Raw genomic sequence first — 57,432 nt, 5'->3', positions numbered from 1 at the left:
CATCATCACCTTCGGTAACGCCTTTCACGGCCGCACCTTCATGACCATGGCGATGACCGGCAAAGTGGCCCCCTATAAGCGCGATTTTGGCCCGATGCCGGCCTCGGTGTTTCACGCCCGCTACCCTAACGCGGTGACCGGCATCAGCGTTGAGGACGCTATCGCCAGCCTGCACGACCTGTTCAGCCACGACATCGCGCCGCAGGATGTGGCCGCCATTGTGCTGGAACCGGTACAGGGCGAAGGTGGTTTCCACATCGCGCCGGCAGAATTTCTTACGCAGCTGCGCGCGCTGGCCGATGAGCACGGCATTCTGCTGATTGCCGATGAGGTACAGAGCGGATTTGGCCGCACCGGCAAGCTGTTCGCCATGGACCACTACAGCGTGCAGCCCGATCTTATCACCATGGCGAAAAGCCTGGCGGGCGGCATGCCGCTGTCGGCGGTGAGCGGTCGTGCTGACATCATGGATGCGCCCGGTCCGGGCGGGCTGGGCGGTACTTACGCCGGCAATCCGCTGTCGATTGCCGCCGCGCATGCGGTGCTGGATGTCATCGACGAAGAACAGCTGTGCCAGCGCGCCAGCGAACTGGGCGCGACGCTGAGCGAACTGCTGCACCGCGCGCGCCGCGCTAACGCGTCGATTACCGACGTGCGTGCGCTGGGCTCAATGGTAGCGGTGGAGTTTGCCAGCGCGCAGCAGGCGCAGGCGCTACAGCAACAGGCGATGGCGCGCGGTCTGCTGCTGCTGACCTGTGGCCCGCAGGGCAACGTGATCCGCTTCCTCTATCCGCTCACCATTCCGGATGCCCAGTTCCGCCAGGCGCTGGATATTCTCGACAGCCTGCTCAGCCAGCCTTAGCGTTCCACCCATTGTCCGATCGCTTGCCTGCCGCGCGCAGGCAAGTTTCACCTGCATAACAGGCGGGGGTCTGCCCTGCCTGAGAGACGATCTGGAGAGATATTGATGACTGCTCAGAATGCCGATGTACTGGCACAAAGCCTGAAACCCCGCCACGTGCGCATGCTGTCGATTGCCGGTGTGATTGGCGCCGGGCTGTTCGTCGGTTCCGGCCATGCGATTGCCGAAGCCGGACCGGCGGTGCTGCTGGCCTATATCGCCGCCGGCGCGCTGGTGGTGCTGATTATGCGCATGCTGGCGGAGATGGCGGTCGCCTCACCGGACTCCGGTTCCTTCTCCACTTACGCCGACAAGTCTCTTGGCCGCTGGGCCGGCTTTACCATCGGCTGGCTTTACTGGTGGTTCTGGGTACTGGTGATCCCGCTGGAGGCCAACGCCGCCGGCACCATTCTGCACGGCTGGTTCCCGCAGGTGGCGGTGTGGGAATACACGCTGGCGATCACCAGCTTCCTGACCATCAGCAACCTGTTCAGCGTGAAAAACTACGGTGAGTTTGAGTTCTGGTTCGCGCTGCTGAAAGTGGTGGCTATCGTCGCCTTTCTTTGTGCCGGCAGCCTGGCGCTGTTTGGCCTGCTGCCCGGCAGCAGCACGCAGGGTATTTCACACCTGTACGACACTCACGGCTTCATGCCTAACGGTATCAGTGCCGTGCTCGCCGCCATTCTTACCACCATGTTCTCTTTCATGGGCACGGAAATCGTCACCATTGCCGCCGCCGAATCTAACGAACCGCGCAAGCAAATCACCCACGCCACCAACTCGGTGATCTGGCGTATCGCGCTGTTTTATCTGCTGTCGATCTTTCTGGTGGTGGCGCTGGTGCCGTGGAATACGCCGTCGCTGATGAAAGCCGGGTCTTACCAGACGGCGATGGAGATGATGAACGTGCCGTATGCCCGGCAGATTGTCGATGTGGTGGTGCTGATCGCGGTATGCAGCTGTCTTAATTCTGCGCTTTATACCGCGTCGCGCATGCTCTATTCCCTGTCGCGTCGTCAGGATGCGCCAGCGGCGGCCTCGCGCACCACGCGCAGCGGCACGCCGTGGGTCGCAGTACTGATGTCTACCGCCGCAGCATTTCTGGCGGTGATCGCCAACTATCTGGCGCCAAGCGCGGTGTTTGAGTTCCTGCTGGCCAGTTCCGGTGCGATCGCGCTGCTGGTTTATCTGGTCATTGCCGCTTCGCATCTGGTGCTGCGGAAAAAACGCGAGGCGCGCGGCGAGCAGCTCAGCTATCGCATGTGGCTGTTCCCGGGTCTGACGTGGGCCACCATGGTGTTCATTGTCGGCGTACTGACGTCAATGCTGTTCAATGCGCAGCATCGTTCCGAAATTATCGCCACCGGGCTGTTAACGCTGCTGGTGCTGGTCGCCAGCCAGATTGTGCACCGCAAGCGCGCGGCGCGTAAAAACAGCGAGGAGATGGTAGCGCTGCGTTCGTAACGCTCGCCATGACGGGCACGGAAGCCCGCCGTTACTGCACATCAATACTGATTGACTCTTCCGCCACGTTAATCGTCACGGTGCAGTGCGTCCACACCGGCTGCCCTTCAGTCATCTCATGTTCGATAAAGTATTGCTGAAAGTCTTTCAGCGCGGCACTGAGATCGCCAATCGCGCGCGCGTCCGGCTCGAACCAGTCCGGTTCGCCGTTTTCATCAAGGTAGTTAAACTGAAACTGCCCGCCCTCCTCATCGGCAAACAGCTCCGCCTGCACCACCAGCACCTGCGCGCCGTCGGGGCCACAGCTAAAAATGATCTGGCCAATGCGGCGATAAAGGTCTTCGTATTGCATAGTGAGAACTCCTGTAAGATGCGGGACGCGCGACAGCGCCGCGGCGGCATTCATCTTAGCCAATGTCTTGACATTATGTCTGAGGATCAGAGAATGAACGCCTGCGAATAACGGACTACAAGAAACGGAGTTTATCATAGCCTGTTCAGCGCGTTACCTCTCTGTTACCCACATTAAACGCGTCGCCCGTCTGCTGTCTGCCGTGCTGTTGCTGGCCAGCTGTGCCTCGGAGCCGCCAAAATCGCTGGTCACCCCGTTTCCGTCGCCGACCAAACCTTCTGTTCCGGCCAAACCCGCAGCGCAGACTGAACCAGTGCGCGGCGTCTGGCTCACTACGGTGTCGCGCCTCGACTGGCCGCCGATATCCTCCGTCACAGCCAGCCCGGCGCTGCGTATTCGCCAGCAGCAGCAGGCGCTGACGGCCAAACTGGATAAGCTGCACAGCCTGGGGATCAACACGGTGTTTTTCCAGGTGAAGCCCGATGGCACCGCGCTGTGGCGATCGCGTATCCTGCCATGGTCCGATACCCTGACCGGCAACATCGGGCAGGATCCGGGTTACGATCCGCTGCAATTTATCCTCGACGAGGCGCACAAACGCGGTATGAAGGTGCATGCGTGGTTTAATCCTTATCGCGTGTCGACCAATACCAAACCTGCCACCGTGACGGCGTTAAACAACACGCTCCAGCTGCAGCCGGCCAGCGTGTTTGTGCTGCATCGCGACTGGATCCGCACCGCCAGCGACCGCTTCGTGCTCGATCCGGGCATTCCGGCGGCGCGCGACTGGATCACCAGCATCGTGGCGGAAGTGGTGTCAAACTACGCCATTGATGGCGTTCAGTTCGATGACTATTTCTACACCGAAACCGCGACATCGCCGCTCAATGACAGCGCCACCTTTCGCCAGTACGGCGCGGGCTTTGCCAGCAAAGCGGACTGGCGGCGGCACAATACCCAGCTACTGATCGAACAGGTTTCCCGCACGATTAAACAGCTCAAGCCTGGCGTTGAGTTCGGCGTCAGCCCGGCGGGTGTCTGGCGCAATCTGTCGCACGATGCGGCCGGCTCCGATACGCGCGGTGCGGCGGCTTATGATGAAGCCTATGCCGACACGCGCCGCTGGGTGCAGCTTGGGCTGCTGGATTACATCGCGCCGCAGCTCTACTGGCCGTTTGCCCGCCAGGCTGCGCGCTATGACGTCCTGGCGCGCTGGTGGGCCAATGTGGTACAGCCAACCCACACCCGGCTGTACATTGGCGTGGCGCTGTATAAGGTGGGTGAAGCCTCGAAAAGTGAGCCGGACTGGACAGTTCAGGGCGGCGTTCCCGAGCTGAAAAAACAGCTCGATCTGAATGAATCGCTGCCGCACATCGACGGCACCATTCTGTTTCGCGAAGATTATCTTAATCAGCCGCAGACGCAGCAGGCGGTCGAATATTTACGTCAGCGCTGGGGAAAATGATTGATTCAGGCCAGCAGTCTTCCTCTGCTGGCCTGAAGCGTTAGCGCGGGTTATCCGGATCGAGTAATTCAATACTCCGCGGCACGCCGTTCACGCGGACTTTCAGGAAACGACGGGTGATCCACTTCCCCGCGGCATCCTGCTCCTGCCGTTCAAAAAATGGCCCACGCAGCAGCAGTTCTTTGTTATTGTTGTAGCCAAAGCCGACATCTTTATTGCCCACCCAGTGCTGTTCAAAGGTGACGACCGGCTGGTTGTCCAGTGCCGTGGCTTCTTCCGCACTGCATGCGGTAAAACTTTTGCGGAAAATAAAACACTGACCGGACTGATAGCGATCGCGCCCGTTAGTTTCCACCAGCGCAATTGAGAAGCCGGTATAGGCCGGAATTTTAACGTACAGTTTGGTGCGCGCTCCCTTGCCCTCGATATGCACCTTAATTACGGGTGAGGAACCTTCGCTGTACCAGCTACCAATGGTGTTATCGTCATTGCGCGCCTGCAGATAAATATGCGCCACGCCTTCCGGTGTCCGGTAGCTGTAATCGGTTTGCGTTTCCGACTGGGAAACATACTGCGCGCTACCGAGAATGCGAACGTGAATTTGTGAGGTAGCGTCGGAAAAATTAAATTCGCCGACGTAAAACCATTTCGCGTCTTTGCCACGGTTATCCATGTGATGCTGCGAGGTGGTGAAGTCATAACTCAGCGATCCCTGAATGATCGCGCCAAGATCGGAAATCTCCATCACGCCACGATCGCCTTCCGCCAGCAGCGTCCATGGCTCAATACCCTCTTTGCTGAAGTCAAAGCCCGCGCTATCGCGGTGCACGCTTTTCTGGATAATCATCGCGCGGCAATAACCCATCTTCATGGGATTTTGCGTCGATTCAATCACCAGCCCTTCAATCGTCCACTGACCATTGGTGAGATCGCCGGCGAATTCGGAGTGCTCGATCCAGCCATTACGAATAAACGATTGCGTACAGCGCGGCAGATCGAATACCGGCTGTCTGGTGCTGCGCTGCAAATTAAAGTTGGAGAGTTCAATCGCGGTCGAATGATCCCAGGCGCCTTTTTCCCGATCGGACCAGCGCGCATAGACAATACTGCCCTGACAGCCACGTGAATAAAACTGGTCGATTTTACAGTCCAGCGTATCAATCAGTTCCAGCGCCCGCCCGCCGAGGTAGCGAAACTCCATACTGCTGACGCGCAGAAACTGGCCACCGATAATACTGTTGGTAAAGAAGCCGACATTATTAAACGCCGTGCCGCCGTCTTCGCCGCTGTCAGAACTCATGCCTTTCACCACAAAGCCGGAGATCTCCACATAGCGTGCGCGCACGCTAAAGAAATGAGTTTTGCGCGGTTTCGGTCCCCAGTTAAATTTCAGCGTGGTGGTGGGGAAATAACCGAAGTTGACCGGCGCGCCGGAAATTTTAAAGCGGTTAATCTCTCTGTCGCTGCCCAGCACTTCCGCTAAATCAAAGCCGGACAGGCTGAACTCACCGGCAGTAAAGCGAATGCCCGCGGAGGGTAATACACGCTGCGACCATTTAAACATGCGGATTACCGCATCAATACAATCGGTGGTGCCATCAGCTATCGCGCCAAAATCCACCACCGTGACCGCGCTATAATCGAGGACCACTCTTTTCCAGCGCTTTTTACCGGACGTCACGAAATTCAGCCCGCCGTCATCGGGCGTGCTGTTGTCGGTGGCATCGTAGACAAACACGCCGCCGCCCATCCGACTGCCACGGCTGTATTCCAGCACCGACGCAATTTCGCCAATCGAAACAGGTTCCTGTTTACGTAAATCGTCAATGGTATGTAATTGAATCACCGTCCCGGTGGCAGATGGTGTGGTAGTGCTGGTGGTGCCAGATGTATTCGCCATGGTGTTCCCCATAAATTATTAACGTAATACCACAGAGCATCAGCAGTATAAGTGATTGAAAATTAATATATTGACCTGTGCCAGGTTATACGGGAGCTTTTCAGCGGGGTGATTTGCCGGAACAGAATAACGATATGATTCCGGAAGGAAAGCGAAGCGACAAAATTACGTTTTACAGATTTATCGCAGAATAATTGTGGTAATCGCCGGTACGAGCGTCCTGATTAATTTGACTTACGAAGAAGAATGGCTTGAATTATCGAAATATTTCCCGCGATCATCAGTTTAATTTTTTACGCGAGATAACGCGCCAGTAAAAATTTTCGACTGGCGCGTCGCCGTCAAAATGTCGCGTTCAGGCCAATATTCCAGCTCAGCTGATGATAGGCGCTGTTGCCACCGACCGCGGAAACCCCGGCAAAGGCGTTGACCGTTTCACCCAGCGGCACGCTGGCCCCCAGCGACATATCCAGCCAGTTTTTATCACCGGCGTTGACGCTGCGTACAAAGCCGGTCTGCGTTGACTTCAGCCCGGCGCGCACCGCGTTCTGCGTATCGCCAAACTGGTGGTTATAACTGAGCTGCGCCCACGGATTCACCGGCCACTGTTTGCTGTCGATACGCCAGCCAAGCGCGCCGATTTGCGAATGCAGGGTTTGATCGGAAAAACGCATGGCGGTACTGCTGTCGCCGTTTTCGCTGTAGCCCCCTGCCCGCACATAATCCAGTGCGTAGCTGGCAACCGGACCGGTAGAAAGGTGTTCGCCTATCGGCAGATCCCAGCCGGTTTGCACCCGTAGCCCGAGCATTTTTCCGCTGCTACTGCCCTGTTCGATGCGCGTTGCCGGGCCGATATTGATGCGACGTTCGATGCTGTCAAAATCGAGATCGGCATAGTGCACATCCGCATTGATCCAGCCCTGCTCCAGCAGCGTCAGCTGGCTATACAGCGCCAGCAAATTGCCGCGCAGCTTGTAGTCGTAGTGCGCCGACGGATGCTGGTGCTGCGCGGTGCTCGACAACAGCAGACCTGCCTGCCAGTTATCGGTGAAATGATAGCCTAATCCCAGCGTCAGGCTGCCGGTATTGGCGTCACCGTTGAGCAGGCTATCGCCGCGATAATCAATATGCTGACCGGCATAGCCGCCGAACACGCTAACCTGACCGGCGCTGGCCGGCTGCTGACGCTGCTGCTGTAAATGGCCGTCGAGGGTGTTCTGCATATCCCGCGACAGCATCAGCGGCGCCCGTGCCAGTGCCGCCACCTGCGCAGGTGCGTCGAGGATCGATTGAATGTAGTCGGCGATCATGGCATGTACCGCCGGGCTGGGATGCAGCCGGTCGGCAAACAGATAGGCCTGCGCGTTGCTGAAACCGGGCGTTGATGAGGTGCATTCGGCGGCAGAGGTGCCGACCGGACAGGCCATCCCCAGCGTATTGCTCAGGCCATAGCGTTGCGGATTGGCAATTACCTCGTTGAACAGGCCGGCGATGTCGGCACGCACAATGTTGCCATTCAGCGCCACCAGCCCGGCCTCTTCCTGCTGGTTATAGCCATCGGAGAGGGCCGTCACCTGCTCGCTGAGCACCTGCCAGGCCGAAAACAGCTGCTGCGCCAGCGCGGCACGCAGCGCCGGGATGGTCGATACCTGTGCGGCGGCCTGATCGAATGCGTCGCGCACCGCCTGCTGGCGCGCAGCCACGTCGGGCGTGGCATGGCTGTCCAGCGAGGCAAACGCCGCGACCATCGCCGACTGCGCCGCCGGGCCCAGCACACTCAGCACCGCCTGCACCATGAAAGGCGTGGAGCCAAGCTGCGGCACGTTTGGCACGATCACCGCCCCCGCGCCGGCATCCAGCAGGGTTTTGATTTGTGACACCGCCGCGCTGGCGCTGTTGCTGATGGTCTCGCGCGCGGTAAGCGGATTGGTCACCGCCGCCGCGATATCGTTAGCGCCCACCCAGTGAATGTACAGTCCGTTGCTATCTGCGCGTCCGCCGGTGGATTGCAGATAAGCAGCCAGCTGGTCTTGCGTATTGAGGCTGGCATCCAGCGCCGGCACGGTAACGCCGCCGCCCTGTGCATAGTTGCTGCCACCGCGCGACGACGGCTGCAGCGTTTGCCCAAGCTGTGCAGCAAGAATCTCGTCATACAGCGGATGCTGGGCGCCATCATAAGTAAAACGCCCGACATTACCGCCATCGCTCAGGCTATCGCCGAATACCGTCAGGTTATCCCACGCCAGAGCGTTGAACGGCACATACAGGCAACTCAATGTGGCAAACGCGACTGCCGATCGCGTCAGTTTGCGACTCTTCATCATTCACTCCGAATCAGGTCAGAAATCATGTCTGACCGCTAAAGTTGCCGGCGCGTCAGGATGCCGTCACGCAGGCTGAAAACCGCTTAAGCAGCGGAAATGATAGTGATAACAAGGATGCTTAAGGTGTAGTCAGGCAGGCGCGCCTTTACCAGGCAGAGAGCAGAAATTTGCGGGGTGGATCGGCACGTCAGGGATTGCGGACTGGTAACCGCAGCGTGAGGAACGGTGCTTTGAGTGACGAAGCGGCGGCGTTAACTGTAGCCGTAATAATTTCGATTGTTGCAGCCAGATAATTCAGCGCCGACAGCGCTGCTGGAAAGCTTTCAATAGCACCCGAACCAGGAACAGAATTTACCCGAATAACGGGTTTTTCTGCCGCATCTGAGTAAGCTGATTATGCATCTTTGCTGAGCACGCATCTGTAAATATCCGCGATCCCCTGGAGCACAAACCTTCATCCTTCATTACTCTATAAGGCCACTGGTTGATCGGATTGGGATTTGCTGCCGGACAGAAGATCGAGGTGATCACTACGCCAGGTCAGATGATTTGTGGGGATATTTTTGCCGCTCACAAACAGCGTTGCTCGCGTATTTGTAAGGCATTTTTTTCGGGTGTCGGGGCTGCGCCCTGACAGGATCGCTTTTGGAGTGCCGATTATGGCGGTGCTCCAAAAACACATCTGCCTTCTGTTGGAGGGATTCAAGGCAAAAAAATCCCGCCAGCTATGGGCGGGAATGATTACCATACAATTATATCAAGCCAAGTGATTTAGGAAGTTCTTTAATATAGACTGCACGATCTCCTTGATATTCTTTTGATACCAGATCAAAAGTATTTTCTACTTTCTTTTTATCATCAAGACTTAAAAGTTGTAGTTCAGCCGCAATACTTTCCATCATTCCCACTGCAATATCAGGATTCAAAGATTCTTCATCAGAGAACTCCAGAAAAATAGCCATGTCAGCTATTATCTTTACCAGGCGAGCATAACTATTCATTGAATTTTCACCTCTATGTTTTTGATGCCTAATTCATCAAAAATTTTTGGGCTCCCCGGCTTTTTGCTCCAGTGTCTTACCTTCAGATTGTGCCTGCGCAATATCACTCAGCGAGTTATTCTCCACCGCATTCATCCCTGCCTGAGCGCCAGATTGCCACCCGCCAAACCCTGAATCGCCGCAGTCGCCGCCTGAATCCCCTTCTGGATATCGCTGCCGGTGCCCCAGAGTGCCATGGCCTTCTTATAATCACTGCTGTTTTCCAGCGCTTCCTGATACGCTTTCTTTTTAGCCGCAGGAGCGTCGGCATCCGGCTGGTTTATGTTGTTTTTTGCCAGTTCCTTCTTACCTGCTTCCGTCGCCTCAATCTGCCCCTGCGTCCGGGCGATATCAGCAACCTGGCTGCCTATTTCACCGATCAGCTGAGCCGTCTGCAGGCGTTTCTGCTCCTTCTCTTTGTCGAAAATCGGGCTGATGCTGTCATTAGCGTGCTCGGTGTCGCGGCTAAGTGCAGCAACATCCTGCTGCTGATTTGCCTGGTCGCGCACCACTATCGTTCCCTGGGCAACGGCTGACTGCGTGGTTCCCTCTGCGTGGCCACTGCTGCCTGCGCCCGCCAGCATACTGGCGGCCATGTTCCCTTTGAACTGGCCGCTGAAGTTGCCCGCCGAACTGAGGCCAATCCCCTGGTGCTGGGTTTTATAATCTGCCTGATTATGCAGGTCCGTGAAGCCCAGCGTACCGGTATCAAGATGGTTTTTATCCGCGTCAGCCTGGCTGGCTATCACCGCACCATTGAGCTGGGTGTGACTGCCAACGGTAATATCAAACCCGCCCTGACCGGCATAAATGCCGCTTTGCTCCAGCACACTGTCGTAATTGCTGTGCATTTTATCCTGGCTGGCGTTGATATAACCGGAACCGGTCATCGAGCCAAAAGTGAAACTGCCGCCGGCACCAAAACTGATCTGCTTCGAATCATAGTTATCGCTATCCTGCAGGCTGGTAATAGACAGGTTGCGACCAATGTCAGCAGTCACGCTGTTACCGTTAACCAGAGCGCCAGTCAAAGTGGTGTCACGACCGCTACGGATGTCGACAGCACCGCCGCTGTCGAGGGTGGTTTCGCTCCAGGCGGTGCCATTCCCCTTTTCATGGCCTTTCGCCCCGTTAACGCTGGCGAAAATACTCAGTCCTGCGCTGCCACTGCCCACGCCGAAACTTAGCCCGATACCGCCACCGCTGCTGCTGTTTTTACCGCTGGTTTGTTGCGTGCTTGCTGCGCCCGTCAGGTTGATATCGTTCGCTGCGTGCAGTGACGTATCACCACCAGCCTTGAGCTGACTACCGGCAATCAGCAAATCACCGCTGTTGGCACTATTGCCTTTACCGGTGGCATCAATACTGAGGTTTTTCCCGGCATTCAGCGTAGAACCGCTGACGGCGTCGGACTCCTGATGCTGCTGAGATTTTGATTTTTGAGTGGTCAGCGAAATACTGATGCCAACACCATTGTTAGGATCGCCATTGGCCTGCGCAAGCTGGCTTGCCTGGTTCGCCTGAACACCGGAAAGCACCGCTTTGGTTGCCTGTAATGCGGCCAGACGGCCATCGCTCTCTTTTTTGGCGGACTGTGCGGCAGAAACAGCACTGTTCACCGCCTCGGCTACTGCGCCTGAAAGCGCCAGCGTCAGTCCACTGGTACGCTGCTCAAAACGTTCGTCGCGCGAACGTACATCGTGGCCAGGCGTGATTGCTACGCTGTCACCTTTCAGGGCCATGTTGCCGCCAGCAATCAAATCCGCCCCCTGCACCTGCAACTGCTGGCCTGCGGTGATTGAAACGTTCCCGCCGGTGCTGCCAACGGTACTGACACTCTGGCTTTGCGTCGTGCCTTTTTCCTTCAGATCGTGCAGCGACTTACTGCTGCCGATGCTGATACCCAGCCCACCGGTTCCCATCAGGCCGCTTTTTTTCGTCTCGGAGAAGCGCCAGCTCGACTCCGTGTTGGTGGCGGCCGAGATCCCGACATTGTTACCGGCGCTGAGCGCCACGTTATCATCACCCGCGACCTGCGATCCTTTTACCAGCAGATCGTGACCCGCGCTCACGGAGATATTGTTGCCACTGAGCAACGTGCCTTTTTCATGCGTAGCGCTGTCTTCCTGAATGGTGTGGGTGGTCTTCTTGCTGAGCAGACCTTTTTTGGTTTTCGTCTCTTCGCGATAGTTATAATCGCTTTCGGTGGCCGTAGTGAGGTTAATATCATGCCCGGCTTGCGCGGCGATATCCTGTTTTGCCGTAATCTCACTGGCTGCGCTGTTGATGTCATTCCCTGCTGCCAGCGCGATATTACCGCCACTGCTGATTTCGCTGCCGGTTTGACGAACCTGCTCGTTGATCGTCACTTTTTTGCCGCCCCGGCTCTCGCTGTATACGCGACTCTGCTGGGCATTCAGGTTCAGATTGCGCCCTGCGCTCAGGGAAGCGTTTAGATCGGCCATCAGCTGCGCTGCCTGCGAGTTAATATCGCGACCGGCGCTCAACGCTAAATTTCCGCTGCTCTGGATGGTACTGCGCGTAGCGTTAATGCTGTCGTTTTTGCTATTGCCCTGCGTCTGATGGCTACTGTTATCCAGCGCATTCAGATTGATATCATTTGCGGCGGCCAGCGTCGTATCGCCTTTTGACACCAGTGTGCTGCCGCTTAGATTCAGGTCGTGACCGGCACGCGCGGTGAGATCGCCACCCGCGCTTACGCTACCGTCCTGGCTGGAGGTCACCACCGCGCTGCTATTTTTATTAAGGCGATCGGTATGCAGCGCATTGGCGGCGATATTGATATCGCCCCGCGCACCCAGCTGTAAATCACCGCCAGCAGCGAGCGTCGCACCCGTGTTATTGATGTTGCCACCCGCGCTGAGGCTGGCATTTTTGCTGGCTGAGATACTGGCCACATCCCCTAACTGGGTATCACTGAAGCTTAACTCGGGCGCATTTTTGATGCCTTTAAGCACCAGGCTGCTCCACTGCTGAGCCTGCGTAACGTTATTGATGTTTCCCGCCGCCGATGCGAGCGAAACGGTTTCGGCCGAAATCGATGCACCGATATTATTAATATCGCCAATCGCATTCAGTTGCAGATCGCCGCCCGAAGCCAGTAAACCAGCGTGCAGGTTATTCAGTGAGCTATTGCTGTTGGCTGACAGCAGCGTCTCGGCTTTGATAGTACTACCGTCGTTATTGATCTGCCCGGCATCCAGTTTCACCGCCTGACCAGCAATCACGCTACCTGCCGCGATCTCACTGTCGCCTGGCGCCAGATAGAGTTTCGGAGCCAGCACGGTTTGACCATTAACCGTGGTTTTTTCCCACCACACAATACTCGTGGTCAGGGCCGCCACCTGTTCCGGCGAAAGGCTAACCCCCAGTTGCAGGCCCAGGCCCGCCTGTTGCCGGGCCGCGCTGTCCATCAGGTATTGCATCTGCTGCAGATCGGAGCCGGTACCAGCCACATAGCGATGCCCGGTCTGGCTCAATATGGCGTTACTTACGTAGCGGGTATCGAACGCGGCATCACCGAGGAATTTATAATCCTTATCGGGTGTAAGTTGAAGACGATTCAGCAGATAGGCAGAACCGAGGAATTTATCTTTGTCGGTATAGATTGCCGCCGTTTCGACTCGAGGGCTGCTGCTCAGCGCCGGTTGCGTTACCGCCTGAGCCGATTGTTGAACTGCCCCGGAAGTCGGGTTCCTGAGAAACGCATTGAGGCCATCAAACAGGCTGCCGTCGGTTTTACCGACCTCTGCCAGCTGTGGGTTAGTGGTAATCAGGTAGGGACTGGCAGGATCTTTACTGGCGACAAACAGGCCGTTGTTACCGGCAGGCAGTGGATAATCAGTTAACGCCGCGCCCTGATTACCTATCTGTTGTAGTGCGCCTGTCAGCGCATCCTTCCACTGCGGAGACCCGACGGCGATAGTTTGCCCGGCGGCAAGCTGCTGGTTCTGCACACCACCCACGGATTGCAGTGGCGCAGTTCCAGCAATACCCGGTTTGCTAATGGCATGCACCATGCTGCCAGCGTTAGCCACGGTATCCGTATTGCTCAGGTTATTCGTAAAACGGGCGCTGACGTTGCCGCCAGCCTGAATCACGGCACGCAGACCTTCTTCCGTCTGGCTGGTTTCATAAACGGGTGCGCCCTGCAGGGTATAAACCACCTCGGAGCCCAGGCCACTCTCGTATTTCACACCATGTGAATTCCCGTTACGTAAATCAGCAATGATCGAAGGTGCAGTATCTTCTTCGCCGTAAAGGTTAGTATCAATCCGTCCCGTATTAGGATTGCCATATTTGTAGACCAGATACTGGCTTTGAATACTGTTTTCCCAGGACTGATTATTCAGATTGTTGCCGGTGAGCACGATATCCTGACCGGCGAGTAAATTACTGGCTTGATTGTCGAGGGCATCGGCTGTCACTACCAGATTCCGGTTGGCAGCGATTCGCCCTGCACCGTCAGTCGCGCTGGCCGTGACGGTGGTAGAACTTACGAGAAACTTGCGAACCGCCGTACTAAGTTTCGGTGCCAGCGTGGTGTAAGGCCGGTATTCGGTGTGGCCGTTTCCTTTACCATTACTTCCCCCCGTCTGATAACCATGCATGCCGTGATAAACGCCGATCTCATCGTCATCAAGCTGACCAAGCTTCACTTTCATGGTGGCTTGTCCCAATCCGGCGGGGGCATTCGTAGCGGACGCTGAAGTTACAGAGGTATTCATCCCCTCACGCTGATTCAGCAGATGCCCGGTACGGATGGTGATATCTCCGAGCGAGGTTTCAATATTGCCTGAGGTATTGATCACTTCATCGCTGGCGTTACCCGCCGCATCGCGCTGCAGCCACAGGCTATTATTCGCCAGGATATCGCCACGATTATTTTGAATGCTGCTGGCCAGCAGTTGCATATTATTTCCGGCATACAGCAGCGCACGGTTTTCTATCCGGCTTCCTGCTGTCATCAGCAAATTCCCTGCTGTCCCGACGAAGCCATAATTCACTAACTGGCCGCGACTGGTGAGACGCATATCTCCGCCGGCCTGGACGCTTCCGCTATCATTGAGCGTCATGTTGCTGGCATCGACGTTCAACGCGCCGCTGCCGCTGCGTAGCTGACCATTATTGATGAAATTATTGCTGCTGAGTTGCAGGCTGTTGCCTTGCAGCGTCCCCAGAACGGTGAGATCGCCTTGCGTACTGAGATTCAGCGCTTTACCCGCTGCCAGCGTGCCGCTCTGCGTGAACCCCGATCCCAGTTGCAGGGTCATGTTGCCCAGCGCCAGCAGGCTGCCAGCCGCATTCAGCACCGGCGTATTGAGGGTCAGATCGCCTGCGCTATAGAGTTTGCCGGTTGCCTGGTTATCAGCATTCTGTAAGGTCAGGGCCAGCGCACGGCTGGCGAATACGCTACCGCTGTTGTGCAACACACCGCCGCGCACCTGTAAATTATCGCCCTGCAGCTGTCCCTGATTGGTCATCTGGCTGGCATTCACCTGGCTATCACCCAGACCGGTAAAAGTCCCGCTGTTCACCAGGTTGTTACCACTGTAAGCCAGCCCCTGCGCCTGCACCAGGCCGCTATTCAGTACCGTCGGTGCCGACAGTGTCAATGGACCACCGGTAAGCAATCTTCCTGTGTTATTCAGGCTGTCGCTTAGCGTTATCGTCGTAATGCCATCGCCCTGAATCTGTCCCTGGTTTAGTAAAGATTGCGCGTTGAGTTGCAGAACACCCTGGCTGCGCAGAACCCCGCCCTGATTCGCAATCGCCTGTTCAACGTCGCCATTCAGGTTCTGCTGGGCATACAGCTGACCACGGTTAGTCAGGTTGCCGCTGTTTATCACCAGATTTTTAGCTTCGATATCACCGGCACTATCAATCGAGCCCGCTTTCAGGGTGCTGGTTCCCGCGCTCAGCAAAGCAGCGCCTTTTAGCTGCTGCAACTGTCCGCTGAGGTTAGCCGTCAGCTCGTCTGTTGCTGTAGCACTTCCCTGATTAAGCAGCGAATTGCCCTGCAGCTGCAGATTTTTTGCCGACCATTTGCCTTCATTATTCAGGCTCGCCGCCTGAATGGCCGCCAGACCACTGGAAACGATATTACCCTGCGCCAGCGTGTGCAGATTGCCGGTTGCCGTAAGACTGGTGCGCGCTGCGGACTGGATGCTGCCATTGACATCAATCTGGCTGGCACGGGCATCAATGCTGTTCGCCTGCCAGCTGCCCTGCTGGTTGATACGTTGCGCATTCACGTTCAACGCGCCCTGAGTCAGTAACCGGCCCGACTGGGCATCGGTCAGATCCTGCTGTAATTGCAACACCAGGGATTTTAAACCGATCAGATTGCCGCTGTTGCTTACACTGTTCGCCTGAATCGCCAGCGTATCGCCCTGCATCTGACCCTGGTTACGCAACTGCGAGCCTGTCAGCGAAAGTTGTTCACCACTCAACAGCTTGCCACTGTTATTAAACTCGCGGCTTTGCAGCGTAGCGGCGCTATCCGACAGCAGGCTACCTGCGTTGTCCAGCGTTTGCTGCAACGCAACATCAAGCCCTTTGCTGCCGAGGGCGATACCGCTGTTATTCAGCGTATTGCCGCGCAGTTGCAGCGAGCTGCCCTGCAAACGTCCGGCATTTTGTGTGCTGTCAGCGTCCACTTTCAGCGCACCGCCTGACAGAATTTGCCCGGATTGCAGGTTATTGAGCGCATCACTGCGCAGCGTGACCGATTGATTGCCCTGCATCAGCCCACTGTTAGTCAGTTGTTCGGTATCAAGTTCGAGGGTTTGTCCACTGAGGTTACCTGCATTGCTCAGCGCGGAAGTGTTCAGCGTCAACGCATCTGAGGCCAGCAGTGAGCCCGCAAGCGCATTATCGAGCGTGTTTTTCACGCTGATATCCAGCATTCGCGCAGAGGTTTGCCCCTGGTTGCGCCACGCATCGCTGCGGATCGCCATCGCGCCCAGCGCGTTAAGAGAGCCCTGCTGCTGTAATGTTCCAGCGGTCAGATCCAGGCGATTATTCGCGCTCAGCGCGCCCGCGTTATTGATAATGTCTGCGGCAATGGTCAGATCCTGCGCGCCGGTCTGCGCCTGGTTGTTGAGCGTATCCGCCTGCAAAGTCAGCTGGCCGGGTGTAAACCACTGGCCAGCCAGATCGGCCTGATCGGCAACGTTGAGCGCGATGGCGCTTTTGCCCTGCGTGCGCGCGTTGTCACCACTGCTTAACTGTTGCGAATTCAGTGTCAGCGCCTGGTCGGCGGAAAGCGTGCCGTTCAGCTCAATATTTTGCCCATTGAGCTGAATATTTTGCGCACTGGTCTGTAACGAACCTGCGCGGGTCGTCAGTTTTTCAGTCTGGAAATCGAGGTTGTGCTTCGCGCTCAGCGTTCCACCGAGGTCAGCCTGGCTGGAGTGCACCCGCAGAGCGCCGTCTGTCAGGGTGTTACTGCCATCGCCAGCGGTAAACTGATCCGCATTCAGCGTTAAATCGCCCTGCGCGCCCAGCAGACCGTTGTTATCCAGCTGGCCGACATCCAGCCGCTGCCCGGCGCCAGATTGTGCCGTACCGTTATTTGTTAATACGCGGCCAGAAAGCGTTTGCTGGCCGAGCGATTGCAGCAGACCCGCGTTGGTCAGATGATCAAAACTAAAGTGCGTATTACCATTCGCCGCCAGCGTACCGCTATTGACGAAGTCCGTTGCACTGAAAGCCAGCTCGCGTCCGGCAATCAGCGTGCCAGCCCACTGGCTTTGATCATTAACCTGTAATGCAATGTCATTACCGGCGGATAGCTTGCCCTCACTGAGAGCGTTGAGGCGGTCTGCACGTAAAGTGACATTGCCACCCGCACGGCTTTGTCCATCCAGCTGCTGCTGTGCGCTGGTCAGGCTAAGGTCCTGCTGAGCCGTGAGCATTCCGGTTTTGCTCAGGTGCAAGGCACCGCCGCTCAGCTGAACATTATCTCCGTCCAGCTGACCACCGATCGTAGCCTGCTGGCTGGCCGTCAGTGAGACGTCACCGTCACCGTGCAGTCTGCCTGTGCTGCCAAGCGTGAGGGTATCGCCGTTCAACATCAGGCTACCCCCGCTGGCAATCTCGCCTTGCAGTATTTGCTGACGGGCGCTGAGATTGATGTTGCGCTGGCTGCTAAGCCGGGCGTCTGCTGCGGTTTGCAATGAGGTGCTGCTTAGCGTCAGGCCGTTTTTACCGCTTACAGAACCGTTCAGGGTGAAATCGCCACCCGCTAAGTCCAGCTCTTCACCGGCGAGTAACGTCCCCGTTGCGCCATTCAGCGCCTGCTGCGTGGCACTGATATGCAGCGCACGCGAAGACCCGATCAATCCCTGATTGTCCAGCGATGCGGTGCTGAGCGTTTGCCCGCCTGCCGACTGTAAGCGTCCCTGGTTGCGTAAGGTATTTGCCGTAATAGTCTGGTTTTTCTGCGCCTGAATCAGGCCGTTATTCATCAGCGTCTGCGACGTCACACTGATGTCACCGTTAGCTGCAACGGTGCTGTTTTGATCTGCCGTGACGTCGCTTGCTGCCAGGCGCAGATTACCGCCGCTGGTCAGTTTATTGTTACGCAGCTGCACATTGCCCTGGCTGTTCAGCGCTACGTCACCGGTCGCCTGTTGCGTCCCCTGCAGCTGCATATCGCGGGCATTCGCGAGCAGCTTGCCGCTGGTGCTGGCATTCCCCAGAGTCAGGGTGCCATTCGCGTTTAACGTGATATCGCCCTGGTTGGCCAGTAGATTACCAATGTTGACCCCGACGCCTTTGTCGCTCGACACCAGATGAATCCGGTTAGCGTACATGCCGCCAAGCGCACCGGTATCGACCGCCACCGACGGCACTGGCCCTTCTCCGGCGATTGGCGTAACCGAGCCGTCCTGCGCAACGCGGTTGGCACCCGCCGTGATAGCGAGATCGCTGGCATGAATATCCGCATTAATTTTGGTGGCGCGCGCAATGAGCGATACCGCATCAGCGCGGCTGCCATCGAGCCCTTTGCCCTCAACCGTCACGTCGCCTTTAGTGACTTCCAGCGCGGCAAGATTGCCGCTGGCATCCAGCTGTGGTTTTCCGGTAGTGAGCGTGACGTTGGGCGTATTAATAAAGCCACAGCCGTTACAGGTTATGCCGTAAGGGTTGGCCACGATCACATTCGCGGCTTTACCCGCGACTTCGGTATAGCCCTGCAACTGCGAACGATTAGCTCCCACTACTTCATTGATGATCGCCCGGGCTTCGTGCCCGGCTTGCAGGTTAGGGTTATTCTGGATCAGTCCGCCCAGTTGGGTCTGGGTAAGTTGCCCGCTGGCATTATTGAGAATCAGCCCCTGCTGCCCGACGTTGTACTGCTGGTACTGGTTATGGGAAACACCTGCCTGATTCGGCGTGGCGATATTGACCACCGGCACGCCGTTACCCGCGGCATCCATGCGCGTGCCCGGCGTAACCGGGGTAATTTCCGCGGCCACAACCGGCAGCAGTGGCTGTACCGCCACCAGATAACAAATGAAGTAGCTCAGCGCGCGACGAAACGGGGAAACCGGTTGACGATCATCCATAATCATTGCCTCTTAAAAAACCAGCCCGACCCGGGCATAAATGCTAACGTGATCCGGTTGCAGATAGCCGGGATAACTAAGCGGGAAACCGACCGTGTATTGGGTATAAAAGAATCGGCTGCGGGTGCTGATCCCCACTGCGCTGCCCCATATCGTGCCCACAGACTCGCGGTTTTGCGCATCGCTCTTCAGCCAGCCGCCGTCCACCGCCGCCAGGGCGCTGACGTCACCGACCAACGGCAAGGTGAACAGGGTGTAATCCAGTTCATTACGCAAATAGCCACCCGCGTCGCCTGACAGGTATTGTTCTTTGAAACCCCCTGACTGAGCTTTCGCCGCCGAGCGTCAGGCGTTCGCTGCCGTATAACCGTTCCGGTGACCACTGGCCGTATACGCTGCTGAGCCACCATAACTTGTCCGAAACTGGTCGCTGAAAGCTGCCGCTCAGGCTCCACTTGCGAAACTGCGCCCGCGGTAAGTCCCCGCTTTTGTCGGCATCACCTTCCGCATCAAACCACGGCATGCCGCGGCTAAAGGTTGGGTTGAGCGTTGCCACGCCACCGAACACCTTTTGCGTATGATTGAATCCGATCTGGGTACTGGTGATTTTGCGACTGCTACTCTGCAACAGAGTATTGTTGAGATAGTTGTGACTGGTGTAGTGATTCAGGCCGAGCTGCAAACTGGTTTTGATTTCACCGTTGCGAAACAGCACCCATGAACCATTCAGGCGATGCGCAATATTGTCGCCGTTACTCAGCCAGGTGAAACCATTGTTATCAAAATGACTGTGATAACTGCTCCAGCTATAGCTGTAGTCGAGCAGGCCGTAGCCATACGGCACGCTGACACCCGCCTGCACATTCTGCGCGTCACGCCACTCGCTGAATGCGCTGCTACGACCACCGCTGATAAACCAGCGATCCGCCAGCCCTAACAGGTTGTTGCCGGTCAGCGATGCGGTTAACTGACCGACACCGGTGCTTTTTTGTCCGCTATTATCAAATCCCAGCGCGGCGCTGAGCGGAAATTCTGCCGCTGTCGTCAGGTTCACCACTGAATAACCGGGCTGCGGCGCAGGCTGAATTTCAATCTGTACCGGGGTGCGGCGCAGGCGATTAATTTGCTCCATACCCTGCTCAATATCGCGCAGGTTAAGTATTTTTCCTTCAATATGAGGAAAAACCATCTTTAACATCGCCGGCTGCGCCCCGTCGAGGCGAATAGCGAAAAGTTTTCCTTCCAGCACCGGAATAATTAACTGCCCATGCGACAGATCCTGTTCGGCTAAAAACGCCCGGCTGGTAATGTAACCACGTTGCATATACCAGTAAGAGACCGCATGTACCAGCGCATTAATTTCACTCAAATTCAGACAGCGATTGATATAAGGTGCCGTCAGCGCCTGTTGCTGACGATCGGATATCAGCGTGACGTGCTGCAGACGGATATGCTGGATCGGAAAACAGGGGCCGGGGCCCGCCGGGGAGGCGTCCGGCGCATTCAGCGGTGCCACAGCATGCCACAGTGCATCGCGCTGCTGCTGATCCTGCTCCAGTCGCTGCTGTTGTTGGTTTTGCAGATAATCGCGGTCGCCGGGTGTCAAAGGGGCAGCGATAATCTGGCCTGACGCTATAATAATAGACAGCGCCAGCAATATCCTTATTTTTGCCATCATCAAAGACTTAAGTAAAATTAATTGTAAAGGTTTTGTAAGCTTCTGTGCGCAGAATATCACCTAAACAATCAGACAGTTCCGCTTAATATTAAAAGACAATAAATTTCGCAAAGTTTTAATTACGCGAAAAAAACAGTTCTCCTTAACACAAATAGACAACAGAAAATTAGCAGGAGATTTTGATTCATTAACACAAAGCGATGGCGGCATGACCCCCGCATAAGCAGACCGAATGATATGAGATCATGTCAGCGATAAATCAGTGCCGTATTGATAAGCGCCACGGCAATCTGCGCTGACGCCGCAGTGCCGGGTCATTTAACCGGTCACAACGCTCTTCTTTTACCTTAACGTCATGGCTAACGGTTTTGCTGGCTGAGCGTTGCCGCTGTGCCACTGCATCTGCTGAATTCACACCCCGGTTAATCAAAAAATGACCACCGCACCGCCACACCACGGTGCACTCTGGCGGGTTTTGCACCAGCAGATCTCATAATCTGCGCTTATTACGGCATCAAATCTCCTGCTGAATCAAAGCTTCATGATTCTGGCATGCGGGTTGCTAGGCCTTTGGTAGAGATGTTGGACCAATTAAGGCAAAGCGATGCATGACCCGGCTGAACTCCATCCCATTATTCCGACGCGCAGCGATACGCTGATTCTTGATGCGCTCACGCGCTACATGGCGCATGCCGGCGCGCAGCCGGGCAGTCGCCTGCCGCCGGAGCGCGAGCTGGCGGAGAAACTGGGCGTCAGCCGTAATACGGTGCGCGAGGCGCTCAAGCGCTGGGAAGCACTTGGCATCATTGTGCGCAAAAAAGGCAGCGGCACCTTTCTGCAGGCGGAGGTCGGTCTGCATGACAGCTTTCTCTCTCTGCGCTTTAAAAACGACTCCGCCAACATGCTTCATGCGCTGGAAGTGCGCCGCATCATTGAGTCCGAGTCCTGCGTGCTGGCCGCGCAGCGCGCCAGCGCCGACGACCTGCTGGAAATCGAACGGAGGCTGGAAGAGATGGAGCGTGTGCACCTGGCTATCGGTTCCGCCGGGCCGGAGGATTGGGCTTTCCACACCAGCATTTACCGCGCCGCCGGTAATCCGCTGCTGTTGCAGATGCTTAACGGCGTCTACGACACGCTGCACGCCTTTTTCGAATCCCCGCCGGAGCAGGCGCTGTTTTCAGACTCGTTTCCCCTGCACCGTGAACTGTTTAACGCCATCCGCGCCCGCGACAGCCAGGCCGCGCGCGCCCTTTACCACCAGATTCTTGATATCACCGAACGCGACATGAAGGACGTGATCCATGCCAAACGCTAAACCTATTGCGCAACAAACACTGCTGACCCACGACCAGCGCCACGAACAGGGCGCCGTAACGCCACCGATTTATCAGTCTTCGCTGTTTACCTTCAGCGATTACGACAGCATGATCGCCCGCTTTCGCGGTGAGAGCGACCAGCCGCTCTATTCCCGCGTTGATAATCCGACGGTTAAAGCGCTACAGGATAAAGTTGCCGCGCTGGAAGGCGGTGACGCCTGCCTCGCCTTTGCCAGCGGCATGGCCGCCATCAGCAACGCGATTTTGAGTGTGGTTCAGCCAGGCGCGAAAGTGGTTTGCGTCAATCATGTCTATCCCGATACTTACCGCTTTTTGCGCGGCTTTTGTCAGCGTTTCGGCATCACGACGCAGTTTGTTGATGGCGACGATGAAGCGGCGATGGCCGCCGCGCTGCCCGGTGCCAACCTGCTCTATCTGGAAAGTCCCTCCAGTTGGGTGATGAGTGAACAGAACCTGCGCCAGCTGGCCACGCTGGCGCGCGATGCGGGCGTCGTCACGTTGATTGATAACAGCTGGGCTTCGCCCATTTTCCAGCAGCCGCTGCTGTGTGGTATCGACATCGTGGTGCACTCCGCCTCGAAGTACATCAGCGGCCACAGCGATGTAGTGGCCGGCCTGGTGATTGCCAGCCACCAGCACATCAACAACATTGCCCGTCACATTAGTCCGTTCCTTGGCGGCAAACTGTCTGCGAACGAAGCGTCTTTGCTGATGCGTGGCCTGCGCACGCTGCCGCTGCGCATGAAGCAACATCAGCAAAGCGCCCTGCAGCTGGCGGAAAAGCTGCGCGACCATCCGCAGGTCAGCGCGGTTTGCCATCCCGGGCTCAATCCCCCTGAATGGTCCACGCTGCGCGGTTACAGCGGGCTGTTTTCCTTTGCCGTGACCGAACAGGTCGACATACCGCAATTCTGCAACGCCCTGCAACTGTTTCACATGGGCGTCAGCTGGGGAGGTTTCGAGAGCCTGGTGATGCCGGCGATTTCGGTCATTAATCAGGCCAGTGAATTTAATTCAGCCCAGGATTTTGGTGTCTCGCCGCGCCTGATCCGTATCTCTGTTGGCCTCGAAGAGACCGACGATCTTTGGACCGATCTAAATCAGGCACTTGCTGCCGCCACTCACCGTTAATCACGCTCCGGAGAACCAGCCATGACAACACGTTTCGCCCTGAAAGCCCTGGTACTCGCCGTGGGTTTAGGCAGCGCCTTTTGCAGCCTCGCCGCCAAACTCACCGTGGTGGAAGTTATTACCAGCCCGCCACGTACCGCGCTTCTGCAAAAAATGCTCGACGAATACAAGACGCAGCATCCTGGGACCGAGATTGAGCTGATTTCGCTGCCGTGGGGTCAGGCATTTGAAAAACTGGGCACCATGTTACAGAGCGGACAGGTACCGGATGTGGTGGAGATGCCCGATACCTGGCAAGGCTTATACGCCAGCAACAATATGCTGGAAGATCTTGAACCCCGCCTGAAAAGCTGGCCTGAAAGCGCCCAGCTGACGGACAAAACGCTGGCAATGGCGCGTGCCGCGAACGGCAAAGCCACCATGGTACCGTACGGTTTTTATCTGCGAGCGCTGTTCTGGAATAAAAAGCTGTTTAAGCAGGCAGGACTGAGTGAACCGCCAAAAACAATGGACGAGTTTGCCAGCGACGCGAAGCGTATTAGTCAGTCAGGTAACGGTATCAGCGGCTACTGCATGCGCGGCGGTGTCGGGGGAACCAATGCGTGGATGATGTTTATGGCGGCAATGAACGGTTCGCCTGCCTTCTTTGATAAAGACGGCAACAGTACCTTAACCCAGCCGGGGGCGATAAAGGGGGCACAACTGCTGGTTGATTTGTACCAGCAAGGTGGCGCGCCTAAAGACAGCGTGAACTGGGGCTTTAACGAGATTGTCTCGGGCTTTTATTCCGGCAAATGCGCGATGCTCGATCAGGATCCGGACGCGCTGATCGCGATTAAAAATAGCATGGCGGCTGAGGATTTTGCTGTGGCGCCCATGCCGGTCGGACCGTCCGGTAAAGCCTTCCCGACCATCGGCTATACCGGCTGGGCGATGTTCAAACAGGGTAAACAAAACGATATCGCCTGGCCGCTGATTACCTTCCTCAGTAATAAAACCAACAATCTGGCATGGGCGAAGTTTGTCGGCACGCTACCCATCTATAAAGGTGCGGAACAGGACCCGTTCTATCAGACGCCGCAGTTTGCCGGCTGGTTTAAGGAGCTGAACGATCCAAATTATGTGCCGCTCACCATGCCGACCCACCTTAAAGGCTGGGGCTATTTCAATTCGGTGATCGTGAAAGAGAGCAGCCAGGAGACGTTACTGAGCGAAAACGACACCAAAGATATGGTGCAGGACTGGGCCAGCTATCTGAGTAAAGAGCAAAAAGCCTGGCTCGCCAGCCAGTAATCCCGCGTAAACCGGAGCCCTGAAATGACGCCTGAAATCTCTCTTCCTGCCAGCCCGGCGCGCCGCCGCTGGCGCTGGACCCGGCTTGCGGAGCCATGGTGGTATCTGTCACCGGGCCTGTTGCTGATCGCCCTGTTCATCTTCGTGCCGATGGCGATCGGCATTTCTTACGCTTTTCAGAGCATGAACCTGCTCAATCCGCTGGAGAGCGGCTGGGTTGGCTGGGCGAACTTTGCGCAGATGCTCGACGATCGCCGCTTCTTTCGCGCGCTCGGCCATACCCTTAACTGGACGCTGAGTTCACTGCTGCTGCAGTTCTTTTTCGGCCTCGCGCTGGCGCTGCTGCTTAACCGCGAGTTTCGCTTTCGCCGCTGGGTGCAGGCGCTGGTGTTTTTACCGTGGGCGGTGCCGGCGTTTCTTTCCGGCCTGACCTGGTCCTGGCTGCTCAACCCGGTTGTAGGTCCGCTGCCACAGTGGCTCAGCGACGTGGGCATTCTCAGCGAACCTTACAATATTCTTTCCGATCCGCAACTGGCGATGTGGGGGCCGGTGATTGCTAACGTCTGGTTTGGCATCCCGTTTTTTGCCATCACTCTACTGGCGGCACTGCAGTCGATTCCCAAAGATTTGTATGAAGCAGCAGCCATTGACGGTGCCAGCGGCTGGCAGCAGTTTCGCCGTGTCACCCTGCCGTTTCTCGCCCCGATGATCGCCATTACCGTGATGCTGCGTACCATCTGGATCGCTAACTTTGCCGATTTGATCGTGGTGATGACCGACGGCGGTCCGGCCGGTTCAACCTCGATTCTTTCCAGTTACATCTTCACCACCGCTTATCGCAAACTGGATTTTGGTTATGCCTCGGCGATGGCGGTGTGTCTGTTACTGCTGATGACCTGCTATGCGCTGGTACTGCTGCGCATCCGCCATCAGTTACTTAAGTAAGGAGTCTGCATGCGCCTGTTACCGTTGATCGGTCATCGTCTCAGCATCGCCGCCTATTTGCTGTTTGCGCTGTTTCCGTTGTACTGGATCATTAAAATTGCCGTCACGCCGGACAGGTTACTGTTCAGTCAGGGTGTGACGCTGTTACCTGGCGGTTTCACCCTGAGCCATTTTGCGAAGGTATTGACCGACAGTGATTTCCCCACGTTTTTTATGAACAGTCTCATTGTCTCCTGCAGCACTGCCGCGCTGACCACCTTGATTGCTGCGGGTGCCGGCTATGCCTTTTCCCGCTTTCAGTTTCGCGGCAAGATGGTGATGGCGGCCCTGCTGCTGTTTACGCAGATGTTTCCGCTGGTGATGATCATTGCGCCGATTTACCGGGTGATGGCCCCGCTGGGACTGACGAATAGTCTGCTGGGGCTGATTCTGATTTACAGCGCCTTTAATGTCCCGTTCGCCACCTTCCTGATGCAGTCATTTTTTGATGCCATCCCGAAAGATCTCGAAGAGTCCGCCATGCTGGAAGGCTGCACCCGCTTTCAGGCGCTGTACCGCGTGCTGATGCCGCTGACGCTGCCCGGCATGGCGGCGACGCTCGGCTTCGTTTTCACCGCCGCGTGGAGTGAGTTGCTGTTCTCACTGATGCTGATCAACAAAAACGAAGTCATGACCTTTCCGGTCGGGCTGCTCAGTTTCGTCTCCAAATTCGCCGTTTCGTGGGGCGAAATGATGGCTGCCGCCGTGCTGGCGTTAATTCCAGCCTGTCTGTTCTTCGCTTTCATTCAACGCTACCTGGTTCAGGGACTCACCGCCGGTGCGGTTAAGGGGTAAATAATGGCTGAAATTACGCTGGCAAAAATTGAAAAGCGCTATGGCAACGTTGAGGTTCTGCGCGACATCAATCTGACCATTAAAGATGGTGAGTTCGTGGTGCTGGTCGGCCCGTCCGGCTGCGGTAAATCCACCCTGCTGCGCACCATTGCCGGCCTGGAGTTGGCAACGGGCGGTAATATCCATATCGGCAGTCAGCTGATGAACGAGGTGGCGCCGAAAGACCGCGATATCTCGATGGTGTTCCAGAGCTACGCGCTCTATCCGCATCTGACGGTCGCGCGCAACATGGGCTTCAGCCTTGAAATTCAGAAACGACCGCGTGCTGAGATTGAGGAGAAAGTCCGGCGAGCGGCGGAGATTCTCAGCCTGACACACCTGCTTGATCGCCGGCCAAAAGAGCTGTCGGGTGGACAACGTCAGCGCGTGGCGATGGGCCGCGCCATTGTGCGTCAGCCGCAGGTGTTTCTGTTTGATGAGCCGCTTTCCAACCTCGATGCGCAACTGCGCGGCCAGATGCGCGTGGAGATCAAAAGACTGCATCAGCAAATGAACAACACCATCGTTTATGTTACCCACGATCAGGTTGAGGCCATGACGCTGGCTGACCGCATCGTGGTGCTCAACCACGGCGTCATTCAGCAGGTGGGCACACCGCTGGAGCTGTACGACACACCGGCCAATAAATTTGTCGCCAGTTTTATCGGGTCACCGTCGATGAATTTTATCAACGGCGTGATGACCCCCAGCGGCGTGCGTATCAGCGACAGCGCTCAGTTGCCCCTGAATACGCACTGGGCAGCACAGGCCGCTGGCCGTGACGTCATTTATGGCATCCGTCCGGAAAACATCAGTCTGGCGCAGCCGGGTGAGCAGCATGCGCTGCCTCTGGAAGTGTCGCTTGTGGAGCCGACCGGCCTGTCCGAACTGATTCACGGTTCGCTGTTTGGCCACCCGCTGATGCTGTTTACCACCCAGCGTTCCGGCGCGCGCGCCGGTGATATTTTACCGGTCACGCTGGACAGCGAACGTGCGATGCTGTTCGACGCCGCATCACAGCGCCGCCTGTAATTGCACGTTTAAGGTGGTCATTTACGTTCAAAACGACCAGCGCACCCCGGCATTGTAGCGCCAGCCTTTGACGCCGTTGCCGGCAATCTCTTTGCGGTAATCCGCCTCGGCATACAGCGCCACGTTGTTGATGAGGGTCGTCGTGCCGCCGAAGCCGACGTCCCACATCTGGCCAAATTTGCCGCTGCTGAAGCTCTGGCTCAGGTCGCTGTCGCTGGTGCCGACCCTGACCTGCGCCGTACCGCCCCAGCCGCGATAATAGTTAGCGCGCAGATACGGCGTGTACTGGTTCTGACTGCTGTCCTGCCAGCTGCGCGCCACGCGCGCGCCGAGCCGGCCTATGGTTTGATCGTAATCGTTATAAGAGACGCGCGCGCCGTCAGCATCGGTAAAACTGTCCATGTTCATACGCAGCCAGCTAACCTGTGCCTGCGGTTCCAGGCGCACATCACCCGCCAGCATCAGCGAATAGCCAGACTCGACTGACGCTGTCCAGCCGTGCCCTTTGGGTTTAGCGACCGCTTTCTGCCGCGCAATGTCGGTTTCGCCACGGTAGCCGCTCCAGCTCAGCGAACCATCTACATACCAGCCATTGCTGCGCAGCCAGGTGCCATAAAGTGACAACGTATCGCTATCAAAGCTGGTGGAGCTGTAACCGTCAGCGGCATGCGGGCGAATGCGCGTGTTGCCGCGCGTATAGGCGACGCCGCCGCGCACGCTATCTTCAGCGCCATCGGCGCGCAGCAAATTGCCGCCGAGCTGTACGGCGCTGTAGTTGAGGTCGAAGTCATAACCCCAGGCGTCCAGGCCGCGATTGCTTTGATACTGCAAATCCGAACCGAGGTAGCGGATAAACATCTCTGCGTTGTCTGCCGGCTGCTGGCGCAGTTCGCCGAGACGCTTATGCAGATCGTCAGTGACTGCCAGCGAGTAGTACGCCAGCCCGACCGGTGCGGAGATCCAGGACGGCACCTGCGGCGTAACCGCCGGACGCACCGCCTTAACCGCACTGCCCGCCTGCGGCTGGCACAGTGAGCCATCGCTGCAGATGAAATTGTTCGCCAGACGATAGTCCCATACGTTGCCGCCTGCGCTACTGCCCGGTGCAAAGCTGTACAGACCATACTGCCACGGCCCGGCTGCCACATAGCCATTGCTCAGCCTGAAGCTGTCGGCGCTGGCGCTGCCGGTCACCTGCACCAGCGAGACGCCTTCGCTGCCCGCGATGACATTGTCGCGATTGCTGTCCAGCAGCCCGCCGCCCTGCAGCCGGTCATCCACCCAGGTGGTGCCGCTGGCGTTACCGTTAACACGCAGCACGTCGCTGTGGGTGGCTGTCGAATTGAGTTTCAGACGGCCCTGCGCGGAGGCCAGACTACCTTCGACGGTCAGGGTATTTGCCGCCACATTGCCACCGTTGGTCAGGTCGAGCGTGCCGGCATTATTTACCACCAGCGAATCATTGCTGGCCCCCTGCAGCCGCGCGTTGACGCCATCGCCGGCGAACAGTGTGGATCCGGCATCGATATTAATGGTGCTGTGCGCCAGTTTAATGTTGTCGCTCAGCGTCCACTGCGTATCGATGAAGTTCAGCGTGCTCCAGCCCGCACCGAGGTTGGTGCCTTTGGTAAGATCGTCCTGCCGGAACGAACCGCCGCGCGCAGTGAGCTGGCTGAGGTTCAGCGTGCTATCCGCGCCGCCGCTGGTGATATGACGGGTCTGGTTCAGGCTGATAGCCTGCACCGTCGCCTGATTCGCGCTGCCGTCACCCATACTCAGGCCGCCATCCAGCGTGCCGCCCGTAACCAGCAGCGTATCGCTGCCGTTACCGGTGTTCACTTCGCCCGTGACTTTGCCCGCCAGCAGTGCCACCACATCACGGGTCGCGCCGCCTGCCACTACCACCTGATCGGCGTACGGCGCATCCAGCGTGCCCTGGTTGATAAACACCGTCTCGCCGCCGCGCAAATCAATGAGCGGTGCGACGCGGCTTTGTGAGCGGATGGTGCCCTGGTTGATCACCTGGCTGGCGCTGCGGGTGACAATCGCCGAACCGCCATCAGCATCGCGGATATCAATCAGGCCCTGAGCAATCACCCGTCCACGGGTGTTGGCACGCACGCCGGTGCCGCTGCCGTTGACTTCAATGCGGTAGTCGCGGCCAATCACTAAATCGTTGCCCGTGGTGGATCCATCTGCGTTTTCAAAGCGATAGCCGGTACCGCCTGCGCCGACGTGAATCTGCGCGCTACCCGCCGGATCGAACGAGGTGGCAGAGCGAATGCCGGTGCCACCGTTAGCCTCGAAGCGCACATTACTCAGCGAAATATCACTGATGCCGGCGCGATTGTTCAGCGCAGTGCCGCTGCCGTAAGCACCGATGATGATGTCGTTGGCTTCAAAGCGCTGCGCACCGCTGTCGAGCAGCAAACCATCGGCTTTGCCGTAAGCCGCCAGCGTGCTGGCCCCCTGCCCGTCGCCGTAAATTTTCATCGCGCCGCCGGAGCCCACGCGCAGCGCAGCGGTGCCGTCATTCACGCGTAAGGTGCTGTCGAGCGGGACATACTGGCCATAACCGCTGCTGACGTCCACGCCGGTGCCGCTGGCGACGCTAACCGTGCCGCGGTTGATAAAGTTACCGCCATCGTGCACCCGGGCCCCGGTACTGTTGCGGCCACGCAAATCCACTACGCCCTGCTGCTGATTAAACAGGCGCGCGTCGCCGCTGACATCAAACGCCGTGGCGTTGCGCCCGGTGCCGGTGATGAGCGAGGCGGCGTAGACCTCGGTGCCATCGCCCGTCGCCTGCGCGCCGAAGGTGTTTTTGCCGTTCAGCGCGATTAGGCTGGTAATGATCCCCTGCGCGCGATCGCTGGCGCGCAGCACGGTGGCACCCTTCCCGGTGACCTGATAAACATCGGTGCTGGATACCAGCGCATCCGTCCCGCTGACCACAATGCCGGTGCTGTCCCTGCCGCTCAGCGTGACGTTGCCAAAGCCCTGGTTGTACAGCCACGCGCCGTTGCGGATTTCATACAACGTCGAGTTACGACTGCTGACATCAATCGGGCTGCCGTTGACGATCAGGCGTGAGCCGGGATCGAAAGCCTGATAGCCGATCTGCTGTGCGTCATGGAACACCACGCGGCTGTTCGTGCCCAGCGTAATACGACCGCCGGCAAAGGCTTTCGCGCCGACCACGTTATCGCCGTACAGATTAATCGTACCGTTCTGGTTAATCCGCCCCAGCTGGTGATACGAGACCGCACCGAAGGTGGTGGTTTGCTGGGTGCTCTGACCGCTGTAGAGATTAAGCGTGCCGCTATTGTTAATCTCCGTCAGGGTTTTGCCGTCGCCGGCGCCCGGATAGCCATCGGCGAACAGCGCCCGGCCGTTACGTAAAATGTTGATATCGCCGCGGTTGTCGACCGTGGCGCCATACTGCGCATAGATACCCGTTACGCCTTCCCCCCGCAGGGAGATCGCGCCGCGATTCACCAGCCGCGCATGATTCATCACGGTAAACGGCTGCTGGTTATTGGCGCGGCCGTCTATCGCTGCCTGATTGATCAGTAAAGTGTTCGGATCGAACTGCGTATTAGGGTTAACAACGTTACCCTGCAGCGTATAGCGATTACCGTCAGCGATGGCGACGCGGGCATCAGACCCGTTGAGGTGAATACGCGTTGCGGCATCAATGGTGGCGCGGGCGCCATCAGTGATAGTCAGCCCGCTGGCAAAGCTGGCGATGTTCAGCGTCGCGCCGTGGGTATTAATGTCGGTGCCGGCACCGCTGCCGTACACACCGGTCGCAAACGGGCTTTTCATCGACAAAGTCAGGCCGCGCCCGTCAAAATCTGCTCCCTGCTCGACGCGAAAAATCGTGCCGTTCCACACGGAGGCGCTGTAGCGGCCGTTGGCCGGCAGATTAATGCGCGCATCCGGGCCGATACGGTAGAAACTGATCTGTCCGCTATCCAGCATGCTGTCGCTGCCGCTGGAGGTGGGAATCGCGCGGGCGCTAACGTTGACTGTTGCCTGGCCTTCAGCACGAATCCCGATGCCCGCTTTGCCGCTGAGCCGGATTGGGCCGGTGATATCGGCACTGGCGTGACCGCCCGGTTCGCCAGTTACCCACACCGCCGTATTGTTGGTGCCGCCAAAGCGGTCGGCGTCACCCGCCACGTTGATCGCGCCGCTGGAGAAGGCGTGCGCCTGGTTGCCCGCCGTGGCGATCACTTTCAGGCCGGTGCTGTTATAGCCATTCAGATTGAGGGTGCCGCGGTTGCCCACCTGACCGCCGCTGCCGGAATCCATCGCCAGCATGGCGATATTTTCGCGCGGTAGCGCCTGCGCCATACCGTTGACATCGATAACACCGTTATTCAGTGACACCGCATTGGGCCCGGCCTCGATGCGCATGCCAACGGCGTTCTCGACTTTTGAGCCGATAACAATACGACCATCATTGATGGCTCGTGAGTCGAGCAGGCCGGAAATGGCGCTGATGCCACCGCCGAGGCTGACCGCGACATCCTGCGTGACGTCGCCCTTGTGATTTTGCGGTGTGCGGCCGAGATAAATCGTGCCATCGCGCGCGTTGACGAAGCTGCCCTCGCCGCTGAAACTCACCGCCGCTGCTGAGGAGCCGTTCGCCACATCGTGAATGCCGATGTTAATATTGCCGTGGTTGACCGCGCTGCTGCTGCCGAGAAATAAGCCGGCGGTGCCCCACGGCGCATCGCCGATATGCACATTGAGCACACCATTGTTGCGGAACTCACTGTTATAAATCGCCGACACCGCCGTGCCTGCATAACCGAGAGAGTCTTCTGCCACGCCGCGCCCATTGGCGGCATTAAAAAAGCCACTGTTGATGACGCCATTATTGATACCGCGCGCGCCGCTGATCAGCTCCAGCGCGCCCGCTTCGGATGAGAGCGCGTTACTGGTCGCCAGTTTTCCGGCGATAATCGCCGTTGCACCGTTGCTGGCGCGCATCACGGCGCTGGCGCCATTAGCCACTTCCAGCGTTTTGCCGCGATTGATTTTCACACTGGCTTTCGCGCCATCGGCACTCAGCACCACCTGATCGCCGAGTGCGGCAGCCACTTCATCATCGTAATTGCCGGTGCTCATGCGGTAAACCACACGACCGTCGCGCAGGCTGAACGCCAGGTTCAGCGCGGCGTTATAAATTTCCGGGCTCAGGTTGCCGCCGCTAATCTGGTCAATCAGCCAGTCGTTATAGTTACGCAATTCATTGAGGTTACTGACGTAGTACGCGTTGCTGCTGCCATCCTTAAGCGTGACATCAAACAGACCGGCGTAGGTCACCACGCCTCCGGCATCAAATGCCAGCCGATCGCCACCGTACGGCGGCGTGGCGGCGGTAAAGCGGATGCGGTTATTGCTGTCCCAGTTAATCTGGCCGTTATTACTGCTGGCAAATAACTGACTCTGTTTGGCCGCCATTGACCAGCGATTGGTGCTGGCGTTAGCGGCTGCGCCTTGCTGACCAATATTGATATTTAACCGGCCATTAGTGACTGTCGCCACGCGCGCATCAATATATTGTTTATCGTTCACATCATAATAATCTGGCACTACCGTAGCGCCATTAATTTCCGCCGGCGCAATCATTTCCGCACTGTTATAAACCTGATAGACACGATAACTGCCTGTTTCTTCATCCGGAATACCAATAGCATAATTTTGTGCACCGAGTTGCAGGCGGGGCTCGCCGATTAAATTGTCATTAATAATACGCCCAACCTTTTGTAGTTCACCCAGCGTGACGCTGCTCATGCCACTTTCTCCAGCGGTAAAGCGCGGCACGCCGCTCAGCGTCTGGGTTGAACCATTACATAAGCAATAAGCGCCGACTTTATTGTCGTTGCGTTCGGGAGTGAAAGATTTTAATACCACCGCCGATACCGGTGTGGCAGACAGCATTAAGCCCTGCGCAGCAAGCAGGCTTAGTAACAAGGGATTTAATTTAAACACACTATTGTCCTCACCAGAGAAAAGACAAATGCCGCACAGCGAATGCGCAGTGCGGGGAAATAGCGAAGCGAAATATATTGTCGTAATAGCTTACGGCTGGAAATCCGTTGAAATGAGTATTACTGCGATCAGGTTAAAACGTCCAGTTTGACTTAAGGAATTGTGATGACGGCGATAAGCTTTAGGAATTGCGCTAACGGCCTGAGATAATTATCTGGAACTAAAAATGCGGAAAATGGCAAAAATCAGATGGCGGGAAATAATACCCGGCACGCCAGTGGCGGCCGGGCATGATGACAATTACAGTCGCGCTTCGACCGGCACCGCCACCTTTTTATCTTTCGGCTTGAGGCCAAACATGAACGAGGCGAAGCGTGAACGTTTGACGATGGCGTAACACACCGCGCTCAGCGCAATGCCGAGGGCAAAATCGATCAGGACATACAGGACTGACAGGTTATCCGGTAACCAGACATCCAGCAGCCATGAGAAAATGATCACCACCGGATAGTGCAGCAAATAGATAATCAGCGCGGAATCCACAATCGCCGTCAGAATGCGACTCTCTTTCACGTTGATGCGTTCGAAGCTAAACACCAGCCAGTAGGACAGCATCACCGACAGCACGCTGCCCAGCATCACCGGCACATATTTCATCACCCCGGTGATGTGGTTGTGCGCGACGACATAGCAGGCGGCCCACACCGCCAGCACCAGCGCGACCACCAGCCAGCCATTCATCAGTTTACTGTTGGCGTACCGGGCAATTTTCTCGCGGTTGACGTATAACGCAAAACCGGCGGTGTAGTAGACGAGGAAGCGTGCGGTCACCGGGATGAGCTCGACAAATTCACCGCGGCCTTTCACCAGAAACTTCAGCACGAAGCAGGCGTTACCGAGAACCACCAGCGTGGCGATCAGCATTGGCAACGACATTTTGCCCAGCTGACGGGCGCTCCACTGATAGAACGCGCCAGGTACCAGCAGCGACATCACCGACAGCGACACGAGGAACCACAGGTGGTGCATCATGGTATAGCTGTTTAGCCAGCCTTCGAGACTCAGCGGCGTGTTATTCATCTGTCCCGCGATAAAATACATCAGCGGCGGAATAAACAGATAGGCTGATATCAGCGGAATCAGGACGCGCTTACGGCGATTATCCGTAAAGAATTTCTGCCCTTTGCGCAAAATAATCAGCGCGGAGAACATGCCCGAAAGAAAGAAGAACACTTCCATCCTGAAGGTGTGCACCATGCTCAGCAGTGCCGTGAATATTTCCGAGGGATCGCGCTGCGCGACATAATACCAGCCATTCTCACCCGGTAAACTCCGTGAGGCGTGTAATAACACCCCTTCCAGAATTAGGCCGGCACGCAGCAGATCCAGGCCAATATTGCGGCTGGATAAAAAGGATTCTGTTTTCACATTGCACATCCTGAAATGAGTTGTAACGCAATCATAATGATTCAGTCAGAATGCTAACACCGGATTAATCTGTATACATTATGTTTAGAAACGTTTCGGAATTTCGCCATAGTGTAAAGAATGTCACTGTGCAATGGCTATAAAGCTTAAGCCAGAATGTTCTGATGGTAAAAGTTATCGTCAGGCAGTGCTTATTCGCAGCTAACCGCCGGATAAATAGCGAAAACCCGCTACTTTACAATAAGTTATGAATTATCCGACTCGACTCGCAGTGCGAAAATTCGCTAATCAAACCGCGTTATGTCCTGAAGCAACCATGATGTTTTAAGCAGGCGACAATGCGGGATTTTCTGGCTGAAGGGAGGCTATCAGGCAGGGATGTTTTTTACCTGATTGAATTTAAATAACTTTTATTCAGCAAGCGGCTTTTTTCTCAGAGTTGACCTAATTTTCACCCGACAACCGTGCTTTCGGATTGTTGACCCGCAATCTCCCCTGTTAAGGTAATTCGCTTACGGTAAACAACCGATTCTCCATGTAACCTTGAGTATCAAAAGGCGGAAATTTGTTATGCAACGAGCGCTATCTGGCATCGTCACTTTGCTGATTACCACAGCCTGTCTGTGCAATACCGCATTCGCCGAAAGCGGCAAGCCCGATAATAACTTTATTATTGAAGCCTATGGCGGTTCCAGCACGCGTGGCGCTATGGCGATAAAGGAAAATGGCAAATTGCGCGCAATCTATATTAAAGACAATGAGATTGCTCTGATTAACCAGTGGTTACAGGAGAAGTATGGCGATGGTATTCGCGTCGTGAATAAAGGCGCGTCCTCATCGCAGGCCATGGATCTGTTAAATGGCAAATATTTTTACAAGAATAATAAAAGCTGGCGCGAAGAGATGAAGAAATCGCCGGCAAAAATCATTTTGCTGAATTTTGCCACCAACGATGCACGCCATTTCCATTTCCGCGATATAGAAAAAGATTACCAGGTTAGCCCGGACAAATATACCCAGGTGATGACACAGCTGATTACTATTGCCCGTGAAGAGGGTAAGCAGGTGATATTACAGGAGCCGCACCCGATTTGTGGCCGCGCGGAGAAATGGCACGTTGCACCTTACGTCACCAAACTGGACGCACTGGCTAAAGCGGAGTCGGTGCCGCTGGCGCGTCAGTATCAGCGCATCCTGCAGATGAAAGACTGGCAGTCGCTGATGTCACCCGATTGTATTCATCCGTCCGAACAGCTGTACCGCATGAAAGCAGAGGAAACGTTTTCGGTGCTGGTCTCCCACTTTAATACCGAGCTGGCTGCTGCCGGGCATGGCAAAAACCCGGATGGCGAGCAGGTGGCGAAACGCTAAACCGGTGATTGGCTGACCGGTGAAAACGGCTTAACGCGATAGTATAGCGACATATTAACGGTAGTCTTTACCACCACGCTGTGTTATCCCTCGGATTGTCGCGGAGGGATAACAATGAATATCAGTTTACTGAGCCAGTGTCCGCAGTTGCTGGATACGGTGGCAACAATGCTTCATCAGGAGTGGTCCGGGTTTTCTCACTGGCGCGACCGGAGCGCCATTCGTCAGCGCCTGCTGATGCGCAACGCGCAGCCGGCAAAAACGTTTACGCTGGTCGCGTTGAATGCAGAAAATGAAGTGCTTGCCACCGCCAGCACGATTCTTCACGAGCTTGATGACATCCATGAACGCCAGTTCTGGATGGGCGAAGTACTGACTGTCGCGGCACACCGCGGTAAAGGCGTGGCCTCTGCTCTGGTATTGCGTTTAATTGAAGAAGCTCGCCAGCGCCACATGCCAGAGTTGTGGCTGTATACGCCGGATCAGCAGGCATTTTACCGTCGCTATGGCTGGCAGGAAATCGAGCAGCGCATCGTGTCGTCAGAACAGGTTAGCGTGATGCGAAGGGAAATCTTTTAAGGAAAAGAAGATGTTGGTACGTAAAAACTATCCAGAACTGGGCGAAGTAAAAGCGCCTTACGTGCACGCCGTGAAGCATGGCGACACACTTTACGTTTCGGGTCTGACTGCCTTCGCAACAACGGCGCAGCAGGCGGATATTACTGCGCAGGCAGAAGTGATTTTTCAGCAGCTACGTACACTGGCTGCGCAGGAAAACACATCACTGAAAAACCTGATAAAAGTGACAATCTTTGTCACCTCATTCACCGATATAAATGCTTTGCGCGACGTGCTTTACCGGCATTATGGCGAACACCTGCCCGCCAGTTCACTGGTGCAGATTAGCCAGCTGTTTTGCCCCGATCTGAAAATCGAAATTGAAGCAATTATTGCTCTGTGATGAAGTTGTAATTGTTTGTTTTATCGATGCTTTGATTTAAAACGATTCTTGTATGGTCACCTGTTGCCTACACAAGTATTCCCTGGTCGCCATAAATGGCGACCCTACAGGGTAATGCACGGTTTTGTAATGTGTTTTACGTCACCATAAATGGCAACCCTGGCGGTAACGGCACAGTTTTGTAACGTGTTTTAGGTCGCCATAAATGGTGACCCGACAGGGTACAGCACGGTTTTGTAGGGTGCGCATTGATGCGCACCGGCATTAACAGGGTGATTTTTAAACTGAACGGCATTGCACGCTTTATGGCGGCCCGTTTTACGCTGGCTGCTGCTCCGGGCGTGGTTAACTTACCCGGGTGATTGCTGGCTCAGCTTCTGCGGTGCCGCTGCGCCGTTCCGCGCCAGCGAAGCCGCTCGGCGTCTGGCCGGTGAAGCGGGTGAAAGCGATGCTGAAGGCGCTGGCAGAGCGGTAACCCACCCGTTCAGCCACGTCGGCTACTGACAGGCGGCTGCTGCGCAGCAGATTTTTCGCCAGCGCCATGCGCCACGTCAGCAGATACGCCATCGGCGCCATGCCCACTGCATCGCGAAAACGTACGAAAAACGCCGAGCGCGATAGCGCCGCGTGTTTCGCCAGCTGGGGCACCGTCCAGCCATGGGCTGGCCTGGCGTGGATAGCGCGAATCGCCCCGGCCAGCCGCTCATCGGCCAGTCCCCGCATCACACCAGGCGATGCATTCGCCGCGGGCATTGCGCGCAGCGCCTCGATCAGCAGTAATTCCAGCAAACGTTCCAGCACGATCTGCCGTGCCGGACGCTGTGCACGGCACTCATCCCTGACCAGCTGCACCAGCGTGGTCAGGCGCGATGCGCCACGCACATGAATAAACTGTGGCAGTAACGAGACAATCAATCCTGCGTCGGGTGCGGCAAACTGGCAGTAACCAATCAGCGTCTGAACCTCGGCTGGCTGCTGCCGATCGCCAAGCCACACCTCGCCCGGCGCAAGCATCTCCGGCACAGAATCAGGCGCATCTGCGGCCGGTGGCTGCTCGCTGGTCATGCAAAATTCCCACGCAGCCGGAATCAGGACAAAATCCCCCTGCTCAAGCGCAACCGGAGGATGACCTTTCATTTCTAGCCGACTGCGCCCCTCCAGCACCACGCAGTAAAACGGCTGGCCGGTCTCACTGCGCTGCACACGCCATAGTCCATTGGCACGCGCGCGTTTGGAATAAGCCGCCCCGGGCTGTAACAGTGACACCATTTCGGCGAGCGGATCGATCATAATGGACTCCTGCAAATGAAACCAGGACTGTACGTTGTAGTGAGTCCGGTAGTGGCACTCTATAGTGAGCTCTTACCCAACACAATGCAGGAGTGAACCATGAAAACCATTTTAATCACCGGCTGCTCTTCTGGTTTTGGTCATGCTACCGCGCTCTGGTTTCTGGAGCGCGGCTGGAAAGTCATCGCCACCATGCGCACCCCGCGCGCCGAACTGTTCCCTGAATCCGCCCATCTGCGCCTGCTGCCATTGGATGTCGCCGATGCCGCCAGCATCAGGCAAACGCTGGCTGAAGCAGGAGAGATTGATGTGCTGGTCAACAATGCCGGCATCGGTTTATTAACTTCGCTGGAAGGCGCGCCAATGTCCTCGGTGCGGGAAGTGTTCGAAACCAACACGCTGGGCACCATCGCCATGACGCAGGCGGTCATCCCGCAGTTCCGTGCGAAAAACAGTGGCATGGTGATCAATGTGACCTCGACGGTGACGCTGAAATCCCTGCCGCTGCTGGCGGTTTATACCGGCAGCAAAGCGGCCGTCAACGCCTTTACCGAGTCGCTGGCGCTGGAACTGCAGCCCTTTAATGTTCAGGTGAGACTGGTATTACCCGGGCTGGCACCCACCACCGACTTCGGCAAAAACGCCCGGCCGCGCATGGAAAACACCTTGCTTGAGCCTTACCAGCCGATGTTTGATGGCATCATCGCCGGCATGCAGCAGCCCCAGCCAACCACTAAAGCACAGGACGTTGCCGCTGCCGTGTGGCGTGCCGCGACCGATCCCGCCGCACCGATGCGCATCCCGGCCGGAGAAGATGCCGAAGCCTCGATGAAGCAATACGGTTAGCGATCTTTACGCTGGGCCAGCGCCTGCAGTGCCGCCAGACCGTCGCGCGCCAGCCAGCTTTGCAGCGGGGCAAACAACGGTTCAGGTAGCGCCTCAGGCGCGAACCAGTGCCAGCCTGTGCACTTATCCGGTTCCCGCAGCTGCGGCTCACCGCTGGCGTCCGGCGCTACCATCAGCAGCGTAATATAGTGGCGGTTGACCGCCGGAAACACATCGCTGACGAAGGCACCGTTGTGTACGCTGTGCAGCTGTAGACCGGTCTCCTCCAGCACTTCCCGCCGTGCACAGGCTTCCGGTGATTCACCAAACTCCAGATGGCCGCCCGGCGCCGACCAGTCACCGGCACCGTGGCTGCCTTTACGCTGGCCGAGCAACAGCTTGCCATCGCGGAAAATTAATACGCCAACACCGACCTGCGGGGACATCATTGCTCCTGATTTATCGATCCTCTCACTCTGCACGGTTTATAAATCAGCGCACCCCGCCTGACAATGGTTTCCTGCCGTTATCGCTGGGGTTTGAGTCGCAGCGCCATCAGCATCAGTAGCAGCACGCCCGCCGCCATGATCTGCCACGCGCTGTCGAGTGATGCCGCGCGATCGCGCACAATGCCGGCCATCAGCGGCATCAGTGCGGCCAGCATATAGCCGCCGCCCTGCACGAAAGACAGCAGCGCAGTGGCTTCTTCTGGCGTACGGGCATGATCAAGCGTGACGATCAGCGATAGCGGAAACAGCGCACCGATCCCCAATCCCAGCAGCAGCGTCGGCAACCAGGCGCGTTCGCCGCCCAGCCACAGCAGTGCGATCAGCCCCAGCAGGATAGAAGCCAGCACCACCAGCAGCGGCCAGCGGCGATCGCGGCAGCGATGAATCAGCGCGGAGAGCATAAATCCGGCGGCGACTTCGGTCAGGGTTAATGCGCCCAGCACGTAGCCGCTCTGCGCCGGCAGCCAGCCGTGTTGCATGTAAAATGGCGGCAGCCACGCCAGCACCAGCGTGTAAGCACCGGTGCCGATGCCAAAAAACAGCATCAACAGCCAGGCGCGGGGCGTGCGTTGTACGCCGCCGGCCGGTGGCGTGTTTACTCTCGTGGTCACAGGCTGCAGGCGCAGCCACAGAATCAATGCGATCAGCGCCGGTAGCGACGGCAGCATCAGGGCGATCGTCAGTCCGGCATGGCTGGCGAGCGGCGCGGCGCTGGCAGCGGCCACTGCGGCTCCGGCCATAATACCGGTGGTGAACAGTGCCATTAGCGTACCGGCACGCGAGGCGAAGTGACGTTTGATGAGCGCGGGCATCAGCGCCTGGATCAGCCCGATGCCGCAGCCGGCCAGCAGCGCGCTGGCGGTTAGCATGGCGGCGCTGTGATCGACGCCACGCGCGCCACCCGCGAACACCAGTACTATCAGGCCAGCGGTAATGCCGCGCGCTTCACCCAGCCTGCGCAGCAGCAGCGGTCCGGCCAGCGCCGCCAGCCCCATCATAATGACCGGCAGCGTCGTCAGCAGGCTCAGCTGCGTGGCACTGAGACCTGCATCGTGCTGCAGTTGCAGGAACAGCGGTCCGATGGCCGCCATCACCGGACGCAAATTCAGCGCCACCACAAAAACCAGTAAAGCAAACATGCCAATAGCAGGTAAGGTACGATTCACATTCTATCTCCATACACCAAATTATCTTAACGTTAAGATAGTTTGCGGAAGAACGATAGCGGGTGCGCACAAAGCGACACATTGCCCGCCGTGAACTGATGAGAATTAACATGACTGACCACGTAGATTTTGTCGTTGCGCAATGGGCCAGCGCCATGCCGGAGCTGGACGCTTCTTCCATGGCGATTTTTGGCCGTATGCTGCGCCTGATGAAGCTTCTGGCGAAAAAGCGCGCTGAGGCGCTGGCGCCCTTTGGTTTTCGCGACGGCGAATTTGATGTGCTGGCGACGCTGCGGCGTGCCGGCGCACCTTACCGCCTGTCGCCCACGCAGCTCTACAAATCGCTGCTGGTCACCTCCGGTGCCATGACCAACCGGCTTAACCGGCTGGAAGAAGAGGGCTTGATTGCGCGTGTTGCCGATGCCGATGATAAGCGCAGCACGCTAGTGATGCTGACGCCGGCCGGGCTGGCGAAGATTGATCAGGCGCTGCAGGTGCATACGCAAACGCAGAACGCGCTGCTGGCCACGCTGGACGATCGGCAGCAGCAGCAGCTTGCCGCCCTGCTGCGTCAGCTGTTGCACACAGCCGAACAGTAAGCCGGACGGGATGTGGCAAAAAATGAATTAATTCAGCGCGTTTTTCGCTATGTTAAGCATCCCACACCGCTTATTTTCGGACTGGCTATGCGTAACAAATATGCCCCTGCGCAAATCTTTATTCACTGGCTGACGCTGGTACTGGTGGCCACCGCTTACTGCACCATGGAGTTTCGCGGCTTATTCACGCGCGGATCCTGGCAAGGTTACACCATGATCGTTGGACATTTCAGCGCCGGCAGTTGTGTGTTGTTGCTGATGCTGTCACGCATTGTGCTGCGTTTTCGCCATCGCAGCCCGAAAATCGAACCCCAGCCGCCACACTGGCAAACCGGACTGGCGCATCTGATGCATCTGGCGATCTATCTGTTCTTTATCGTGCTGCCGATTCTCGGCATCCTTTCGCGCTTTTACATGGGCCGTAACTGGTGGATTTTCGCGATTCCGATGCCGGTCAGCGCCAGCCCGGATCCCGACTTTGCCGATATGCTGAGCGACTGGCACGAAACCCTCGCGCCATACGGCTACTGGCTGATTGGTCTGCACGCGGCGGCCGCGCTGGTGCATCATTATCTGATTAAAGACAATACGTTGCTGCGCATGATGCCGTCACGGCGAAACGGATGAAAGGAATAAGACGGTCGCCTGATGTGGCGACCGTCCTGATTTACGCCGTGTGCCGGCGACTGGTCACCGACCTTAACTGAGGTGAAAACGTCCCACGGTATGCGCCAGCTGTGCCGCCTGGTCTTCCAGCGAACTGGCGGCGGCTGACATCTGCTGGACCAGCGCGGCGTTCTGCTGGGTGGTGCCATCCATCTCGTTCACCGCGATCGTTACCTGGCTGATGCCGCGCGCCTGCTCGTCTGACGCGGTAACAATCTCGCCGATAATGGTGCGCACCGAGTTCACCGCCTGCGTCATCTCCTGCATGGTTTTACCGGCATCCTGCACCAGCTGCACACCGCTGCCGACGCGCTGGCCGGACTCTTCAATCAGCGCAGCGATATCCTTCACCGCATTGGCGCTGCGCTGTGCCAGATTACGCACTTCCGACGCCACCACGGCAAAACCGCGTCCCTGTTCCCCGGCGCGCGCCGCTTCAACCGCGGCGTTGAGCGCCAGAATGTTGGTCTGGAAGGCGATGCTGTTGATAATGGCGGTGATGTCGCCGATTTTCTTCGCGCTGTCGTCGATTTGCGCCATGGTCTGCACTACCTGGCCCACCAGTGACTCACCGCGGCTGGCGATGTGCGTGGCGTTATCGGTCAGCGTCGTCGCCTGATGCGCGTTAGCAGCGTTGTGTTTCACCGTCGCGGTAATCTGCTCCATGCTGGCGGCAGTTTGTTCCAGCGCGGCCGCCTGCTCTTCGGTACGTGACGCGAGGTTGAGGTTGCCGCTGGCGATTTCACCTGCGCCCTGGCGCACCGACGCGCTGGCATCCTGAATCTGCCCGACAATCTCGCGCAGCTGGTTTTGCATGGTGTGCAAGGCGAAGAACAGACTGCTGCTGTCGCGCGCTTTCAGCGGGATAGCGTTATCCAGTTTGCCATCGGCCACCGCCAGCGCAATGGTGGCTGCGGTCAGTGGCTCACCGCCAATCGGCTTCAGTACTTTGCGACTAAATACCAGCCCAAGCAGTGCGCACACCACCAGGATGCTGATCACCATTAAAATCACCGCGTTAATCAGCTGACGGTGCGCCGCTTCCATCACCTTGCTCACCGGGGCCACCACGCCGAGATACCATTTCTGATCGCTGTTACCGATCACCACCGGCCGCCAGGCTACCAGCGCATCCTCGCCCAGAATAGCGTCATGCTGTTCGGTAACCGTGCTGCTGAAATTATGTGTGTCGCCCTTCCAGGCTTTGCTGGTCTGGCTTTTGTCCGGATAAGACACCACATTGCCCGCGCTTGAGAGCAGCATGGCGTAACCGCTGCCTTCCCACGGTTTGATGCTGTTCACTTTTTCCTGCAGTGACGCCAGTGAGATATCGGACGTCACCACGCCCCACAGTTTGCCCTGGCTGATAATTGGCGCGGCCACCGAGGTCAGCAGCGTTGGCACACCGTTATAGGCATAGCTATAAGGTTCGATCAGCGTATCTTTCTGGCTTTTCTGCGGCAGCAGATAGTAATCGCCCTGGCCTGGCGTAAAGATTGAGGTCAGCGGATGCAGGGCAAAATTGCCGCCCTGGTCGCGATCGACGAAATAGGCGTAACGTCCTTTAGGTGCCGCGCCAGCCTGAGAGGCAAACTCAGCATCGCGTCCGTCAAACGCGTTTTCTTCGAAGATGACCGAAATAGAGAGATAGTCCGGATTATCACGCAGTGCAGAGACCAGCAGCTTATCGGCCACTTTGCGGTCCTGCACGCCGGCAGCCGGCAGGGCAATCAGACTGTGGCCAAGGTTGTGAGCGACATCGCGTGCGTAACTCAGCTCCTGCTGGATTTGCAGCGCCTGACTCTGCGCAATCTGCTGTAAGTAACTTTCCGCCAGCGATTTTTGCTCATTGCTGGACTGCCAGCTGAGCACGCCGATAGTCACGGCGAAGCCGAGGGTGATGGTTAAGGCGCCCGTCAGCAGCATTTGTGTGCGGGTGCTCATTTTTTTCTTATTAGATACGGTTGTGGCCATGTCGGCGCTCCTGGTGTTGACACTTTATTACTGAAAAAGAATCACGCCCTGTGCACCTGCATCCCTGTAATCACTCTATCGGCGCACAATCCGGGAACTTGATGGCCTGGCAGGTCCGATCAGAAAACCATCAACCGCTGTTGTGGCGTCGGGTCGCCATTAAAAACGCTAAGACGATGCAGTAAAAAAGAGGGAATTTGATCTGGCGCAAGATCGCCACTTCGTTGTGCTGTCAGGTTATTGCGTACGGGCGCAACGCGCCGCATAACAAGAGGAATGCAACATGGCAGGTAAATTGAGTCTGGCAGGGTTAATGGTGGTCTGGCTGGTGTATGTGGCGTGGATGGTCAGTTACTACTCAGGCACCTTCTCTCTTTTCACGCACTGATCGTTAGCACGGTTCCCAGGCCAGCGCAGAGGCTGGCCCGGATTCAGCAGCAGTGCAAAGCGAACGCGCTGTTCCTCAGGCGGCTTTGACCGCACGCACCTTCTTCTCTTTTTCCGGCGCAGCCGTATCGCTGTCGTCAGCAGCGGTTTCGCCGCTGTCTTTCACCGCGTCCGGCAGTTTGCTGGTGCGCAGAATGTGTTGCACCGCGTCTTTCTGTTCGGCCAGCAGCATACCCAGCGCTTCGGCCTGGGCCTCATCCATCGCTGGCTGATGTTGCTGCAGCCAGTCGGTGAACGCGTCGGCCATATCGAGCATCTTGTCCCATGCATCTGCGTCTTTTTTATTGGCAAACGTCATCTTCTCTTCACCCTTTCTGACCACAACATATTTGGTTTCGACTGCCATGATGCACCTCATTTACTGTGTTTATATACAGTATATTTCATTCAGCTTTTTTTCGCCAACGGTTTCTGCTCGCCGTTTAAGCCAGCAGCTCTTCGAGGAAGGTTGCCAGCGCTTTGCGCGGATCGTCCTCTTCAGACACGATCATCTCAATGCCCCACTGCCCCAGTACCTCTTTCGCCACCGGATTATTACGGTTGGTGAACAGGTAGGATTTAGGCCGTGCGGTCGCCAGCCCGGTGCGGCCCCACATCTTGGTCAGGCGATAAAACAGCAGGCGGATATTGAAATCGCTGATGCTGTAGCCAACAAACAGCACGGAGTTACCCATAACATCATGGGTCAGTTTGATATCCAGCGGCGAGTCAAAATAGAGCCGCTCGAAGTAGCTGCTCTCATCCAGCACGATGGAGGTATCATCGTCAAAATCGCCATGAAGTTTAATAATATGGCGCTTATCTTCAGTCAGCGACACCAGATCGGCGGCATTAGCGACCTTGCTGTACGGCACGTTGTGCGCTTCATGCGCCATCTCCAGCCAGCGGTCGTAATTGGTGGTATAGATGCGCGAGAAATTGCCCTGGGTGATCATGGTGTGGATTTCAGAGCTGCGCACGTCGATATCCGGACGGTGCCACTCGCGATCCATCCAGCTGCGCAGCGGGCCGAGCGAGCCTTTGCGCTGTTTGTAATATTCCGCCAGCGACAAATGGGTGCCGTAGGTATTGAAGATTTTCGGATCGTAGCCCAGCTCATTAGCCAGATGTGCAATCAGCTCGTGCCACTCCGGCAGTCCGAGATTGCGTGAGATGCCCGCACCGGCGAACAGAATCAGTTTGCCGGCATCGTAAGCGCGTTTGAGTTCCGGTTTCATGCCAGCCCCCGCGAAGTTTTCAGAAAGGTGGCAAAGCGATCCAGCGCCAGGCGGCGCATCGAGATTTCGTTTTTCAGTTCGCCCATTTCAGCGAATGTCTGGGTGTGCCCTTCCGGGATAAAGACGCAGTCCCACTGAAATTCGCGTGGCCCCGCCGGCTCCCGGGCAATGGTGCCGCGCAGCTGGCCTTCAAACTGGTACATTTTGCGCCCGTCACAGTAGCCGAGGACGGTTTTGGCGGTCACGCCCGGGCTGTCCAGGCCGTTCACCAGTTTGGTAAAGCGTTCCGCGTTCAGCCGGCTCCAGAAAATGCGCGTCAGACCGGCGGGCAGGCCATTGAGCCCATCCAGATATAGGCCGGTATGCTCGACAAACAGCGGGCGGCCAATGATTGAAAAGGCTTTAGTCAATTTGTCACGAACCAGCTCCACCTCATTTTCGGTCTGAATCTCTTCAATACGGCGCGCAATGGGCACCACTTCGACACCCACCGGCTCAAGGATGGTACGCACCTCGGCCAGCTTGAGTTCATTAGCAGATAAGAAACGAATTTTCATTGCAATCAGTATGTTGAAAGTGGGTTAGTCCAACCTGGTGACGCGTATCCGGCTGCGGTTCCGGCTGTTATTGTCCGGCACGCTGTCGCCGCGCCGCGTGGTCATTCTACTCTGCGGCGACGTCACTGGCGAGGAACAATCGGGTCGCGCTGCGCGCGCCTTCGCCGGTATAGCGCATCGCTTATCGCTGGTGGCGTTAAATATTGCGCCTGAATGCGTTAATAGCGCTATTTGACGCCGCTTATGTCAAATATAAAAACCCGCGCTTAACGCGCAAATAATCTGAAAACAATTATGACAGTCGTCTCGCTTAAATATATTATGTGGCGTTTACACCTTCACGCGTCATGACAATAAAACCCGGAACCGTTTATGAACCCTTTGTTGAGTTCAGCCTGGTCGCGCATCCGTAATCTGCCCTTCATTCTGCAGGGTGATAGCCCGGAAAAAAAGCTACGCCTGACGCTGCTGATTGCCGGCGTCGCCAGTATCGTGGCCGGTATCTTTATGGCAACACTGAATTTCAGTCGCGGTCATCATGACATTGGCTGTCTGTATATCGCCAGTATAGCGCTGGGGGGCTACATCATCATCGGCGCCTTCAGCGACCGGCTGGAGCGGCATCTGGCGATCATTACCCATGCGTTATTATTTACCATCATCGTGCTGTTGCTGGTGGATAATCATCACGCTGCCGGCAAGCGTTCAGAATATAACTATCTGGTGGCCTTGATCATCGGTTCGGCACTGGTGTTGCGCCAGCAATCCTTTTATCTGAGTAAAATATTTCCGCTGCTGTGCCTGCTGTGTTATCTGTTTTTTGTCACCACCGGTCTGATCTGGGAAAATAATCGTTTCCATCTGAATATTCCGCAGGAAGCCGTTTTTACCGTTTTCAATTGTGCGGTGCCGGTGACGGCACTGCTGTCGACCGTGTTCACCTATGGCGGTAATTATTCCGCCACCGATCTTATCAAGCGCGAGCTCGCGTCCGCCATCGAGCGCCAGCAGCTGGAGCTCTATTATCAGCCGCAGGTCGATGGCGACAAAAATCTCATCGGTTTTGAAGCGCTGCTGCGCTGGAAGCACCCGGAGAAAGGCTTTATCTCACCGGAAGTGTTTATTCCGGTAGCCGAAAAAAGCGGGCTGATTATCGATATTGGCAAGTGGGTGCTGGAGCGCATGCTGCAACAAATCGTTGAGTGGGATCGCGTGCTGCGGCTGCCCCCGCTGGTGTTTTCCATCAATATCAGCCCGCTGCAGTTGATGCACCGCGACTTCACCCATGACACGCTGCTGACGCTGTCGCATTACAAAATCCGTCCCGAGCGGCTGAAGTTTGAAATTACCGAGACCACCTTTATTTACGATCAGCAGCGCATTGGGGATGTCATTAACCACTTCAGCCAGTTAGGGATCAAATGGGCGATCGACGATTTCGGCGTCGGCTACTCTTCGCTTAAGTCGCTGAGTGATTTCGCTATTGATGATATTAAGATTGATAAATCCCTGATCATGCACATTTTTGAAAACGAATCGGCGGCGATTGTGGTGCAAAAGACCATTGAGCTGTCGCGCGCGATGGGGCTGAACGTTCTGGCGGAAGGCATTGAGAGCGAGGAGTATTTCGAGCACCTGCGCAATAAGGGCTGCCATTTATTCCAGGGCTACCATTTTGCCCGCCCGCTGCCCGCCGCCGAAGCATTGCAGTGGATAAAAAAAGCAGGATAAACCGGGCGAGCCTTCATTTTTTAAGCCAGTGCGCAGCAATGCGCACTCTACGAAAGCCCGAGCGAGCTGTAGGGTCGCCATTTATGGTGACCACACCGCACGCCTGACCACCCCGCCCTAATTCTCCTGATAAACAATCCCAGGCGGATTAACCTGCGAAATCTCCACTGCCTCGCCCTCTTCACCCCATCTTGCCAGCACCTGGTGATACTGGCCGCCAGCAATAGCGCCGTTGATCGCCTGCTGCAGCGCGACGTCCAGGCCATTGCCCTTCTTCGTGGTGACCGCCACCCAGGCGCGAAACGGTCCGTGCCCGACAATTTTGGTTTGCCCGCGCGAAGCCACTTTCCACGCCGCCATGGCCTGCGGGCCGAATGACGCATCGGCCCGGCCAGAGAGCAGCGCCAGCGTGGCGGAGGCATCATCGTTGAGATAAATCGGCTGCACCGGGGCCAGGCCCTGCGCCCGATTCTTCTCATCCCAGCTCAGTAAGATTCGCTCCTGATTGGTGCCGGAGCCCACGATAATCCGTTTGCCGGCCACGTCTTCCCGGCGACGAATTGCGCTGATTTTACTGTCCGCTTTCACCGCGAAGGCGTGGTTATCCGCGCGATAGGTGGCGAAATCAAACTTCTGCTTGCGCTCCTCGGTCACCGCGATATTAAACATCGCCACATCATAGCGCCCTGCCGTGATGCCCAGCGGCCAGTCCTCCCACGCCGCCGGCACCAGCCTGAGTTTCAGACCGAGGCTGTCGGCCAGCAGGCGCGCAATGTCCGGGTCGCTGCCGATCAGCGTTTTATTATCGGACGCCCAGAGGCCAATTGGCGGTGAATTATTGGCTGAGGTGGCGACGGTTAAATAGCCGGGTTGAACAAATTGAAATCCGGCGGGGATCTTCGCGATCGCCTGCGGATTGGCCGCCATGGTGATCGGCGTTTCGTTGTGACTGGCGTCCAGCTGTTGCGCACCTGTCGCGGGTGCCGCCAGCACCGCACCCGTCAGCGCGAGTATAATCACCGGCTTCATTACAGCACCCTGGCGAGGAAACGTTTGGTGCGCTCATGACGCGGCTGATTTAGCACCTGCTGGCTGCTGCCCTGCTCAACCACGCGCCCGTCAACCATAAACACCACGTTATCCGCCACTTCGCGCGCAAAGCCGATCTCGTGCGTGACAATCACCAGCGTGGTGCCGGATCGCGCCAGTTTTTTAATCACATCCAGCACTTCGCCCACCAGTTCCGGGTCGAGCGCCGAAGTCGGCTCATCAAACAGCATCACGCGCGGGTTAAGCATCAGCGCACGCGCAATCGCAATGCGCTGCTGCTGACCGCCAGAGAGATGCCGCGGCCAGGCATCGGCTTTGTGCCGCAGGCCGACCACATCCAGCAGCTCACCGGCGCGATCGATCGCTGCCCGGCGCGACAGCTGACGATGGGCAATCGGCGCTTCAATCAGATTTTCCAGCACCGTCAGGTGCGGAAACAGATTGAAGTTCTGGAACACATAGCCGACGTTGATGCGCTGCCGCAAAATCGCCTTCTCTTTCAGCTCATAGAGTTTATCGCCGCGCCGCTGATAGCCGATGTAATCGCCATCGATCTGAATAAAGCCTTCATCCACGCGCTCCAGATGATTGATGGTGCGCAGCAGCGTCGATTTGCCAGAACCGGACGGCCCGAGAATCACCGTCACCGAACCGGGAGCCAGCTCAAGCGACACCTCATCCAGCGCTTTATGCCGGCCAAACGTCTTGCTGACGCCGGTAATACTGATGGCGCCGGTGGTATGCAGATAGCGGTAATCAATGGCTTCGGACATGAGACAGCTCCTCGTTGACGGCAGGGTTCGCGCTGCGGTTGCGCCACTGGCGCCAGCGCGAAGGTTGCGGTTCACGCGTGACGCTGCGTGCCAGCCAGCGCTCGACGCTGTGCTGCAGCAGCGACAGTACGGTGGTGATGATCAGATACCAGGCGGCCCCGACCATCAGCAGCGGGATCACCTGCTGGGTGCGGTTGTAGATCATCTGGATGGTGTAAAACAGCTCGGGCATCGCCAGCACATACACCATTGAGGTGCCCTTGGCGAGGCTGATGATCTCATTAAAGGTGGTGGGAATAATCGCGCGCAATGCCTGCGGCAGAATGATGCGAAACGTGCGACGCGACGACGATAATCCCAGCGCCGAAGCGGCTTCAAACTGGCCGTGATCGACGCCGAGAAATCCGCCGCGAATAATCTCCGCGCTATACGCGCTCTGCACCAGCGTCAGGCCAATCACCGCCGCCGGGAACTGGCCGAGCACGTTGATGGTCTGGAAGTGCCCCCACGACAGGGCGGTGAACGGAATACCGAACGACAGCGTGTCGTACAGGTACGAGAAGTTATACAGAATGATCAGCACCACAATCAGCGGCAGCGAGCGAAACAGCCAGATATAGCCAAACGCCAGCGTGCTCAGCAGCCACGATGACGAGAGCCGCGCCAGGGCCAGCAGGCCGCCGAATATCAGGCTCAGCAGCGTGCCGCACAGCGTCAGCAGTAGCGTTTGTCTCAGGCCATTAAGAATCACCGGATCGAAAAACCAGCGGGCAAACACGCTCCACTCCCAGCGCGGATTAAAAGCCACGGAATCGATCACCGCCGCAAGGATAAACAGCGCGATGATGGCACCGACGGTACGCGCCGGATAGCGTGCGGGCACCACGGTCAAAGGTTGTTGCTTACTCATGGTGGCTCTCCTTAGCTGGCCTGCGCCACGTTGTGCACATCAATCACTTTGAGAAAACGCAGCCGGCCATCGTGCGGCGGCTGGCCGTAAATCTCCATATCTTCGCGCAGCTCAAACTGCGGCTGATAGCCGTGACCGATATACAGCTGTACCGCTTCCGGCTGACGGAAACCGGTGGTGAGAAACACGCGCTGATAGCCTGCGCGCAGCGCCCGGCGCTCCAGCTCCTGCAGGATCAGCAGTGCCAGTCCCTGACGGCGCAGGTCACGCCGCGTCCAGATGCGCTTCAGTTCGGCGGTGGTAGCATCCCACGGTTTATAGGCGCCCATGGCGATGATCTCACCGTCGCGCTCCAGCACGATGAACAGCCCGCGCGGCGGCAGATACCACTCGGTCAGCTCAACTTCATTGTGTTTCCTGAAGAAATCGCCGTAGCGTGCTGCATATTCACCAAACAGACCGTCAAGAATCGGCTGCAGCTCCGGCGCTTCCGGTGACACTTCGCGGAAAAATTGCTGGCTCATGCCTCCTCCTTAATCGCCCAGTCCGGGCGGATTGATCTCGGAACGATCCAGACGCTCCACGCCTTCACCCCAGCGGTTCAGCACCTTGTCGTAGTCACCGTTTTTGATCACGCCATTGAGTGCGGTGTTAATTGGCTGCACCAGCCCGTTGTCTTTCTTCACTGTCACCGCGATGTGCGCCGCCTTCGGCCAGCCGCCGTCCACGCTACCCACCAGCCGGGTCTTTTTGGTCAGCGCCGCTTTCCATGCGCCAATCACGTTAGGGCCGAAGTAAGCGTCGGCGCGCCCGGCCTGTAACGCCAGCGTCTGCGCAGCGTCATCTTTGGTATAAACCGGTGTGAAAGGCTTCAGTCCCTTTGCCTGATTCTCTTTATCCCAGGCCAGCAGGATGGCCTCCTGATTGGTGCCGGAGCCGACGATAATGCGCAGGCCGGCGATATCTTCTGCCTTGCTCAGCGAGGTAATCGGGCTGCTGGTTTTCACATAGAAGCCCAGCGAATCTTTGCGGTAGGTGGCAAAATCAAAACGCTGTTTACGATCTTTGGTCACCGTCACGTTGGTGATCGCCGCGTCATATTTGCCCGATGCCACGCCCAGCGGCCAGTCCTCCCACGAGGTGGGCACGATGTTGAGCTTCAGCCCGAGGCTGTCGGCCACCAGACGCGCAATATCCACCTCACTGCCCAGCAGCGTTTTATTGTCGTCGCTGAATACCGTGAGCGGCGGCGAGTTGAGTGCCGCCACCGCCACGGTGAACGATCCCGGCACGGCAAATTTGTGGCCCGCCGGAATTTGCGCCACGGCGGCAGGATTCTCTGGCGTGTTGATGGGCGTTTTATTGGCGGCAAGACTCACCTGCTGACCATTGACGGCCACGTCCTCGGCCAGTGCCGCACTGCTCAGGCTGATTAACAGCAGCACAATCAGGGATTTTTTCTGCATAGCGTGTTTTCTCATCGTTATTGTGGTGTGAACTGGTTGAGCGGTTGTTTCAGACCAAAGCTGGCGCGCAGCGTGCTGCCCGGGTATTCGCGACGCGTCAGGCCGCGCGCCTGGAGAACCGGAATCACCTGATCAACAAAACGCTCGAAGGTGTCCGGCGTGCCGCCCTGAATAATGAAACCGTCAGTGGCTTCGGTTTCGAACCACAGCTGCAGACCATCCGCTACCTGCTGTGGCGTACCGTGAAACAGCGGACGCGGCGTCGCGGCTTCCAGCGCCGCCTGGCGCAGCGTATGGCCGTGTTCACGCGCTTTGCGTTTGATTTCGTCGGTGGTGCTACGAAAGCTATTCTGGCCAATATCGCCAATGTCCGGGAAAGGCTGGTCGAGCGGATACTGCGAGAAGTCGTGATGGTCAAAGAAGCGACCAAGGTAGTTGAGTGCATCCTCAATCGAGACCAGCGCCGCGGTGGTCTGGTACTGGCGCTCGACGTCTGCGTCATCCTCCCCCACGATCACACTGACGCCCTGGAAAATGTGCAGATCGCCCGGCTCACGCCCGTTCGCCACCAGCTGCTGCTTCACATCCCGGTAGAACGCCTGCGCCTCTTCGCGCGTTGGCTGATGGGTGAAGATGGCATCGGCATGACGCGCCGCCAGCTTGCGGCCATCTTCCGAGGCGCCCGCCTGAAAGATAATCGGCCGGCCCTGCGGCGTGCGCTCAATGTTCAGCGGCCCCTGTACCTGGAAAAAATCACCGTGATGATTCAGCGTGTGCAGTTTGTCAGGCGCATAGAACTGACCGCTGGCTTTATTGCGCACAAACGCACCCTCTTCCCAGGAATCCCACAACCCTTTCACCACCTGCAGGTACTCGTCGGCGATGCGGTAGCGCAGCGCATGCTCGGGATGCTGCTGACGCGAAAAGTTTTTTGCCGAGCCCTCCAGCGGCGATGTCACCACATTCCAGCCCGCGCGCCCGCCGCTGAGATGGTCTAGACTGGCGAACTGGCGGGCGACGGTGAACGGCTCACTGTAGGAGGTGGACACCGTACCGACCAGGCCGAGATGCTCGGTGACGCCGGCCAGCGCCGACAGCAGCGTCAGCGGTTCGAAGCGGTTAAGAAAGTGCGGGATCGATTTTTCATTAATGAACAGGCCATCGGCGACAAACAGGAAATCCAGTTTGCCAGCCTCGGCTTTACGGGCGATACGGCGGGCGTAATCAAAACTGATGCTGGCATCCGCCTGCGCCGCCGGATGACGCCAGGCGGACATGTTGCCGGATGCGCCGTGCAGAATGGTGCCGAGGCGCAGTTGTCTTGCAGTCATAATCGTCTCTCTTTGCTCATGGCGCAGCCTGCCGGCGATAGCCTTATCGCCGTACAGCGCTGCCAGAAATGGAAGGAAATCAGTTAAGGATGGCGTCGCGACATCGCGCGTTTAGCTGCTGCAATGCCTGTTGCGCCAGCTGACTGAAGTAGTGTGCCGCCGGGGCGATCAGCGCTTCATCGGGGTTGAAGCCACCGTGATGCAGGCCAAATTCACTGGCGCTGCCAATGCTGACAAACGCGCCCGGGAGCTGCTGCAGGTAATAAGCGAAATCTTCACCGCCAAGGTGCAGCTCAGCCTGTTGCACCTGATAACCCACCTGCTGCGCCACCTGACTGGCAAACTGTGCCCAGTGGGCGTCGTTCTCCAGTACCGGCGGCCCCGGATGCCAGCTAAAGGTGGCCGTGGCACCGCTGCCGGCGGCGATATTGACCACCACCTCGCGCGCACGCTGCTCCAGCTGCGCGCGCACCTGTTTATCGTGCGTGCGCACCGTGCCGCCAAATTCCGCTTCAGCCGTCTGCTGACCGTCGTGCCTGTGTGCATCAATACGCGTGACGCTCAGCACCAGACTGTCCAGCGTATTAAAGCTGCGGCTGGTGAGGGATTGCAGCGCCTGAATAATCTGGCTGGCGACCAGGATGCTGTTTACGTCCGTGCGGGTGCTGTGCACGCGCACCACAAATTTATCGGCGTTGGCATAAAACGCACCGCTGCGCGTGGCAAAGGTGCCCGTGGGCAAACCCGGTTCGTTGTGCATGCCAAAAATCGCCTGTACCTGATCCAGCACCCCCGCGTCGATGAACTGGCGCGCGCCCTGGGCAATCTCTTCCGCCGGCTGGAACAGGATGCGCACCCGCCCCGGTAGCTGAGCTTCCCGTGTTTTCAGCTGCAGCGTGGCACCCAGTATCACCGCACTGTGCACATCATGACCGCAGGCGTGCATGACGCCGGCTTGCCGTGAACGAAAAGGCAGCCCGGTGGCTTCATGGATCGGTAATGCATCAATATCGGCACGCAGGGCGATCAGAGGCGCGCCCTGACCCACTTCCGCCACCACGCCGGTGTGCAGCGGATAATCCAGCAGGCGCACGTCAGCCTGCTGCAGCCAGCGGCGCAGCCGCGCGCTGGTTTCCACTTCATGACCGGAGAGTTCCGGCCAGCTGTGCAGCTCGCGCCGCCAGTCAATCAGCTGCTGTTCGCTTACTATCGTCACAGGACCTCCCGGTCAGGCGCTAACCAGACGATGCGTCGCCAGCAGTTCGAGGGATTTCACCCGCGCCTGCTCCTCCGCCACCGGCGTATCAATAACAAACTCTTCAATGTCGTAGCGCTGGTGCAGCGCATCAAGCTGCGCGTGCACCTGTGCCGCGGTCCCTTTCAGCAGCGACGGCGTGCGTGGCTCAATCACGTAGTCACTGAAGCCGCCCTGACGCACATAGCGCTCAGCCTGTTCAATGCTGCCGACGTTAACGCTCTGTCCGCCCGTCACGCTGACGTGATAAATGCGCAGTGTGTCGACCAGCAGGTCAGCTTCTGCCGGCGAATCCGCCACCACTACCTGTACCGCCACCAGCGCACGCTGACCCTGACTGTGCTGGCGATAGCTGTTCAGCACCTGCGCCATCAGTTGCGGATCGCCGTTGTGGTGTGCGGCGAACACCAGCTGCCAGCCGAGCTCTGCCGCCAGTCGGGCGCTCGCTTCGCTGGCTCCGAGCAGAAAGCGATTGGCCGGACGCGGCGGCTGCGGCGTGGCGCGCAGGATCTCCTCATCCCCCACCGGCGGCACACTGAGCCAGCTATCCAGCAGCGCCAGCTGTTCGGCAAAGCTGCCTTTCTCCTGCTGGCGCACCCCCAGTTGCAGCGCGCGGGTAGAAAGCGGCAGTCCGCCGGGCGCTTTACCCACGCCCAGGTCGATACGTCCAGGTGCCAGCGCAGCCAGCAGGTTGAAGTTTTCCGCCACTTTATAAGGGCTGTAGTGCTGCAACATCACGCCGCCGGAACCCACGCGGATATGCCGGGTCTGGCCAATGATCCAGGCAATCAACAATTCCGGCGAAGGACTCGCCAGCTGGTCGCTGTTGTGGTGTTCCGCCAGCCAGAAGCGGTGATAACCCCAGGCTTCCGCGCGCTGAGCCAGCTGCAGTGTGCGATGCAGGGCCTGCGTGGCGCTCTCACCTGCTGCAATCGGTGATTTGTCGAGCAAACTCAGTCGGTATGACATGCGCCTGTTCCTTATTTCGATGAATAGGGTTGCGATGAATATGGCGCTTAGTGTGGCGGGGAGATTTATATTTCGTAAAACAACTAAATCGGCAAAGCGATTCAGGAAATGAGAAATAGTCATAATACTTGCTGGTGAAAGCCTGATTTTTCGTAAAGCGGATTTCGCTTTCTGTCGGATTAACATTACGCGAGTCGGTAATGATCCGCAGCAGCAATAACCTCAGTGCAGGTTTTCAGGTTGAGAAAAAACAATTTTTATCGAGCCAGGAAAACAACCCGGTAATTGCGGCATAAAATTAATTCTCCGCTTTTGTTATTTTCGCAAAAGCTTAGTGCAATTCATTGGTTCAACTCACGGGTTGCACATTTGATGATGATTTCAGCCCACCGGGCACTTGATAACAAAGGAAATCATCATGAAGACGCATTTTCACTTGCGGGCGCTGAGCTTAGCCCTGCTGACAGGGATATTTAGCGCCCACGCGGCGGAGACGCCGGTCAAAGGCGGCACGCTGATTTATCTGGAACAGCAGGCACATACCAATCTTTATCCGCCGGCCGGGGGTTTTTATCCCAACGGCGGCATTCTCAATCAGATCACCGACAAACTGACGTGGCAAAATCCGAAAACGCTGCAGGTGGAACCGTGGATTGCCGAAAGCTGGAGCAGCAACGCGGATAAAACGGAATACACCTTTAAAATTCGCCCTGGCGTCACTTTTTCCGATGGCACGCCGCTGGATGCGAATGCCGTGGCGAAAAACTTTGATACTTACGGACTCGGTAATAAAGCCCAGCGCCTGCCGGTGTCTGAAGTGATTAATAATTACGAACGCAGCGAAGTGATTGATCCCCAGACGGTGAAGTTTTATTTCAAACAGCCCTCACCTGGATTTTTACAGGGCACGGCAACCATTGGCTCCGGGCTGGTTTCGCTCAGCACGCTGCAACGTAGTTTCGACCAGCTCGGCGATGCGCGCCATATTATTGGCTCCGGGCCGTTTGTGGTCAGCGATGAAAAGCTCGGGCGGGAAGTGGATTTAACCGCGCGCAAAGATTACCAGTGGGGACCGAAAAACAGCACCCAGCAGGGACCGGCGAATCTGGCTGGCATCAAATTTATCGTCACACCGGAAGATAGCGTGCGCATCGGCGCACTGCTGGCCGGTCAGGCCGATTTTATTCGCCAGGTGCAGGCGTATGACGAAAAACAGGCACAGCAGCAGGCGTTCCCGGTTTACGCAGCGCCGACGCGTGGCGTCAACGACAGCATCAGCTTCCGCCCGGACAACCCGCTGGTCAGCGATCTGCGCGTACGTCAGGCGCTGTTGCATGCGACCAACGCGCAGCAGGTGGTGCAAACCCTGTTTTCACCTAACTATCCGCAGGCCACCTCGGTGATCGCCGCCTCGGCCGCCGGGTATGTCAACCTCGCGGACAAACTGAAATACGATCCCGCCCGCGCCAGGCAACTGCTTGACGAGGCTGGCTGGCAGCCCGGCAGCGACGGCATCCGCGCCAAGGCGGGGCAAAAGCTGGCTCTGACCGTGTATGAATCGCTGCCACAGCCGCAGAACAAAGAAGTGCTGCAGCTGGTG

At 57.2% G+C, this 57,432-nt stretch carries 39 protein-coding genes and 2 pseudogenes; 17 read left to right on the top strand and 24 right to left on the bottom strand.

Annotation, left to right across the window (positions count from 1 at the left end):
- Both FT726_RS12065 and gabP read left to right on the top strand, forming a co-directional pair.
- The coding region (locus FT726_RS12065; RefSeq protein ID WP_346302840.1) for an aminotransferase class III-fold pyridoxal phosphate-dependent enzyme at window positions 1-862 on the top strand (862 nt) is incomplete at its 5' end.
- Window positions 863-967: 105 nt separating this feature from the next.
- Entirely contained in the window at window positions 968-2,365 is a 1,398-nt protein-coding gene (gene gabP, locus FT726_RS12060; RefSeq protein ID WP_021509088.1) for a GABA permease, read from the top strand.
- 31 nt (window positions 2,366-2,396) lie between these two features.
- Here the strand turns inward: gabP and FT726_RS12055 are convergent, their stop codons facing one another.
- Complete coding sequence (locus FT726_RS12055) at window positions 2,397-2,717, bottom strand: hypothetical protein (protein ID WP_021312978.1); 321 nt, start codon at window positions 2,715-2,717, stop codon at window positions 2,397-2,399.
- Between the two features lie 172 nt (window positions 2,718-2,889).
- Between FT726_RS12055 and FT726_RS12050 the strand changes: the two genes are divergently transcribed.
- The gene (locus FT726_RS12050; RefSeq protein WP_346302842.1) at window positions 2,890-4,182 is read left to right on the top strand and encodes a glycoside hydrolase family 10 protein; all 1,293 of its coding nucleotides are present in this window, start codon (window positions 2,890-2,892) and stop codon (window positions 4,180-4,182) included.
- A 40-nt stretch (window positions 4,183-4,222) separates the two neighbouring features.
- On the opposite strand, the gene FT726_RS12045 is transcribed toward FT726_RS12050, so the two are convergent.
- From FT726_RS12045 to FT726_RS12025, 6 genes and pseudogenes are all read right to left on the bottom strand, one after another.
- Window positions 4,223-6,082 carry a hypothetical protein gene (locus FT726_RS12045; RefSeq protein ID WP_282996336.1) on the bottom strand — a complete coding sequence of 620 codons (1,860 nt, stop codon included), beginning with the start codon at window positions 6,080-6,082 and terminating at the stop codon, window positions 4,223-4,225.
- 341 nt (window positions 6,083-6,423) lie between these two features.
- Window positions 6,424-8,406, bottom strand: coding sequence for an autotransporter outer membrane beta-barrel domain-containing protein (locus FT726_RS12040; protein ID WP_407075067.1), 1,983 nt, complete (start codon window positions 8,404-8,406; stop codon window positions 6,424-6,426).
- A gap of 752 nt (window positions 8,407-9,158) precedes the next feature.
- Window positions 9,159-9,407 (bottom strand): hypothetical protein, encoded by a 249-nt coding sequence (locus FT726_RS12035; RefSeq protein ID WP_288421651.1) that lies wholly within the window; start codon window positions 9,405-9,407, stop codon window positions 9,159-9,161.
- A gap of 36 nt (window positions 9,408-9,443) precedes the next feature.
- Window positions 9,444-9,545: pseudogene (locus FT726_RS27640) on the bottom strand (hypothetical protein); the annotation flags it as partial.
- Window positions 9,539-19,042 (bottom strand): hemagglutinin repeat-containing protein, encoded by a 9,504-nt coding sequence (locus FT726_RS12030; RefSeq protein WP_346302839.1) that lies wholly within the window; start codon window positions 19,040-19,042, stop codon window positions 9,539-9,541. The pseudogene FT726_RS27640 and the gene FT726_RS12030, both read right to left, overlap by 7 nt.
- A 12-nt stretch (window positions 19,043-19,054) precedes the next feature.
- Window positions 19,055-20,720: pseudogene (locus FT726_RS12025) on the bottom strand (ShlB/FhaC/HecB family hemolysin secretion/activation protein).
- Between the two features lie 604 nt (window positions 20,721-21,324).
- Between FT726_RS12025 and FT726_RS12020 the strand changes: the two are divergent.
- Genes FT726_RS12020 through FT726_RS11995 form a run of 6 tightly spaced genes read left to right on the top strand, consistent with a single transcriptional unit; the run spans window position 21,325 to window position 27,331 of the window.
- Window positions 21,325-22,035: a FadR/GntR family transcriptional regulator gene (locus tag FT726_RS12020; protein WP_346302838.1), complete on the top strand. Its 711-nt coding sequence runs from the start codon at window positions 21,325-21,327 to the stop codon at window positions 22,033-22,035.
- Window positions 22,022-23,188, top strand: a complete 1,167-nt coding sequence (locus tag FT726_RS12015) for a PLP-dependent transferase (RefSeq protein WP_288421644.1) — start codon at window positions 22,022-22,024, stop codon at window positions 23,186-23,188. The genes FT726_RS12020 and FT726_RS12015 overlap by 14 nt, the downstream gene beginning before the upstream one ends.
- A 21-nt stretch (window positions 23,189-23,209) precedes the next feature.
- The gene (locus FT726_RS12010) at window positions 23,210-24,481 is read left to right on the top strand and encodes a sugar ABC transporter substrate-binding protein (RefSeq protein ID WP_288421638.1); all 1,272 of its coding nucleotides are present in this window, start codon (window positions 23,210-23,212) and stop codon (window positions 24,479-24,481) included.
- Between the two features lie 24 nt (window positions 24,482-24,505).
- Complete coding sequence (locus FT726_RS12005; protein ID WP_132463025.1) at window positions 24,506-25,426, top strand: carbohydrate ABC transporter permease; 921 nt, start codon at window positions 24,506-24,508, stop codon at window positions 25,424-25,426.
- Between the two features lie 9 nt (window positions 25,427-25,435).
- The gene (locus tag FT726_RS12000) at window positions 25,436-26,260 is read left to right on the top strand and encodes a carbohydrate ABC transporter permease (RefSeq protein ID WP_132463028.1); all 825 of its coding nucleotides are present in this window, start codon (window positions 25,436-25,438) and stop codon (window positions 26,258-26,260) included.
- 3 nt (window positions 26,261-26,263) lie between these two features.
- Window positions 26,264-27,331 carry a sn-glycerol-3-phosphate ABC transporter ATP-binding protein UgpC gene (locus FT726_RS11995; RefSeq protein ID WP_346302837.1) on the top strand — a complete coding sequence of 356 codons (1,068 nt, stop codon included), beginning with the start codon at window positions 26,264-26,266 and terminating at the stop codon, window positions 27,329-27,331.
- A gap of 27 nt (window positions 27,332-27,358) precedes the next feature.
- Here FT726_RS11995 and FT726_RS11990 read toward each other — a convergent pair whose 3' ends face one another.
- Complete coding sequence (locus tag FT726_RS11990) at window positions 27,359-33,337, bottom strand: autotransporter outer membrane beta-barrel domain-containing protein (RefSeq protein WP_346302836.1); 5,979 nt, start codon at window positions 33,335-33,337, stop codon at window positions 27,359-27,361.
- Window positions 33,338-33,637: 300 nt separating this feature from the next.
- Window positions 33,638-34,774, bottom strand: coding sequence for an acyltransferase family protein (locus FT726_RS11985; RefSeq protein WP_256735722.1), 1,137 nt, complete (start codon window positions 34,772-34,774; stop codon window positions 33,638-33,640).
- Window positions 34,775-35,335: 561 nt separating this feature from the next.
- On the opposite strand from FT726_RS11985, the gene FT726_RS11980 reads away from it, so the two are divergent.
- The 3 genes from FT726_RS11980 (at window position 35,336) to FT726_RS11970 (ending at window position 37,097) form a co-directional block, all read left to right on the top strand.
- On the top strand, window positions 35,336-36,136 hold the full coding sequence (locus FT726_RS11980; protein ID WP_072208996.1) for an SGNH/GDSL hydrolase family protein: 801 nt from the start codon (window positions 35,336-35,338) through the stop codon (window positions 36,134-36,136).
- 114 nt (window positions 36,137-36,250) lie between these two features.
- Entirely contained in the window at window positions 36,251-36,715 is a 465-nt protein-coding gene (locus FT726_RS11975; RefSeq protein WP_132463038.1) for a GNAT family N-acetyltransferase, read from the top strand.
- 10 nt (window positions 36,716-36,725) lie between these two features.
- Window positions 36,726-37,097, top strand: coding sequence for a RidA family protein (locus FT726_RS11970; RefSeq protein ID WP_346302835.1), 372 nt, complete (start codon window positions 36,726-36,728; stop codon window positions 37,095-37,097).
- A gap of 345 nt (window positions 37,098-37,442) precedes the next feature.
- Here the strand turns inward: FT726_RS11970 and FT726_RS11965 are convergent, their stop codons facing one another.
- Entirely contained in the window at window positions 37,443-38,387 is a 945-nt protein-coding gene (locus FT726_RS11965) for an AraC family transcriptional regulator (protein ID WP_104187416.1), read from the bottom strand.
- A 99-nt stretch (window positions 38,388-38,486) separates the two neighbouring features.
- On the opposite strand from FT726_RS11965, the gene FT726_RS11960 reads away from it, so the two are divergent.
- Complete coding sequence (locus tag FT726_RS11960) at window positions 38,487-39,233, top strand: SDR family oxidoreductase (protein WP_288421624.1); 747 nt, start codon at window positions 38,487-38,489, stop codon at window positions 39,231-39,233.
- Here the strand turns inward: FT726_RS11960 and FT726_RS11955 are convergent.
- Window positions 39,230-39,658 carry an NUDIX hydrolase gene (locus FT726_RS11955; RefSeq protein ID WP_193751883.1) on the bottom strand — a complete coding sequence of 143 codons (429 nt, stop codon included), beginning with the start codon at window positions 39,656-39,658 and terminating at the stop codon, window positions 39,230-39,232. The genes FT726_RS11960 and FT726_RS11955 overlap by 4 nt on opposite strands.
- An 80-nt stretch (window positions 39,659-39,738) precedes the next feature.
- The gene (locus tag FT726_RS11950; protein WP_346302834.1) at window positions 39,739-40,887 is read right to left on the bottom strand and encodes an MFS transporter; all 1,149 of its coding nucleotides are present in this window, start codon (window positions 40,885-40,887) and stop codon (window positions 39,739-39,741) included.
- Between the two features lie 110 nt (window positions 40,888-40,997).
- Between FT726_RS11950 and FT726_RS11945 the strand changes: the two genes are divergently transcribed.
- Both FT726_RS11945 and cybB read left to right on the top strand, forming a co-directional pair.
- Entirely contained in the window at window positions 40,998-41,486 is a 489-nt protein-coding gene (locus FT726_RS11945) for a MarR family winged helix-turn-helix transcriptional regulator (RefSeq protein WP_288421621.1), read from the top strand.
- An 87-nt stretch (window positions 41,487-41,573) separates the two neighbouring features.
- The gene (cybB, locus tag FT726_RS11940) at window positions 41,574-42,113 is read left to right on the top strand and encodes a cytochrome b561 (protein WP_031280003.1); all 540 of its coding nucleotides are present in this window, start codon (window positions 41,574-41,576) and stop codon (window positions 42,111-42,113) included.
- A gap of 72 nt (window positions 42,114-42,185) precedes the next feature.
- On the opposite strand, the gene FT726_RS11935 is transcribed toward cybB, so the two are convergent.
- The 4 genes from FT726_RS11935 to FT726_RS11920 all read right to left on the bottom strand — a co-directional run bounded on the left by FT726_RS11935 (window position 42,186) and on the right by FT726_RS11920 (window position 46,347).
- Window positions 42,186-44,126, bottom strand: coding sequence for a methyl-accepting chemotaxis protein (locus tag FT726_RS11935; RefSeq protein WP_021509066.1), 1,941 nt, complete (start codon window positions 44,124-44,126; stop codon window positions 42,186-42,188).
- A 463-nt stretch (window positions 44,127-44,589) separates the two neighbouring features.
- A complete protein-coding gene (locus FT726_RS11930; protein WP_058775925.1) occupies window positions 44,590-44,919 on the bottom strand; it encodes a YebG family protein in 330 nt (109 codons plus the stop codon).
- Between the two features lie 76 nt (window positions 44,920-44,995).
- On the bottom strand, window positions 44,996-45,790 hold the full coding sequence (locus FT726_RS11925) for an SIR2 family protein (RefSeq protein ID WP_010618046.1): 795 nt from the start codon (window positions 45,788-45,790) through the stop codon (window positions 44,996-44,998).
- Window positions 45,787-46,347: a non-canonical purine NTP pyrophosphatase gene (locus FT726_RS11920; RefSeq protein WP_010618047.1), complete on the bottom strand. Its 561-nt coding sequence runs from the start codon at window positions 46,345-46,347 to the stop codon at window positions 45,787-45,789. The genes FT726_RS11925 and FT726_RS11920 overlap by 4 nt, the downstream gene beginning before the upstream one ends.
- A 372-nt stretch (window positions 46,348-46,719) precedes the next feature.
- On the opposite strand from FT726_RS11920, the gene FT726_RS11915 reads away from it, so the two are divergent.
- Window positions 46,720-48,078 carry a bifunctional diguanylate cyclase/phosphodiesterase gene (locus FT726_RS11915; protein ID WP_021509063.1) on the top strand — a complete coding sequence of 453 codons (1,359 nt, stop codon included), beginning with the start codon at window positions 46,720-46,722 and terminating at the stop codon, window positions 48,076-48,078.
- Between the two features lie 117 nt (window positions 48,079-48,195).
- On the opposite strand, the gene FT726_RS11910 is transcribed toward FT726_RS11915, so the two are convergent.
- The 8 genes from FT726_RS11910 to FT726_RS11875 all read right to left on the bottom strand — a co-directional run bounded on the left by FT726_RS11910 (window position 48,196) and on the right by FT726_RS11875 (window position 55,832).
- On the bottom strand, window positions 48,196-49,107 hold the full coding sequence (locus FT726_RS11910) for an ABC transporter substrate-binding protein (protein WP_346302833.1): 912 nt from the start codon (window positions 49,105-49,107) through the stop codon (window positions 48,196-48,198).
- On the bottom strand, window positions 49,107-49,901 hold the full coding sequence (locus FT726_RS11905; protein WP_021509061.1) for an amino acid ABC transporter ATP-binding protein: 795 nt from the start codon (window positions 49,899-49,901) through the stop codon (window positions 49,107-49,109). Before FT726_RS11905 ends, FT726_RS11910 begins: the two co-directional genes overlap by 1 nt.
- Window positions 49,885-50,811: an amino acid ABC transporter permease gene (locus FT726_RS11900; protein ID WP_288421613.1), complete on the bottom strand. Its 927-nt coding sequence runs from the start codon at window positions 50,809-50,811 to the stop codon at window positions 49,885-49,887. The genes FT726_RS11905 and FT726_RS11900 overlap by 17 nt, the downstream gene beginning before the upstream one ends.
- A gap of 11 nt (window positions 50,812-50,822) precedes the next feature.
- Window positions 50,823-51,335, bottom strand: a complete 513-nt coding sequence (locus tag FT726_RS11895; RefSeq protein WP_021509059.1) for a GNAT family N-acetyltransferase — start codon at window positions 51,333-51,335, stop codon at window positions 50,823-50,825.
- A 9-nt stretch (window positions 51,336-51,344) separates the two neighbouring features.
- Window positions 51,345-52,277 carry an ABC transporter substrate-binding protein gene (locus tag FT726_RS11890; protein ID WP_288421607.1) on the bottom strand — a complete coding sequence of 311 codons (933 nt, stop codon included), beginning with the start codon at window positions 52,275-52,277 and terminating at the stop codon, window positions 51,345-51,347.
- 17 nt (window positions 52,278-52,294) lie between these two features.
- Entirely contained in the window at window positions 52,295-53,608 is a 1,314-nt protein-coding gene (locus FT726_RS11885) for an LLM class flavin-dependent oxidoreductase (protein ID WP_058770232.1), read from the bottom strand.
- A gap of 79 nt (window positions 53,609-53,687) precedes the next feature.
- Entirely contained in the window at window positions 53,688-54,824 is a 1,137-nt protein-coding gene (locus tag FT726_RS11880; protein ID WP_346302832.1) for an amidohydrolase, read from the bottom strand.
- 12 nt (window positions 54,825-54,836) lie between these two features.
- Window positions 54,837-55,832: an MsnO8 family LLM class oxidoreductase gene (locus FT726_RS11875; protein WP_288421598.1), complete on the bottom strand. Its 996-nt coding sequence runs from the start codon at window positions 55,830-55,832 to the stop codon at window positions 54,837-54,839.
- Between the two features lie 418 nt (window positions 55,833-56,250).
- Here FT726_RS11875 and FT726_RS11870 point away from each other — a divergent pair.
- The coding region (locus FT726_RS11870; protein ID WP_346302831.1) for a TIGR04028 family ABC transporter substrate-binding protein at window positions 56,251-57,432 on the top strand (1,182 nt) is incomplete at its 3' end.

This window comes from Pantoea sp. Morm, from assembly GCF_016643525.1.
Taxonomy (GTDB): domain Bacteria; phylum Pseudomonadota; class Gammaproteobacteria; order Enterobacterales; family Enterobacteriaceae; genus Pantoea; species Pantoea dispersa.
The sequence above is the reverse complement of the archived record's forward strand: the minus strand, read 5'-3'. Positions and strand labels throughout refer to the sequence as shown.

Excerpts from the sequence above, each read along its gene's own strand:
- FT726_RS11925 (WP_010618046.1), bottom strand. The coding sequence starts at position 45,790 with ATGAAACCGGAACTCAAACGCGCTTACGATGCCGGCAAACTGATTCTG.
- FT726_RS12030 (WP_346302839.1), bottom strand. The coding sequence starts at position 19,042 with ATGGATGATCGTCAACCGGTTTCCCCGTTTCGTCGCGCGCTGAGCTAC.
- FT726_RS11995 (WP_346302837.1), top strand. The coding sequence starts at position 26,264 with ATGGCTGAAATTACGCTGGCAAAAATTGAAAAGCGCTATGGCAACGTT.
- FT726_RS11980 (WP_072208996.1), top strand. The coding sequence starts at position 35,336 with ATGCAACGAGCGCTATCTGGCATCGTCACTTTGCTGATTACCACAGCC.
- FT726_RS11900 (WP_288421613.1), bottom strand. The coding sequence starts at position 50,811 with ATGAGTAAGCAACAACCTTTGACCGTGGTGCCCGCACGCTATCCGGCG.
- FT726_RS11935 (WP_021509066.1), bottom strand. The coding sequence starts at position 44,126 with ATGGCCACAACCGTATCTAATAAGAAAAAAATGAGCACCCGCACACAA.
- FT726_RS11955 (WP_193751883.1), bottom strand. The coding sequence starts at position 39,658 with ATGTCCCCGCAGGTCGGTGTTGGCGTATTAATTTTCCGCGATGGCAAG.
- FT726_RS11970 (WP_346302835.1), top strand. The coding sequence starts at position 36,726 with ATGTTGGTACGTAAAAACTATCCAGAACTGGGCGAAGTAAAAGCGCCT.
- FT726_RS11910 (WP_346302833.1), bottom strand. The coding sequence starts at position 49,107 with ATGAAGCCGGTGATTATACTCGCGCTGACGGGTGCGGTGCTGGCGGCA.
- gabP (WP_021509088.1), top strand. The coding sequence starts at position 968 with ATGACTGCTCAGAATGCCGATGTACTGGCACAAAGCCTGAAACCCCGC.
- FT726_RS11965 (WP_104187416.1), bottom strand. The coding sequence starts at position 38,387 with ATGATCGATCCGCTCGCCGAAATGGTGTCACTGTTACAGCCCGGGGCG.
- FT726_RS12005 (WP_132463025.1), top strand. The coding sequence starts at position 24,506 with ATGACGCCTGAAATCTCTCTTCCTGCCAGCCCGGCGCGCCGCCGCTGG.
- FT726_RS12055 (WP_021312978.1), bottom strand. The coding sequence starts at position 2,717 with ATGCAATACGAAGACCTTTATCGCCGCATTGGCCAGATCATTTTTAGC.
- FT726_RS12020 (WP_346302838.1), top strand. The coding sequence starts at position 21,325 with ATGCATGACCCGGCTGAACTCCATCCCATTATTCCGACGCGCAGCGAT.
- FT726_RS11960 (WP_288421624.1), top strand. The coding sequence starts at position 38,487 with ATGAAAACCATTTTAATCACCGGCTGCTCTTCTGGTTTTGGTCATGCT.
- FT726_RS11920 (WP_010618047.1), bottom strand. The coding sequence starts at position 46,347 with ATGAAAATTCGTTTCTTATCTGCTAATGAACTCAAGCTGGCCGAGGTG.
- cybB (WP_031280003.1), top strand. The coding sequence starts at position 41,574 with ATGCGTAACAAATATGCCCCTGCGCAAATCTTTATTCACTGGCTGACG.
- FT726_RS11885 (WP_058770232.1), bottom strand. The coding sequence starts at position 53,608 with ATGACTGCAAGACAACTGCGCCTCGGCACCATTCTGCACGGCGCATCC.
- FT726_RS12015 (WP_288421644.1), top strand. The coding sequence starts at position 22,022 with ATGCCAAACGCTAAACCTATTGCGCAACAAACACTGCTGACCCACGAC.
- FT726_RS12045 (WP_282996336.1), bottom strand. The coding sequence starts at position 6,082 with ATGGCGAATACATCTGGCACCACCAGCACTACCACACCATCTGCCACC.
- FT726_RS12000 (WP_132463028.1), top strand. The coding sequence starts at position 25,436 with ATGCGCCTGTTACCGTTGATCGGTCATCGTCTCAGCATCGCCGCCTAT.
- FT726_RS12010 (WP_288421638.1), top strand. The coding sequence starts at position 23,210 with ATGACAACACGTTTCGCCCTGAAAGCCCTGGTACTCGCCGTGGGTTTA.
- FT726_RS11875 (WP_288421598.1), bottom strand. The coding sequence starts at position 55,832 with ATGTCATACCGACTGAGTTTGCTCGACAAATCACCGATTGCAGCAGGT.
- FT726_RS12040 (WP_407075067.1), bottom strand. The coding sequence starts at position 8,406 with ATGATGAAGAGTCGCAAACTGACGCGATCGGCAGTCGCGTTTGCCACA.
- FT726_RS11985 (WP_256735722.1), bottom strand. The coding sequence starts at position 34,774 with ATGTGCAATGTGAAAACAGAATCCTTTTTATCCAGCCGCAATATTGGC.
- FT726_RS11930 (WP_058775925.1), bottom strand. The coding sequence starts at position 44,919 with ATGGCAGTCGAAACCAAATATGTTGTGGTCAGAAAGGGTGAAGAGAAG.
- FT726_RS11975 (WP_132463038.1), top strand. The coding sequence starts at position 36,251 with ATGAATATCAGTTTACTGAGCCAGTGTCCGCAGTTGCTGGATACGGTG.
- FT726_RS12035 (WP_288421651.1), bottom strand. The coding sequence starts at position 9,407 with ATGAATAGTTATGCTCGCCTGGTAAAGATAATAGCTGACATGGCTATT.
- FT726_RS11895 (WP_021509059.1), bottom strand. The coding sequence starts at position 51,335 with ATGAGCCAGCAATTTTTCCGCGAAGTGTCACCGGAAGCGCCGGAGCTG.
- FT726_RS11945 (WP_288421621.1), top strand. The coding sequence starts at position 40,998 with ATGACTGACCACGTAGATTTTGTCGTTGCGCAATGGGCCAGCGCCATG.
- FT726_RS11890 (WP_288421607.1), bottom strand. The coding sequence starts at position 52,277 with ATGCAGAAAAAATCCCTGATTGTGCTGCTGTTAATCAGCCTGAGCAGT.
- FT726_RS11915 (WP_021509063.1), top strand. The coding sequence starts at position 46,720 with ATGAACCCTTTGTTGAGTTCAGCCTGGTCGCGCATCCGTAATCTGCCC.
- FT726_RS11905 (WP_021509061.1), bottom strand. The coding sequence starts at position 49,901 with ATGTCCGAAGCCATTGATTACCGCTATCTGCATACCACCGGCGCCATC.